Below are 41,986 nucleotides of genomic sequence, written 5' to 3' on the forward strand. Positions count from 1 at the left end.
GACGCGGAGGGGCTTGGCTGGCTCCTCCGCGTCTCCGCGCCTCCGCGTGAGAAATCTTTTCGTTGGGCGTGGGGTGCGCTCCTTGCGGCGATGGGACAATCCTTCGACACACCCACCCTCAACGAGGAGATCCCCATGGCGATGATGGACGAGCTGGTGGGCCAGATCGCGCAGCGCACCGGCATCCCCGCCGACAAGGCGCGGGAGGCGGCGCGCACGGCGGTGGAGTTCCTGGACTCGCGCCTTCCCGCGCCGGTCGGCGGCAACCTTGCCAAGCTCGTGCAGGGCGGCGGCGCCGGTGGCGGCGGGATGCCCGACCTTGGCGACCTGCCCGGCGGCCTCGGAGGGATGTTCGGCGGGAAGTGAGGAGCGGGCGAAAGACCGCAACGGAAAGGTCTCACGCAGAGTCAGCAGGGTTAGCAGCCAACAGCAGCTGTTCACTGCTGACTCTGCTAACTCTGCGTGAGAAAAAAAGATCGGCCGAGGCCGCGCGTCAGATCGCGTAGAGCGCGCGGTCGAGCAGGCGGACGAAGGTGTTCGTCTCGCGCAGCCAGTGGATGGGGTGCAGCCAGGCGCCCGAGGAGTGCGCGAACAGCCCGGTGATCGTCGCCGACGCCTCGACCTGCGGCGGGAGCATCGACATCAGCCGCAGCGTCTCGCTAAAGGGGATCAGCCGGTCCTGCCTGCCGTGGCTCAGCACGATGCGCGCGTGCAGGTGCGGGAGGTGCGGCCGCGGGTCCAGCCCCGGATCGTGCTCCAGCGCCGCGGCGGTGAAGCGCGCCGCGATCTCCCGCGCGGCGTCGAGGTCCACCGACACGTCCGTCTTCGGCGCGATCGCCGCCCACACGCGCCGCTCGTCGGCCGAGAAGTCGCGCGACAGCTCGTCCTTCATCGCGTCGTAGTGCGGGCCCCACGCCCACTCGCCGCGGCGGCCGGCCTCGATCGCCAGCTCAAGTGCGGCCTGCGCGACGCGCTCCATCCCGCGGTACTCGTCCAGCAGCGTCAGGTAGTTGCCGACCACGATCCAGCGCCCGTACGGGTCGGGGTCGACCGTGTAGCGCTCGCCCTGCCACTCGTGCTCGCCGGTGAACAGGCACCGCAGCATCCGCCCCAGGTCGCAGTATCCCCCGAAGCCCACGACGGCGTTCAGGTGGCCGCGCATGGCCGGATCTCCCGACGCCATCAGCACCTGCGTGGCGCCGAAGGAGAAGCCGACGGCCCCCACGCCGCCGGGCTGCACGCCGTGCCGGCCCTCCAAGTCGAGCACGCCGGCCTCCACCGTCTCGCGCGCGGCCTCCACGTCCAGCCGCAGCTCGCGCCACGGGGGGACGTCGGGGACGAGCACGACCGCGCCCGAAGCGGCCAGCGAGCGCACGAAGCGCATCATCGCCAGGTGGCGGCGGCCGGGGACGGTGAGGCCGTGCAGCACCACCCATCCCGGCGCGGGATCACGCCGTCCTGGCGGGAGATACAGCGTGGCCTCGCGCGCCTCGCCGCGGACGCGCACCGTCGTCTCCACCTCGCGGATGCCGCGCGCGCCGGTGACCCATGCGCGCAGGAACCTCGCGGTGCGCGCCTTCATCGGTGCGCGCTCCCGACCGCCTCGTCCAGCGTCCGCATCCCCGCGCGCCGCAGCCGGTCGCGCAGCCCCAGGCAGATCTCCCGCGCCACCAAGGGGCCGCGGTAGATGAAGCCGGTGTAGAGCTGCACCAGCGACGCCCCGGCGCGCACCATCTCCCACGCGTCGTCCGCGGTGAAGATCCCGCCCACGCCGATGATCGGCATCGCCCCGTCCGTGGATCTCCAGACGAGGGAGACGACCTCGCGCGCGCGGAGCGTGAGCGGCCCGCCGCTGATCCCCCCCGCGCCCAGCGCCTCCACGCGCGCCCGCGGCGTCCGCAGCCCCTCGCGCGACACCGTGGTGTTGGTGGCGATGATCCCCGCCATCCCCTCCTCGCGCGCGATCCCCACCGCCTCCTCGATCTGCGGATCGGTCAGGTCGGGGGCGATTTTGAGCAGGATCGGCCGCGCCGCAGCCCCGCGCGCGGCCGCCAGCTCGCCCGCGCGGACGCGGAGCGCGCGCAGGAGATCGCGCAGCGGCGCGGCGTCCTGCAGCTGCCGCAGCCCCGGCGTGTTCGGCGAGCTGACGTTGACGACGAGATATCGGGCGAACGGCTCCAGCAGCTCCAGCGAGCGCAGGTAGTCGCCCGCGGCCTCGTCCAGCGGCGTGATCTTGCTCTTGCCCAGGTTGATGCCGAGCACGGGCTCGATCCGCGCGCGCGCCAGCCGCCGCGCGACCGCCTCGGCGCCGGGGTTGTTGAAGCCCATCCGGTTCAGCAGCGCGCGGTCTTCGGGAAGGCGAAAGAGGCGGGGATGGGGATTCCCCGGCTGCGCGTGCGCGGTGACGGTGCCGATCTCCACGAACCCGAAGCCGAGCGCGCCCAGCGCGTTGAACAGCTCGCCCGTCTTGTCGAACCCGGCGGCGAGCCCGACGGGATTGGGGAAGCGGATGCCGAAGCGCTCGATGGCGAGCGCCGGATCGTCGACGGCGATTGCCGAGCGGACGAGCGCGCGGAAGGGCGGGGGAGCGAGGGAGAGGTCGAGGAGGCCGCTCCCCAGGTGGTGCGCCGTCTCCGCCGGGAGGGTGAAGAGGAACGGGCGGACGAGGTCGTAGAGGATCACGGCGCGGGTGCTCGCGGGCGTACGCAGGCCCGGACCGCGCGGGTGCGGTCCGGGCCGTACTCGCCGCCGAAGCTAGGCGGCGCCTGTCGCGGCGGCAAGCCGCCGGGCGCTCACCCGCCCGTGCCCGCCGGCGCGGCGACGCCGGCGACAGGCACCGTGGCCACGCCCGCGATCACCTTCGCCCAGTCGAACGCGGGGCCGATGTCCCACTTCCCGTAGCTCTCGGGCTGATAGTTCACGTGCGTGGTGATCCCCCTGAACTTCGCCACATCCGCATAGACGTCGTAGCGCTTCTCCTCGGGGAGGAAGGCCAGCGGGATCTTGTAGGTGGCGCCCAGGTAGCGCAGCAGCTTGATCAGGCTCTGGTACTGCGCCTCGGGATAGGTGGCGAAGCGCGTGTATTTGCGGTACGGCTTGGCCAGCTGCGTGTACGCGTCCTTGTCGGCGGGCGTGCAGTACGGCGCGCCGTACGGGTCCACAAGATTCTCGCCCTTGGCCGTCAGGTAGGCCACGTTCGACAGCTCGATGCCGATGGAGCTCTTGCTCATCTCGCTGTTGCCGCCCTGCGCGCCCTTGCCCAGGTGGTACGACCAGTACTTCGACGAGAAGAGCTGGTAGATGGTCCCGTCGCGCGCGATCACGAAGGGGACGGAGACGTGGTTGTCCTTCCGGGTCAGCGCCGCGATGTCGCCCTTCAGGTAGCCGGCGGTGAAGTGCACCACGATGCGCTCCTTCGCCGGCGCGTCCTTGTAGAAGAAGCTCTCGTCGCCGTTGGCCGGCTTGCAGGTCACCACGTCGAGCGTCTCGGAGGTGCCGGGGATGACGACCTTGGCCGGCGCCAGCGTGAACTTCTTCCCGTCGCTGTCCACGCCCTTGGCGCGGAAGTCGGCTTCGTAGGCGGGGATGTTCTTGTAGTTCATCGGTCGATCCAGCAGAGGGGGGCGAGGGGGTGCGGCCGCGGGCGCGGCACGCGAGAGGCAGTGTCTACATATTAAGCATCACCAACGCGTTTGGTAAGATTGACGGCGACGAACGTTTGCGGCTCCCCCATCGCGGCGCGGCGGAGGATTCGCGAATCAACACGGCCCGAGAATCGGTCGAGATAAATTTATCTAAATCTTTGTAGATTATGGTGATGAAGATGATGTTCTGAAGCACAGTCGACCTGATTCCGTTCAGCCGTACACGTCCGCGGGATCGATGGCGCAGAGCTCGACGAGGAACCCGGCGATGCGCTCTGTGACCGCGCGGAAGAATGCCTCGCCCTTCTCCGCGGTGGCCGCGCGCGGGTCGCCGACGCCGGTGTCGGCGCTGATCTTCGTCCACGGGCGCGGCGCCCACGCCCACCCCTCGCGCAGCCCGGCCACGCGCGCCTTCCTCTCCGCGCCGTCGCCCGCCTGGTCCAGCGGAAGGACGAGGTCGGGCGCCAGGTGCAGCATCACGCTCGTCTCCAGCTCGCCCGCGTGGTCGCCGGGCGCGTCGAAGAACGGGCGCGCGGCCAGGCAGCTCCACCAGTTGATGGTGCAGAGGAAGACGTCCACCCGCGGCTGCAGCTCGCGGATCATCGCGCGGAAGTCGTTGCCGCCGTGGCTGTTCAGCACCAGCAGCCGGCGGATGCCGTTCCCCGCCAGCGTCCGCGCCACGTCGCCCAGGACGGCGGCCTGCGTGGAGGGGTTCAGGTTGATGCAGAGCGGGATGTCGAGCTGCCCCGTCTGCACGCCGAAGGGGATCGTCGGGAGCACGACCGCCTTCGTCCCCGCCTCCCACGCCCGCCGCGCCGCCTCGGCCGCCACCGCGGACGCCTCGATGACGTCGGTGGCGTAGGGGAGATGGTAATTGTGCGCCTCGGTGGCGCCCCACGGCAGGATCGCGGCGGCGAACTCCGTGTCGCGCACCGCCTTCCAGCTCGTCTCCGCCAAGATCCAGGGTCGTCCGCTCACGGTCGTCTTCGCGGAAAACGCATCTGCGTGGATGAAGAATCAACGCCGGCCCGGAGCCGCGCGTGCGGTCCGGGCCGGCGTGCCCGCGAAGGTACGGGCGCGGGTGCGTGCATCGCAACCGCGCGTCAGAACGATGGGTCCGTTGGCGGCAGCGGGTTCACCTGGAACGACAGGTCGCGCACCGGCGAGTCGGGGAAGGCCGTGGCGGTGAGCACGCCGAACCACTCCTTCCCGTCCTCGCCGCGCATCCGGAATGCCTGCGCCACCACCGTCGGCGACGCCGCCGCGGGCGCCGGCGTCCACCCGGCGGCCCGCAGCTGCGCCGCGTAGTGCTGCACTAGGGCGGCCGCGGATTGGTCGGTCCGCAGCCGCGTCGAGGCCGAGGCGCCGCTCCGGCCGAACGAGGCGGGGAGCACGCCCGATCCCGTGGCCAGCGCCGTCGCCCCCTCCGGCGCGGTGAGGGCGGGGATGGGCACCGAGTCCCACGGCGCCATCCCGCCGGGGCGTGCGGCCCGCATCATCGCGCACGGGCTCATCCGGCGCGCGCGCGAGTAGTCCAGGCGCACGTACGCGCCGCCGCCCGGCGCGGGCGCGGCGGCGGTGCTGAGCATCTCCGCGCCGCGGCACAGGAAGCCCATGTTGCGCATCGGGTTGGGGTCGATGAATCCCCGCTGCGGACGCGGGTCGCCCGGCGAGCTCCATCCCCCCTCCGCCAGCGCCTGGCGGAGCGCGGCCGTGGCCTCGGCGGGCGCCTGCGGCACCGCGAACGCCGCCACCGCAGACGAGGTGTCGCGCGCGATCCCGCCCAGCACGCGCCCGCCGGCTGGCGCCACGCCTGCGGGGAAGCCGTTCGGGATGCGCCCGACCACGATCTGCTCCGGCGTGCTCCCCGTAGGCATCGCCACCAGCGCGGTCGCCAGCTCGGCGGGGATGCTGTTCTGCGCGGCGGCCGGCGGCGACGCGGTCAGGATCGCGGGAACGGCCAGGGCGACGAGGAGGGGAGGGGTGCGCATGATCGTTCACCTCCGATGAAGGTGATGCGGCACGCATCGCGGCAGCGCGATACCATCGGCCGGCGCCGAAGAGGCCGCGGCGGGTAGAGGCGATTCCCTTCGCGCGAGTCTACGCCTGCGTACCTGGATGGACAAGCGGGACGGATTCGCCCCGGCTCACCGCGCCACGGCGACGCACTCGATCTCCACGCGCGCGCCGAGCGCCAGGCCGGTGGTGCCGAACGCGCTGCGGGCCGGCTTGGGGCCGGGGAAGAAGGCGGCGTAGACGGCGTTCATCCGCGGCCACTCGGCCATGTCGGCCATCATCACCGTGCACTTGGCGATGCGGTCCATCGACGAGCCGCTCTGCTCGGCGATGGCGCGGATGTTCTCCAGCGCCTGCCGCGTCTCCGCCTCCACGCCGCCGGGAATAAGCACCGGCCGGCCGTCCACCGTCCGCGTGCCGAGCTGGCCGGAGAGGAAGACCAGGTTGCCCACCCGCACCGCCGGCGAGAACGGGTACGGCCACCCCTCCGGCGGGGTGATGAAGCGCATCTGCTCGGCGTCTCTCGAAGTCTGCACCGCGACCGAGCAGGCGCACAGGAGCAGGGCGGGGAGGAGGGCGATGCGTCGCATGGCTGGAGAGCATTGGGGGGGGCGAGAGCCGGGGACCGGAACGGTTTCGCCCGGCCACGGCGCAAGGTACACTGTGATCTGCGGCCCAATGGCCGTTGAGATGCACGACCCACGGGGAGGCACGTCGATGGTGGCATGGTCGCGGCCCGAGCTCCTGTCGGCCCTGGAGGCGGCCGAACGCGAGGTGTGCGCGTTCTTCGGCTCCCTCCCCGCCGCGGATTTCATCAGCCGCCCCGGTGAGGCGTGGAGTCCGGCGGAGCACCTGCGGCACCTCAACCGCGCCGTTTTCGCGGTGGGACGCGCGTTCTCCATTCCGCGGATGCTGCTGCGGGTGCGCTTCGGCCGGGCGCGGGCGCCGTCACGCGAGTACGACGAGCTCCGCGACCGGTACCGGGCACTGCTGGCCGCGGGCGGCCGCGCGTCGGGCGAGTTCGTTCCTCCGCGCGAGGAGGTGGCGGCCGACGCGGTGGAGCCCTACCGTGCGCGCATCCTGGCGCACTGGGCCGAGGCCAACCGGAAGCTCCGCGCCGGGCTCGGCCGGTGGAGCGAGGCGGAACTGGAGCGGATCCGGCTTCCGCATCCGATCCTGGGGTGGCTGACCGCGCGGGAGATGGTGTTCTTCACCGTCTATCACGCGCATCATCACGTCGAAGCCGCGCGCCGCCGCCTGCGGGACTCCGCGCCGCTTCCCACCTGAACCCGATCACTCGTCGTAGAAGCGCATCCGCACGGGCGTGGTGACGCGGAGCACGGCCTCCTGGCGGAAGCGGCGCTTGTACTCGTCGGCGATCTGCTGCAGCGCCGCGTCCACCTGCTCCGACGCGGGGTGGACGACCTCGACCACCACCGTCGGCTCGCGCTCCAGCGTGCCGGACGCCTCCAGCCACTGCCCGTCCGCGTGCCACACCGACAGCCCGTCGGGGAAGCGCGGCGTCACCACGTCGCGCAGGAACGCGGCCCACTCGTCGTCCGACACCATCCCTCCGCCCGGGATGCTCCGCCCGAAGAACAGCCGGTCCGCCACGGTGTCGGCCGAGACGAGCGCGGCCATGCGCACGCCCGCCGGCCCCGGCGCCACGGCCACGGGCACGCACGCGGCGAGCGTCAGCGCGGTCGTGGCGAGGAGGGTGAGAGATCTCATGTCGGATGAAGTCCGCGGAGGCGGACTGTGTGTGGTTGTAGCCGCGACTTCCAGTCGCATACCTCGCGAAACGGCCGCGGGAAGATGACGTCGCCGCAAGCTGACGCATGCGCGCGTCCGCAGCAAGGAAAAAGGCCCGGACGGCGGCTGCCATCCGGGCCTTCGTGTGCGCTGCTGACGCCTGCGGGCGCTCAGTTCCAGCAGAAGCACGATTCCTGGTATGCTTCCGTCCACGGGAGGCACCCGCAGGTGCCGGCCAGGCCGCAGGCCGTCGCGTGATGGCTGGGGCAGATGCACGAATACGGGCAGCTATACCCGACCGTGCAGCCACAGCTGTCGGCGCAAGTATCCGCCTGCGTGTCCTCGCAGCAGTTGCTGTCGTACGCGCCTTCTGACCAGACGGGAATGTGGCCGCGCACGGTGCCCGCGGTACGCTCCGCCGGGGCGGTCTGGAACGATTCGATCCGGAGGTCGGCAAGGTCGAGGGAGAGCTTTTTCATCGCGAGGTCGGAGTAAGGGTGAGGTTTGGGGATCGGGCCACGAAGATGCAATTTCGCGCCGATGCACACAACCGGTTCGCGACGGTACTCATCGCGCCAGCCGCCGCTTTCAACAGGTTCCAGGGGAGCAGCCCGTCAGGTCGGGTGGAGGACCAGGTTGGGTCTCGCACCGGGTGTCATCGACTTCGCGGTCGCGCGGCATGCCGAGCATTCCGGGGCGATACGTCCGCTCCAGCCAGGTGATGAAGTCGCGCACGACGTCGGGATCATGCTTTTTCCGGCAGCCCTGCCTGTCGCGGATCAGACTGCCGAATTCCGCTGGAACGTCGGGCGCGTTTTCCCCGAAGTAGTAGAAGTGATCGGAGATGAACACTCGGGGATGCCGCGTGTCGGCCTCCAGGCGCCATGGCTCTGCGTGGAAGTGCGCGAACGCCTGCTCGTACCCCCCGCTCTCTCCGATGAAGTAGATGTTGTCGCCACAGCGGTTCCGCCAATCTCCACCCGGCTTCGGCTTCTTCGCCTTGAACCGTGGATCGCGAAAGTAGTCGTCGAAGTCGAGCACTTCCCGCACGCGCATCGCGTAGACGAGCCGCTGGCCGTGCGCCTTGTCGCTGTTGCCCATGATCCAGTCGCCCGCTTCCGCCCTGATTCCCTGATGGTTGGGCGTGCACGCCGCGAGCGTGCAGTAGCCGGCGAACGGATTCGGGGCGAAGCCTTTGTCTACCTTCACGACGTAGCTGTAGAGCGTCGGGACGGGATTCTGGCTCATCGGTACCTCGAAAGGGGAGATGGAACGATAGAAGGCCCGGACGGCGATCGCCATCCGGGCCTTCGTGTCTCGATGTTCGCGCCTCGCGTCAGGCGGCGACCGGCTCCGCGCCCACACCGGCGGGGAGGAGCGCGGCGGGGCGGGTGAGGCCCGCCTCCTCCATGATCTCCACCGCCTCGGCGCCGTCGATGGTCTCGCGCTCCAGCAGCGCCACGGCGAGCGCGGCCAGCGCCTCGCGGTTGGCGGAGAGCAGCTCCACCGTCTGCCGGTACAGCCGGTCGAGGAGCGCGCGGACCTCGCGGTCCATCTCGGCGTGCGCCTCGCCGCTCAGCGAGCCCGGCTCGCCCTCGTGGATCAGCAGCCCCGTCTGCGGGCCCATCCCCAGCTGGTACACCATCTTGCGGGCCACGCCGTTCACCTGCTGCAGGTCGCTCTGCGCGCCGCTGGTCACCGCGTGCGCGCCGAACACCAGCTCCTCGGCGGCGCGGCCGGCGAGGCCCTTCATGATCATCCCCTCCAGGTAGTTGCGGCGGTACAGGAAGCGGTCGTCTTCGGGCGAGAAGAACGCCACCCCCAGCGCCTGCCCGCGCGCCTGGATGGTCACCTTGTGCAGCCCGTCCTCGGGAACGCAGACCACGCCGGCCAGCGCGTGCCCGGCCTCGTGGTAGGCCACCGTGCAGCGCTCGCGGTCGAGCGCGCGGAAGCCCGTGCGCTCCTTCCCCAGCAGCATGCGGTCGCGCGCCTGCTCCACGTGCGTCCAGCGCACCACCGTCTCGCCCTCGCGTGCGGCGGCGATGGCGGCCTCGTTCAGCAGGTTGGCCAGCTCGGCGCCGCTGGACCCCGGCGTCAGCCGGGCGATCCGCGCCAGGTCCACGTCGTCGGCCAGCGGCACGCCGCGGCGGGTGGCGTGGAGGCGCAGGATCTCCTCGCGCCCCGACGAGGTCGGCGGGCTGACGGAGATGGTGCGGTCGAAGCGGCCCGGGCGCTTGAGCGCCTCGTCCAGGTCGTCGGGCCGGTTCGTCGCGGCGATCACCACCACGCCCGCGAGTGGGTCGAAGCCGTCCATCTCCACCAGCAGCTGGTTGAGCGTGCGGTCGTCCTCGTTGTGGCTGCGGTTGCGGCCGCGCTTGCCGCCCAGCGCGTCGATCTCGTCGATGAAGATCACGCCGCCCTTCTTGCGCGCCTTCTTGAACAGCGTCTTGATGCGGTGCGCGCCCATCCCCACCAGGAACCCGGTCACCTCCGAGCCCGAGATGGAGAAGAAGGGCACCCCCGCCTCGCCGGCCACGGCGCGCGCCAGCAGCGTCTTTCCCGTCCCCGGCGGGCCCACCAGCAGCGCGCCCTTGGGGATGCGGGCGCCGAGCGCGCGGAACGCCTCGGGGCGGCGGAGGAAGTCCACCATCTCGCGCAGGTCCTCGGCGGCGCCCTGCGTGCCGGCCACGTCGTCGAAGGTGACGTCGCTCTTGCCGCTGCCGCCCAGCTCGCCCGTCTGCCCGCCGCGCATCTGGCGGAAGAGGAAGAAGAACACGCCGACGAGCACCAGCACCTCCAGCGCCAGCCCGATCAGCTTCTGCACGCGCGAGCCGTCGGGCGCGGGCGCCAGGGTGATGGCCACTCCGTGCGCCTGCGCCCGCTGCGCCAGCGCGTCCACCGTCTCCACCGGATAGGCGACGGTGAACTCCGGCTCGGTGACCTTCACGCCGGGCGCGCGCTTCCACGTCCCCCGCACGTCGGCGCCGGGGCGCACGACGATCGACTCCACGCGACCGGCGTCGATCGACGTCAGCAGCGCGGAGTAGGTGACGGTGGGCAGGTCGGGCTTGCGGAAGCCCAGGTAGACGCGCCACGCGCCGTACGCCAGCACGCCGAGCAGCGCGATGGCGGCCAGCCAGCGCGCCATCAGCGGCGTGACGTTCAGCTCCAGGCGGCGGCGGGGCTGCTCGCCGGTGGCGGCGGTGGGGTCCTTCGCGGCCGGGGGATCCTGCCGGGGTTGCTGGGGGTCGGGAAGATTGGACGACATCAGGACAACGGCACTGCCTGGGAGATGAAGAAACCGGCGGCGGCCGCCCGGCGGCCCCGCCAGAATCCGTGTGAACGGTCGTCGCGGTCCGGCTGCGCCGCGGGGTGGAAGAGTCCGCGAAGTGGCGCTGCGACCGTGACTTGGAAAGATAACCAAGTCGGCGGACGAACGGGAGGGAGGAGCCCGCCCGAGCGCGCGCCGCCATGTGCGGCTCCCCGTTCCAATGGCAACGTACGGACCACGCCGGAACCGACGGCGCCACACGCAGGAAAGTCGTGTTCACACAGGGAGATCTGCAGACATGCGGGCGATTTGCGATGGCGGCGGCAGTGGGGCGCACCGGCCCCATCGGGACATGCCTGCCACGAGCGGGACTGGCTGGAGGGGCGGGACCGTACTGGTCTTCGTGATCTGAACGCGTCCCGTAGCCCCCGCAGGCGCGGAAGAGACCGATCGCCCCCATCCCCATCCCCATCCCCATCTCCGATCCCTGTCCCCTGTCCACTCGCTTGCGACGCCGGAAGGGCCCGACGATATTGTCGCGCCTTCGTTTCCGGCCCGATCAACGCTGAACCCGACTCACTGCAAATGGCTACGCAGGGCAAGGATACAGACGTCGTCTTCCTCTCCGCCAAGCGCACGGGGATGGGCACCTTCGGCGGCGCGCTGAAGGACTTCTCGGCCACCGACCTGGGCGTGTTCGCCGCGAAGGGCGCGCTGTGCGCCGCCGGCATCCCCGAGGCCGAGGTGGGGCACGTGGTGATGGGCAACGCGCTGCAGACCAGCGCCGACGCCATCTACCTCGCCCGCCACGTGGGGCTGCGCGCGGGGCTGCCGATCGACACCCCCGCCATGACGCTCAACCGCCTGTGCGGCAGCGGCTTCCAGGCCATCGTCAGCGGGGCGATGGAGATCATGCTGGGCGAGTGCGAGGTGGCGCTGTGCGGCGGCAGCGAGAGCATGTCGCAGGCGCCGCACGTGGTCCGCGGCGCGCGCTGGGGCGAGCAGCGGCTGGGCCCCGCCGGCCCCTTCTACCAGGACCTGCTCTGGGAGGCGCTCACCGACCCCTTCGCCGGGTGCAGCATGGCGATGACGGCCGAGAACCTGGCCGACAAGCACGGCATCCGGCGCGAGGACGTCGACGCCTTCGCCATCCTCTCGCAGCAGCGCGCGAAGGCGGCGTGGGACGCGGGGCACTTCACCGAGGAGCTCACGCCCGTCACCATCAAGACGCGCAAGGGCGAGACGCAGTTCATGGCCGACGAGCACATGCGCCCCGACACCACGCCCGAGGCGCTGGGGAAGCTCAAGCCGTACTTCAAGGAGGGCGGCACCGTCACCGCCGGCAACGCGTCGGGGATCGGCGACGGCGCGGCCGCGGTGGTGATCGCGAACGGCGAGTACGCGCGGCGCAACGGCCTTTCGCCCATCGGCCGCCTGGTCTCCTGGGGGATCGCCGGGGTGGAGCCCAAGCACATGGGGATCGGCCCCGTCCCCGCCAGCCGCCTGGCGCTGAAGAAGGCGGGGATGGAGCTGGACGCGATGGATCTCGTCGAGGTGAACGAGGCGTTCGGGAGCCAGTACTGCGCGGTGGAGAAGGAGCTGGGGCTGGACCGCGAGCGCACCAACGTGTCCGGCGGCGCCATCGCCGTGAGCCACCCGCTGGGCGCCAGCGGCGCGCGCATCACCGTGCACCTGCTGCACGAGCTGCGGCGCCAGGGGAAGCGCTTCGGCCTGGGCACCGCCTGCATCGGCGGCGGCCAGGGGATCGCGGTGGTGGTCGAGGCCTTCCCCGCGCAGAATTCGTGATGCGCCCGCGCCGCCGCCGTCCCCGTTGGGCGCGCGGCGGCGCGCGCATCGTCACCCGGCCATGAGCGACCAGCCTCCCGTCCCCGGCGGATCGAATCTCCCCGCCCGCAAGCTGTCCTCCAGCGAGCTGGAGGCGGTGATCAAGCGCGCGGTGGAGCTGCAGACCGCGCGCGAGTCGGAGATGACCGACGGCCTGTCCGACGCCGAGGTCGTGCGCATCGGGCAGGAGCTGGGGATCGAGCAGCACCTGGTGCGGCGCGCCATCGCCGAGGTGCGCGGCCGCCCGCCCGAGGAGCACGGGCTGGTGGCGGGGGTGATGGGCCCGGGGATCGTCCGCGCCGCGCGCACCATCCGCCGCCCCGCGGTGGACCTCGGCATCTTCCTGGAGGCGTATCTCCTCGAAGCCGAGTTCATGGTGGTCGAGCGCCGCCTGTCCGACCGCACGCGCTACGTGCGCGCGCAGGGGATCGGCGCCGCGCTCGGCCGCACGCTGGGAAAGGTGGGAAGCCGCGTGGCCCCGCTGGAGCTGGAGAAGGTGGACGTGGGCGTGGCGCTGGCCGATGAGGATTCATCCGTCGTGACGCTGCAGGTGGACCTCACCGGCATCCGCACCGGCACCACGCTGGGCGGGTGGCTGGGCGGGCTGGGCGGCGGGGGGACGGTGGCCGCGGTGGTGCTGGCCAGCACCGCGCCGCACCTGCTGGCGCTGGCCGGCATCGGCGTGGCGGCCGCGGGGATCCTGGGCTCGCGCGGGGCGTACCGGCTGATGGTGGAGAAGACGAAGAACAAGCTCGAGGCCTTCCTGGACCGGCTGGAGCACGGCGAGCTGAAGCTTCCGCCGAAGAAGCAGGAATGGCAGAAGCGCTTCGGGCTGTGACGCGCCCCGCCGCCCTCGCCGCGGCGATCGTGCTGCTGGCCGCTTGCGCCCGCGACCCGCGGCAGGCGCTGCGCGGCGAGTGGCGCAGCGACACGGGGCGGATGGTGTTCTACCGCGACGGGCAGATGCTGATCGAGGAGGCGGGCGACAGCGCGGCGTCGGCGTCGATGGCGCGCTACGACTTCCCCGACAAGCGGCGGCTGCGCATCCGCACGCTGGCCGCGACGCCGGTCGAGTACACGCTGAAGGTGACGGGCGACAGCCTGGTGATGTGCCGCGTCGACCAGTCCGCGACCTGCTACCGCCTCCGCCGCGCGCAGGGGGAGTGAGGATGCCCGGCGATCGTCCGACGGGCGGCTGAAGCCGCGGCTACAACTACGGGAAGCCTCGCAAACTGCGCGAGGCTGGTGGGGCTCGGTGGTCCGCTCTGGTGCGTAAAACGGCGCTTGGCAAACACGGCGTACAACCCTGCGCCGACGTCATCCTGAGGCCGGCCCGACCGTCGTTGCGTCACCCACGGATGGCGGCAGGCCGAAGGATCTATAACCGACGCCACACGCCCGTTGGAGCGTCGCGCAGATGCTGACGCTGGGTGCCCCGATGAAAGAGAACGGGCCAAGCGCCGGCGCGATGCGGCGGGCGTGCAGGGGAGAGAGGGGGCCGGGCCGTCGGAGTCGTTTTCGGTGAGTGGCGAAAACTGGTGGAGCGAAACCTCTGAACTACGAACCTTTCAGGAGATAGAGATGGCGGAGATCAAGCGCGTGGGCGTGCTGGGGTGCGGGCTGATGGGGAGCGGGATCGCGCAGGTGGCGGCCGCCGCCGGCTACGACACCATCGTCCGCGAGGTCAGCGACGACCTGGTGCAGAAGGGGATCGGCGGGATCGGGCGGCAGCTGGGCAAGCAGGTGGAGAAGGGGAAGCTGGCCGCCGAGGACCGCGACGCGCTGCTCGGCCGCCTCCGCGGGACCTCGAACCTCGAGGACCTGAAGGACTGCGACATCGTCATCGAGGCCATCGTCGAGAACCTGGACCTCAAGAACGAGATCTGGCGCACGCTCGACGGGCTCTGCCCCGCGCACACCATCTTCGCCTCGAACACCTCGTCGCTGACCATCGCCGACATGGCGGCGGCCACGAAGCGGCCGGAGCGCATGGTGGGGCTGCACTTCTTCAACCCCGTGCCGGTGATGAAGCTGGTGGAGGTGGTCAAGACCATCGCCACCGACCCGCAGGTGTTCCAGACAGCGTTCGACTTCGCCAGGTCGCTGGGGAAGGAGCCCATCGTCTGCAAGGACAACTCGGGCTTCGTGGTGAACCTGCTGCTGGTGCCGTACATGATGGACGCCATCCGCGCGCTCTCCGAGGGCGTGGCGACGATCGAGGACATCGACAAGGGGATGCGCCTGGGCACCGGCTACCCGATGGGCCCGTTCACGCTCAGCGACTTCGTGGGCCTCGACACGCTCGACAAGATCGGCGACATCATGTTCAACGAGTACAAGGAGAAGCGCTACGCGTCGCCGCCGCTGCTCAAGCGCATGGTCAGCCTGGGCTACTTCGGCCGGAAGACGGGGAAGGGCTTCTACGACTACTCCGGCGAGGAGCCGAAGCCGATGCCGCTGGTGTGACGTCGGCCACGACGGTTGGGATGACGACGAGGGGCGCTGCGCGATGCGGCGCCCCTTTTTGCGTCCGATCTCAAGCTTACTGCGTGCCGGATAAAGGCTCAAGAAAGAATTAATTGCTCCTGAGATGACTCCACTTTAAGGTATAGTACAGGAACCTTCCGCATAGGCCGACCAGCCTTCCGATGCTCTCCCAGGTCGCTGGCCAGTCGCAAGATTGCTGGTTGTCTGATTACCTCGTTCCGTTCACTTTCCGCAGGGAGGAAAACTCGGCTGGCTCCGAATCAGCTATTCTTACTGGGCCTCCTACTGCAGGTGAAAAATGGCTGACACAACCCCGGTACCTCTTTCGCCAGACGCCGAAGACCTCATCGCATTCCGTTTGGCCAAAAAAGCCTTGCGTTACATGGCGCTGATGTTCGCGCCGCTCCTGGGAATCGCCGTCTGGCTTGGGTACGATAGTTACAAGGGAGTGAAGGAAAGGTATGATCAAAGCATTGTGGATTTCACGAAAGCTACGCAGGAAACCAGATTGCGAGCCGATACGTTGAATCGCCTTGCTGACTCCCTGCAGCGGATTTTGGCTGTGCAAACCGCGCAACTGGAGAACAACGGTCGCGAGGCCGAGGTGGCGCGCAGCCAACTACGGGATTATTACAGCCAACTGACCCAACAGGCAGCTGACTTGCGTTCCGATGTGCGCTCGGAGGTGAGTTCGGCTGTTACGCGGGCAGACACTACGTCTGCGCGACTCGTGCGAGCCAATACAGTTTTTCAATCAAATGTACAGTCTCAATTCCAACGTTTGATGGATACGGCCACGAATGCAACCCAGAATGCACAGCGCGCTGTTAAGATTGCTGAAGAGTCCAGAGTGCAGACGGTAGGTGCGCGGCAGCGACGGCCACTTTATGGCACTCCATTTGACGTTTACTTCTCGGGAGTCTCGCGCGATGCTCTCCGCGATTTCGTCATCTTCCAGCATGATGGTGCAGCTATCGAGATGCACTCGCGACTCACGGGCATGGATGTCATCGAAATACCCAGAGGAAGACCGCAATTTCTCATCCAGATTGTCAACGTACTCGATATTCCTGGAGGGCTTTTGCGCCTCAATGGGAGTAGCCGTGCTGATGCTGCTACATTCCGCGTCACGCGAGTGCCTAATTCCCTCAATAAGGCTCTCACAACGACACAATGACACAGCAGGAGATTCGCCGCCGCTGCTCAAGCGCATGGTCTCGCTCGGCTACTTCGGCCGGAAGACGGGGAAGGGCTTCTACGACTACTCCGGCGAGGAGCCGAAGCCGATGCCGCTGGTGTAGATCGGCGGCGCGGAGATAAAGCGGCAGAATCCGGACGGGGCGCCTCGCAGAGGCGCCCCGTCGTCGTTCCCCCGTGTCGTACGCGATGAACGGGGGAGGGCGGATTTCGCCGACGGAGAAAATTCTGTTGTTTGTGAACATGTGTTGTGCAAGATTGACCTGTTTGCCGTCTGGTGGAGCGGATCCCGGCGCCTGCCGGTGCATGCGGGCGGAGCCGGGATGATTTTCGCGGCCGGTTTCGATCTCCCAAACCACAAGGAGGCCGGGTATGCCGCTCGAGGTCATCGGAAGTCCGCTGGGATGGGGCTCGTCGCCGGTTTCGTGGGGCGACGGCCGGCTGGACGTGTTCGGCGCCGGGCCCAACGGCGCGCTCCAGCAGTGGTGGTGGGACGGGTCCGCATGGCAGTTCTTCCAGTTCGATGGCGGCCGGGCGGTCATGCCGGCCGGGTCGACGCCCTCGGCGGTGTCGCGCAGGCGCGACAGCCTGGACGTGTTCGCGATCGGCGCGGACGGCACGCTGCTGCACTGGTGGTGGGACGGCGCTTGGCCGTGGCATGGACCGGAGTCACTGGGCGGCCGCCTTCCCGCCGGGGCGCCCTGCGCGGTTTCGTGGGGGCCCAACCGGCTCGACGTCTTCGCGATCGGTGCTGATGCGACGCTGCAGCACTGGTGGTGGGAGGAGGGAGGCACCTGGTCGAGACCCGAATCCCTGGGAGGCCGCCTGCCGGCGGGCGCGGGCCCGGCGGCGGTCTCGTGGGGGCCGAACCGGCTGGACGTCTTCGCCGGCGGCAGCGACGCCACGCTGCAGCACTGGTGGTGGGATGGCGTGTTTCCCTGGAAAGGCCCCGAGAACCTCGGCGGCCGGATCCCGGCGATCTCCCCGGTCGCCGTGTCGCACAACGCGGGCTCGACCGGCCGGGCGCCCGACCGGCTGACGGTGTTCTGCATCGGGCAGGACGCCCGGTTGTACCGCTGGCGCTGGGACGGGAGGAGTTGGGACAGGGCACGCCCGCTGGGAGGGAGATACCCGGCGGGGCCGCTGTCCGTCGTTCCCAGCTTGGACGGCAGCCTGCTGCTGGTCGTCGCGTCCGATGGGCGCGGACAGCTCGACCTCTGGTCCGTTCCCGATGCCGACGGCCCGTTCATGCCCGGTCCGGCGCCCCTGCCGCTGGACGCCGGCGGCGGCGCCGCCTTTCCCAGCGCGGTGCTCTCCACCTCCGGCGGAGCGCCGCGGGTGGACCTGTTCGCCAATGCTGGCTCGAAGCTGGTGCACGCCGCGGCCACCGCGTCTGGGTGGCGCCCCGACCCCTTCCTGGTCGCCGCGGCCGGCAGCGGCGCGGTCAACGTCCGCCCGCTTTCGCCTTCGGAGTTCTACCTGGCGCAGCTCGTGTTCGGAGACTCGGTCCCGCTCGACCGCGTGTGGATCTGCGACCGGAGCGGGCTCGACGGCCGGGCGTTCACCATCCCCACCAACGTGAACGACGCGGCGAGCGTGGCGCGGGCGGCGATTCACGCCCTGTCCGGGGCGGTGACCGGGATCCCGCTCCTGCTGCTGGAGTTTCTTGCCAGCGAGCCGTTCCGGGTCGGGAGGTCGTACACCCTCTTCATGGGCGCCGCCGGCTACGCGCGAGGGCTCAGCTTCACGGGAACGCCCGCCGAGCTCGCAAGGGACCTCCATTTCCATTCGGTGATGCACGAGCTTGCGCACGTCTGGCAGGGGGAGCATTACGCCACGGGGTCGTGGGAGTACGTGGGGAACTCGCTGGTCGCGCAGGGGCTCCACGGCCCGGGTGCGTACGACTACAACGCATCCGCGCTTCCCCCCTGGTCGTCGTTCGCGGCCGAGCAGCAGGCGCAGATCGTGGAAGATTGGGTGATGGGCGTCGCGAGGGGTTTCGCTGGTGTGCCACCTCTGCCACTGAGCACCAGCAACCCGCTCTACCGGCCGTACATCGTCAACGGGATCCTCACGAAATCGAGCTACGTTCCTACCCCGTTGTGACTTCGGTACCTGCAGGCGAGGAGCCTCGCGGCAGGATCAGCGATGGGGAGATGATGCCCCGGCCGGGATACCGGTCGGGGCTTTTTCGCCGCGATATGTGGGGCCGGGATGTCCCAGTATCCCATCCGGGCCGCCGCTCCAGGCGACGGCATCCGCCGCCAATCATCGGTGCTGAAGCAAGGTGGGAACAGGCCGGAACTGCTCGTCGCGCCCGTGACTCCCCGGCCGGACCACCCCTTGCACGAGGGTCACCTCCGTGCCCGCCGTCCCACCCGCGGGTCTTCCGCCATTTGCCCGGGCGGGATCGGTCGACGGGAAAGGACCGGCCGCGTGGCCCTCCAAACCTGATGCCGGTCCGCTCCATCGCCCCGAGGTCTCCATGCCCACTTCCGACCGCTGCCCATACTGCCGCGAAAGCGTTCCCGCCGACGCCCTCGTCTGCGGCCACTGCACCCGCGAGATCGCCACGCTACGGGTCGCCCACGCCGAGATCGACGATCTGAGGGCGCGGCTCGCCGCCGCGGAGGCTGCCGCCGGGGCGGCGGCGATCCCGGCCCGCGTGGCCGTCTCGGCCGACGGAAGCCTCGCGCTGCAGCCGGCGGGGGCGGTGCAGCTTCCGGCGGGGCGGGGCATCGCCTTCGCGACGCTGTGGATGCTGTACCTGGTGCCGGCGGTGCTCAACTACGGGGTGGGGTGGCCGCATACGGCGTATCTCACCTTCTCGCTGGCCGCTCTGGCCGGCTCCGCGCTGGCGCTGCTGGCGAACACGAACGTGTGGCTGGTCTTCCTGACCGCTGCCGCGCAGCCCTACGTCCCACTGGGAATCCTGCTGGCGTGGCGGAAGCTGAGCCTGGAGACGATCGCGGATCCGCGGCTTTCGGCGCTGCAGGTGGGGCTGGTGGCGTGGCTGGCGGCGCTGGTCTCGCTCGCCGCCTTCGACCGGGATCGCCTGGCCGCGATGTTCCGCTGGAGCGCCGTCGCGGAGTGGATGGAGACGCACGGCGCCCGCGTGGAGCTGGTGCAGAAGTTCATCCTTGCGGCGCTGGGACTGGGTGGCGTGCTCGTCTCGCTGCTGAAGGGCGTGCTCGGATAGAGGGAGTTCCCGGCCAAGGAGTGATGGATGTGCAAGCCACTGGTCAAGCGATTGCTGCTCGCCGCCTCCGCGCTGCCGCTGGCGGCGGCCGGAGCCGCGGCGCAGTGCCCCAAGACCGCGCCGTTCCGCACGGTCTACCTGGAGATCTCGGGCGCGCCGCTGCAGGCGCCTCAGCTCGACGTGGCGGTGATCGGAAGCAGCCGCGCGGTGCGGGTGGCCGAGCCGAAGGGCGTGCGCTGGACCCTGCGCCTCCCCGAGCCCGGCACCGTCGCCCGCGTGAAGGTGGAGCCGCTGCGCGCCGGCTTCCGTGCCGTGCCGCAGGGAGAGCCGTGGCTCGACGAGGAGAACGGCGCGTGCGTGGCGGTGTTTCCCTTCCGCTGGGAGGAGGTGTGGAACGTGAGCGTGGCGTCGGAGCCGGCGCAGCTGCTGGCCACCGCCGAGGTCGCCCGCGGCGCGAAGGGAGTGGAGCGCGCCAACCAGCGCACCAACTTCACGGTCAAGAGCATCCCCCTCGAGGCGCCGGTCACCATCCGGCTGCACGCGCCCGGCGGATCGGAAGTGTGGCCGATCGTGCTCCGCAGGAGCGACTTCTCCACGCCCGTCATCACCACCCCCCAGGTGCGGCAGAGGATCTGCGCCAACACGCCGGCCGACGCCTGCAACGGCCGGATGATGCGGCTCGGTGTCCGCAAGTTCACGCTGACCCTGGTCAGTGGCGGGTGATGCCATCGGCGTGAGCACGAAGTCGAGCAACACGAAAAGGGGGAGGAGCGGAAGCGCTCCTCCCTTCGTGCTTGTCCACCTCGGCAGAATCGAGAACCTTGCCTGCTCGCCGAATCCCGCCGCACCATTCGGGCGCACGCCACCCCGTCCCACCGCCGGAGGACCACATGAGCAAGCCTGCACGCACCATGTTCGTGTTCGGGATCTACCTCGCCCTCCTGGGGTTGACCCTCGTCGCCGTGCCGAACCTGCTGCTGGGCGCGTTCGGCTTCCCGCCCACGCAGGAGGTGTGGATCCGTGTGGTCGGCATGCTCGTGTTCATCCTCGCCTTCTACTACCTGGAGGCGGCGCGCCACGAGTGGGAGGGGTTCACCCGCCTCAGCGTTCCCGCGCGGATGAGCGTGATCGTGTTCTTCGGTGTGTTCGTGCTCGCCGGCCTCGTCTCGCCCATGCTGCTGCTGTTCGCCGTCGTCGACTTCGCGGCCGCGGCGTGGACGCACTTCGCCCTGCGCGCGGCCCGCGCGCCGGCCGTCGCGTAGCCTGTGATCCTGGAGGCACATTCGTGAGGGGCGCCGCGGGGGAGGGGGGCGCCCCTCGTCTCATTCCCGGCGCAACATGCTACATTCCGTTCGTTTTGTGTCTGTAGGTATAATTCTTGTAATGAGTTACGGGTACAAGTGGGCGGTAGATGGGAGGGGGAAACTTCAACCGGAAGGGCGACGATGAAGAAGGTGACGCTGAACCTCGAGACGCTGAACGTACAGACCTTCGCACCGATCGATCCGCAGCGGGAGAACCGCGGAACGGTGCTGGGAGCCGAGGGCGCGATGACGCTCCCCGAGTACTGCATCACCTTCACCTGCGGCGACTCGCGCATCCGGCCCTGCTTCGACGGCGGCTGAGGTTCCATCACCGGACGATCATAGACGGAGGGGCGCCGCGGTCGCGGCGCCCCTTCGCTCGTCCGCCGCGCGGCGGGTCCGGAGCCCGATCCGCGGCTTTCGTACGGATCCCACGCGGCACCCGCCGGCGGAAGTGGCTGGGATGTCACTACCTCGCGGATACCCGTTCGATCGTCGCGATCTGAAAACATGTGCATTCACGGCCAACTTCATCATTGTGCCGCGTGCCGTTCGCGGTAGATTCGCATCATGCGGGGCGCGACGAACCCGCCCCCGCGTGAGCCTCCCATCCCACCATCCCGCGAGAGACCATGAGCAACTTCAAGCTGGGGACCCGTTCGCGAAGCGAGCTGAAGGGCGTGCATCCGGACCTGGTGGCCGTGGTGGAGCGCGCCATCGCGCTCACCGTGCAGGACTTCGGCGTGCACGACGGCATCCGCACCATGGCCGAGCAGAAGAAGTTCGTCGCCGCCGGCGTCAGCAAGACGCTGGACTCGCGGCACCTGACCGGCCACGCGGTGGACCTGGTGCCGTTCATCAACGGCCAGCTCAGGTGGGAGGACCAGCCGATTTACAAGATCGCGGACGCGGTGCGGATGGCCGCGAAGGAGCTGGAGATCCCCATCCGCTGGGGCGGCGCGTGGGACGTGCTGCTGACCGAGTCCACCGATTCGCCCGAGGAGATGGTCGAGGACTACATCGCCCGTCGGAAGGCGGCGGGGAAGAAGGCGTTCATCGACGGCCCGCACTACGAGCTGCCGCGCGACAAATACCCGGCGTAGCTGCGGGATCTCCTCCGTCCGGGGAGGGAGACGATGGACCGGCTGGACGTGGCGACGAGCAGGGTGCAGCCCGTGGCGGCGGTGCTGGCGGGGGTGATGATGGTGCCGCTGGCCCTCGGCAGCATCGCCAGCGGCGTGGCACGGGGATTCGCGGCGATGCCCATCGTGCTCGGCCTGGCGCTGCTCGCGATGTTCGTCCTGGTGATGGGGCTGGTGCGCCGGGGCCGGCGGAACTCGGTGCGGTATTTCTCCGGTCAGGGGCTGGAGCGCGGCGACGGGCGCTTCCTGCCCTGGAGCGAGCTGGAGCGCGTGGTCTACCAGGTCCGGACGCGCCCCCAGGGATCGATGCTCTGGCGCACGGAGATCCGCTTCCGGAGCGGTGAATCGGCATGGCTCCTGCCGCTCCGGGTCGCCAACTTCCGCGAGGTCAGCGAGTTCGTCCACCGCCTCCCCTGCGAGCACACCGAAGTGAGCGTCTGAGCTCGACGCACCATGATCCGTCCATCTCCATCCCCCGTGCGCACCGTGGCCGCAACGCTGCGTCTTCTTGCCGCCGCCGTCACCACCGTCGCGTGCGCACCGCCGTGGACCACTATCCCCGCGTACGCGCCGCAGCCGGAGTGCGACTCGGTGGTGGTCGCGCACCGGGCGAACCCCGCGGCGGCGGTGGACCAGGAGCCGGAAGTGGCCGAGATCCGGCTCCCGCCGAACGCGCCGCGCGTGGTGCGGGGGAAGTCGTATACGCTGAAGTTCGTGGTGAGCGAGGACGGGACGATCGATCCGGCCAGCATCGAGATCCCGCTGGCCCTGCCGCCGGAGTACGCGGCCCACCTGCGGCAGTCGCTGGCGCGGTGGCGCTTCGAGCCCGCGCGCGCCGGCGAGTGCCGTGTCCCCGCGACATACGCCAATCTCCTGCGCCCCTGACGTGATGATGATCCGCATCCTGGTGGCATCCGCCCTCCTCACGATCCCCGCCACCGCCGCGAACGGCGGGAACGCGGCGACGGTGCGCGCGTGGCAGGCGGACTCGGCGCACACGCCGGTGCGCGGCAGCGCCGAGCGGAAGGCGATCCTCGACGCCATGCGCGCGCACCGGCGGCGCTTCGACGCGGCGCCGGTGATCTTCGTCGTCCAGCACCTGCGGGTGCAGCGCGGCTGGGCGTGGCTCGTGGCGGCGCCGCAATCTCCCGACGGCCGCTCGCGGTTCGAGGAGGAAGGCGCGCTGCTGCGACGCCGCGGCGCGCGCTGGGAGGTGGTGGAGACGATGCCCGCGGTCGGCGAGCGCGAGGGAACGGCGCTGGAGCGCGACTGCGCCTGGTTCGCCGACCTGCGCCGCCGCTTTCCCGCGCTCCCCGCAGCGATCCTCCCCGCGGAGGGGCGGCGGCCGTGTCCCCGCGGCGGGTGACGACGAGCGCTTCCGCCTGATCAGCCCATCCATGAAGATCGTCCGCCTCCTGGCCGCGAGCGCCCTGGTCCTTACCGCGTCCGCCGCGCGTGCGCAGGGGAGCACGGTGCGGGCGGACAGCGCGGCGTTCGCGGGCGCGGTGGTCTTCAGGCTGCGCAACGGGCCGAACCCGCTCGACATCGTGGGCAACGGCGGCGGGGGGATGGTGTTCGTGGCCTGGCGCGAGAACTACAACGCGCACGGCTACGCCCAGGTCGCGTTCTACGCGCGCGGCCGCTCGATCCCGGAGGACTCGGTGCTCTGGCAGCTCGTCCCCTTCTTCGGCGGCGAGCGCGGCTTCGACGTGGCGCAGACGCACATGGGCGCCGACTGCGTGCTGGTCGACCTGCGCGTGGTGCGGCCGCGGCGCGGCGGGCCGGTGGCCGTCGTCGTCGGCGAGCGTGAGCACGGCGACTCGTACATCGCCGAGGAGACGGTGCGCTTCCACGTCTACCGCCTGGAGACGAACCGCGACGGCGTGCCCGGGTGGCCGCTCCATCGCTTCGAGCACCAGCGCACCATCACCCCCACCCGCCGGTACTGCGACATCAACGAGGCCTTCCGGCGCGAGCTGGGGCTCGGCGCGCACGGCGCCGTGGCCGCGGAGTTCGGCAGCGCGGAAGCGGAAGAACGATGATGAAGACGATGACGATGCGGATGCTGGCCGCCGCGTCCGTGGCGGCCGCCGGGTGCGCGACGATGGCGCGCGCGCCGGACGTGCAGGCGCGGCTCGGCGAGGACTTCCGCCTCCCGCGCGGCCAGACGGCGGCGATCGCCGGCCAGCCGCTCACGGTGCGCTTCACGGGGGTGACGTCGGATTCGCGCTGCCCCATGGGCGTGCAGTGCATCCGCGCGGGCGAGGCGCGAGTGCACGTGGAGCTGCGCCTGCCGCGGCGGGAGATGGAGGACGTGGTTCTGGCGACCGCGCCCGCGCGGCCGCAGTACGCCTCGTTCGGCGCCTTCGACGTCCGGCTCGTGGCGCTGGAGCCGCCGCGGCGCACCGACATCCCGCATCCGCGCTACGTCGCCACGCTGCGCGTCACTCGCCGCTGAATTTTTTTCACGCAGAGGGCGCAGAGGTCGCAGAGAACTCACCGCGCGGTGGGTTTCCTCTGCGGCCTCTGCGCCCTCTGCGTGAGACTTTCTTTTGGGGATCTCAGTGTCCACATCTACAAACCTTGCGTTCATATAATTTAGTCTGCAAATGTTAATGGCCGATGTCATCTCCACTCGTCCCCCTCCCGGAGGTGGTCCCATGGCAGGCAAGCTCAACCCCGACGCGCTGAAGGTGGAGTCGTTCGCGACCATGTCCCCGGTCGGCTACAACGCCGCCGCCGCCGGCGACGCCATCACCGCGCCGCAGACGTGGGAGAAGTGGCTGGACTCGTGCTGCTACATCTGCTATCGGACGGGTCCCACGATGTGCGACTGGTGCTCGACGAACCCGCCCGTGTATCCGCCGAGCGACCCGGCCATCTGCCCCATCACGGTCGCCGCCGCCTGACGGGCACGCACGGGACGAGAAGAGCCGCCCGAGGGGGCGGCTCTTCTGCGTCCTGTCCGCGCGGCGGCGTCAGGGGGTCGGCATCGCCGCGTAGCGCGCCTCGAAGGCGCGGAAGGCGAGCTCCAGGTCGCGCTGCAGCTTCGCGCGCGGGCTGGCCGCCGCGAACGACGCGCAGCGCGCGCCCGCGAAGCCGCCCGCCGTCGGCGCGCACTCCGCCACCGGCGCGAACGTCCGCCCGTCGCGCCACACGCTGGCCCCGCCGACGAACGCGTGCTCCAGCGACGTCCTGGCCATCGCCTTGAGCGCCGCGTAGTCCAGCCCCTGCTCCTGCACCGCCTTCTGGTACTCGCGTGGCATCTCCGAGCGCGCCACGCCCTGGTCGTCCGTGGCCAGCGCCACGGGCACGCCCCAGCGGCGGTAGACGGCCAGCGGGTGGTCGCGCCCGCGGATGCCGAGGATGGCGTCGTTGCTGGTGAGCGCGATCTCCACCATCACCCCGCGGTCGCGCATCTCGCGCAGCAGCTCGTACGGGCGGTCCTCCCACATCACGTCCACGCCGTGGCCGATGCGGCTCGCGTGGCCGAGCTCCACCGACTGGCGGATGTGGAAGCGCATCCCCTCGGGCGGCACCAGCCCGGGGGACAGCTCGCCCGCGTGCAGACTGATCTTCACCTGGGGATAGAGGCGGTGGAGATAATCGATCATGCGCATGTGCAGCGTGAAGTCGCGCATGGAGATCAGCCCGTCCTCCGGCATCACCAGGTTGAAGCCGACCACCCGCGGGTCCGCGCGCGCCAGCTCGAAGCCGGTGAGGATCTGCGCGAACACCTGCGCCGGTGGCCGCCCGCGCCCGACCTGGTAGAGCCACCGCACGGCGACCTCGCATCCCGCCCCGCCGCCGCGGGAGGGCGTGCAGCGCAGCACCGTGTCGCGCCGCGCCTCCACGCGGGTGAGCGCGTCGCGCGCGGTCTGCACCACGCCCGGCATCCCCGGCCGCAGCGCGGCCAGCGCCGCCGCGAAGTCCGGCTCGCGGCCGGGCTCGAACGCAGTCGCCGGGACGTTCGAGGCGAGCTGCGTGGCCGCCGGGCCGTCGGCCGTCAGCATCAGCTCCAGGTAGCTCACGTTCCCGTCGGCCGCGCGCGCCTGCGCCTCGGCCAGCTCGTCGCCCACGCGGCGCGGCAGGGCGCCGAGCCTGGTGAACGCGTCGAAGAACTGGTCGTGCCCGCTGCGCTGCGCCGGGTTCCAGTTGCGCATCGACGCGGCGTCGATCAGCTGGCCGTAGAGCGTGGCGTCGTTCAGCGCGTCGGCCACGGGGATGGTGTCGCCGTGCGACCCGGCGCAGCTCGCGCGGACCATCGCCAGCGCGCGGCGGCTGACGCAGAGCGAGTCCTCGGCCGCCCAGCGCAGGAAGCTCTCCGCGTACACGGCGCCGGAGAGGTGGCTGTGCAGGTCGGCGCCCTTGGGCATCTCGCGCACGAAGGCGTACAGCAGCGGCGGCCGGTCGCGCACGGCGGCCAGGTACGCGGCCGTGCGCGCCTCGTTCGTCGCCTGCGCGCGGGCGGGAGGCGCGGCCGCCAGCGCGGCGGACGCGAGCGCGGCGGCGGTCGCCGCGCGGCGAAAGGTGGCGGCGGCGCTCAATCGATCCGCCGGAGCAGGGCGTTGAACACGTCGCGGCCGATCTCGTCCGCCAGCCCGTCGACCAGCTCGCGCACCGTCTCGCGGCCGTATCCCCGGTCCCCCTCGTCGAAGAGCACGCGGTCGGACATCGGCAGCTCGAGCGTCCGCCAATCTCCCTTGTACTCGGCCTTGCGGAACTGCGCGCCGGAGCGGGCGGTGGCGCTCCCCTGGTCGATCACGCTCCCCCAGCCACTGGCGTCCACCACGCGCCACGTCACGCGCGCCCACGTGTCGAGCCGCCCCTCGCGGACCGTGTAGGCGGTGTCCGCGCCGGAGCGGGTGCGCGCGGTGCGGCGCTGCGTCACCACCTCGCCCTCGGTCTGGCGGAGGCTGTCGAGCGCCATCACCACCACCAGCCGCGCGCCGATGCGCTGGCCGAGCCGCGCTCCCTCGGACGGTTCGATGGCGCCGCGCCCGTAGCCGCCGCGGTCGCTCTCGTCCAGCACGTCGATCCACTGCGGCGGGCGGCGCCAGAAGTCGACGGAGAGCGAGCGGTTGAGCGCGGGAAGGACCTGGTCGGGGAGCCGGTTGCGCGTGGACGGGGTGGTGCCCACGGGGAAGACGGCGACGCGCACCGTCCCCCGGCGCAGCGCCTCGCGCTGGAGCGACTCGGCGGCGCCGGCGGTGCCCAGCCCCAGGGTGGCGGCGGCCCCGGCGCGCTCGTACGCCGAGCGGTAGCGCCCGGCCGACATCTCGCTCTCCGCCCAGCCGTACAGCGCGTCGTAGCGCACCTGGTCCAGCCGCCCGCGCACCGCCGGCCCCGGCTCCCACTGGCGCGAGGCGCGGTCCAGCCAGCGCACCGCCTCGGGGTAGTTGCGCGCGCTCATCGCGCTGCTCGCCATCGCCACCGCCTGGTCCGACGCGCGGTCGAAGGTGGCCCGGCGGCGGGTGGGATAGTCGGCGGGGACGGCCAGCTGCACGCCGACCGACGCGGCGTCGGCGCGGAGCGCGTCCAGCCGGCCGAGCGCGTCCGCCGCGTCTGCGTAGCGCCCGGCCTGCGCGTCGGCATCGGCCTCGCGCAGGAAGTCGCCCATCGCCTGGTCGCCCGTCTGCTGCAGCCGCGCGCCGGCCTCGGTGAGCGTGCGGTCCTTCTTCAGCGCCTGGATGTAGCGCGCGGCGGCGTCGGCGGGGCGGCCCTGCTGCTCCAGCTGGACTCCCTGCTCCAGGCGCTTGCCTGCGCTGGCGCAGGCGGCGCCCACGGCGAGGGCCGCGAGCAGTGCGACGCCCAGGCGGAGACGGGTTCGGGAGAGGTGCGTCGGTGTGCGGCGCATGGTAGGTCCGTGCGGGGTCGGGGTGGCGGCGTGCGGCGGGACCTGCACGCCCTGTTCGGCGCGACTCGGGCTGCTGCGCGGGCGCGGGCCGCGCACCCTGCCGGGGGCGCGACTTCGCAGAAATATTTGCCCGCCTGTACGGCTTACGTTTCGCGCATTATTTTGTAACAGGCGGCAGTTCACCATCCAACCGATTGGACGAAGACATGAAGAAGCTCAATCTGAGCCTGGAGGAGCTTTCCGTCGAGAGCTTTGCGACCACCCTGAACCTGCAGGGCGTGGGCACGGTCCACGGGCGTGACGCCTCGGAGGGCACCGACTGCTGGAGCGTGTGCGGCGGAGCCTTCTGCAGCTGGGACTGCCACGCGGGAACCGGCCCCTACTGCAACACCGCCGCCGTCACCTGCGAGTACGGTCCGACCATGAACCCGATGGACACGAACTGCCTCGACGCGACCATGGCGGGCGAGACCTGCAACGGCGCCGACACCTGCTACGACACCTGCCCGATCTGACGTTCGCACGGCCGGGGTCCCAGCGCGTTCCCGCCGCCCCGCGCTGGGGCTTCGTCCGTTTTGCGACGTAATGATTGTCATTCGCGGATGCGCACGGCCCGGTCGTACACGGCGCGGGAGATGAGGGCGATGGCGCGCTCCGCGGCCTCCTGCCCGCGCGTCGCCCGTTTGGTGAAGACGGCGATGGCAACGCGGCGGCCGTCCGGCAGGGTGACGATTCCCACGTCGTTGACCACCGCGGTGATGCCGTCGGCGTCGCCCGCGGTCCCCGTCTTGTGCGCCACGCGCGCGCCGGCGGGGAGCATGCCGCGCAGGCGGTTGGGCCCGGTCCGCGTCTCCGTCATCATCTCCAGCAGCAGTGCCGTCGAGCGGGGGGAGAGGAGGCGCCCGCGCGCGAGGGAGACGAGCAGCCGCGCCATTCCCTCCGGCGTGGCGGTGTCGCGCGGGTCGCGGAGATACGCCTCCATCGCGGCGCGGCGATTCGCATCGCTCACCCGCGCGGCCAGCGAGTCGGAGATGCGCTTCGGCTCGCGTCCGGGCACGTACAGGACGCCGCGGAAGTCCAGCGCCAGCCGCCCCTCGCCGCGATCCACGCGCACGCCGGTGACGCCGAGGGCGCGCATCGTCCGCGTCACCCCCGCGGGCCCGCCGGCGAGCGGGAGGAGGAGGTCGGCCGCGGTGTTGTCGCTCTCGCTGGTGGAGAGCCGCAGCAGCTCGCGCACGGTGTAGCGCGCGTCGTCGTCGGGATGTCGTTCCGCGATGGGACTGTGCCCCGCGCGCAGGTCCGCCGCGGCGACGGGCATCTCCGCGTCGAGCCGCACCTGCCCCGCATCCACGCGGCGCAGGAGGGCGATGGCGAGCGGGAGCTTGAACACGCTCTGCATCGGGAACCGCTCGCCGCCATTGACCACCACCATCTCCCCCGTCCGCAGATCGATCGCCGCGGCGCCCACGGTCGCGCCCGACGCGGCGGCGATGCGCTCCATCTCCCGGCGCAGCGCGGCGGCGGAGGTGTCCTGCGGCGCGGCGTGGAGGAGCAGCGATGCGGCGAGGGTGGCGAGCACGGGTGGAAGATGCGGCGGCGGGATCGGCGGTGATGGTGAGGAGAACGTACGGGTGCGGGGCTGGATCGAGCAAGCGGGGCGCGTGCCTTGCCGGGCGCGTTATCTTCCGGAAACCACCGGCGACTCACGATTGGGGATGGAGGGACGATGGCGGAGGAGGGGACGCGCGTGGAGGTGACGCGCAACGAGGCCCAGGAGCAGTGGGAGGCGCACGCCGGCGGGGAGATGGGCGTGCTGACGTACTCGGAGCAGGATGGGAAGCTGTTCCTGCTCCACACCGAGGTTCCCGAGGCGCTGGAGGGGCAGGGGATCGCCGGCCGGCTGGTGCGCACCGCGCTGGACTTCGCGCGGGAGAAGGGGAAGAAGGTGGTGCCGTTCTGCCCCTACGCCCGCACCTGGATCCACCGCCATCCCGAGTACGCGGACGTGGTGGCGGAGGAGGATTGAGGGTGTTTTCGCCGCGTGAAGATGGGCGGGTACACCACGGGCGGGATTCGACGGGCGGGTAAACCCGCGTCTGGAAGATTGGGAAGCCTGCTGCGCAGGCTGCGCGCGAGAGGTCCGGGCGTCCCGATCGCCTCCCGTGAAGTCGCACGTTGTGGAAAAGCCTCGCGATTGCGAGGCTTTTCGCGTCCGGGATCAGCCGATGCTTATTCGGCACAGCCGACCTCGCACGTAACGGTGCACTCGAAGGCGCAGGTGACGTGGCCGCAGGTGGCGTACTCGCCGCAGGCCGTGTTCGGCGTGCAGCACCAGGTGTCGCAGGCGGTGCCATAGCAGGTGGGCTGCTGCGTGTACTGGCAGCCTCCCGCCGTTCCACCGCATCCTCCCCATCCGTCGCTCCCGCATTCCGGCGGGCAGGTGCCGCCGCAGGTGGCATCGGGCGCACAGGTCTCGTAGCTGTAAGGTTCGGTGTCCCCGGCGCCGCGCACCGTGCCACGGTTGGATGATGCGGGCGTGGTGTCGAACGACTGCACCGCCAGCGACTCGAGCTGCAGCGTGAGCTTGCGCATGGTAAGAGCTCCCGTCGTGGTGAGTGTGGATGACGTCCCTTGTACGATCCGCATTCGGTGACACCCCTCACCACGCGCTTCCCGACGTTCAGCAGGCGTTCACCGACAGGGTAGCGGGAGGTTCCGGATTGCCGCTCAGTCGGGCCTCTGCGCTCTCGCCCACTCCTCGCGGGTGATGCGCCAGACGCCGATGCCGGGCATCTCCTTGAACATGGTCGTCTTCCACAGCGTCATCCCGTTGCGCCGGGCGACGGCGATGGAGCGGTGGTTGTCGGGGTGGATGAGGGAGATGACGTGCGGGACGGCGAGATTGCGGAACGCCCAGTCGCGGCAGCCGACGGCCGCCTCGGCGGCGTAGCCGCGGCCCCAGAACTCGCCGCCGAGCGCGTAGCCGACCTCCACCTCGTCCACGCCGTCGATGTGCTGCATGATCAGCCCGCAGCGCCCGACGAACGCGCCGTCGTCCTTCCGTACCACGGCCCACTGCCCCCACCCGTGCTCGCGGTAGTGGTCGTCCCACCGCTGCCGCTGCGTGGCGACGAACTCGTCGAGCGGGGGCGGGGGATACGCGGCGATGAAGCGCACGACCTCGGGGTCCTGGTAGAACTCGTGCATCCGCGCGAAATGGTCGTCGTTCAGGCGGCGCAGGCGCAGCCGCGTGGTCTCGAGCACCGTCTCGCCGCCGTCCGCCATCGCGTGTCTCCTTCGTTTCGGGTGAAGCCTTGCCACGGATGTTAGCTTGCCGATGGCGTCGCGTCACGCGGGGACCCGAAGCTGTCCCCCGTCCCCCATTCCCCGTCCCCTGAAGGTCATGGCCACCGACCTCGAGATCGCGTTCCCGCGCCTCACGCACGAGCAGAAGATGGCGCTCTGCCCGCTGGGCCACCGGCGTGACATGCAGGCGGGCGAATTCCTGTGGCGCGCGGGGGAGCGGGGGTTCGGCTTCTTCGTGGTCATCTCCGGCCGCGTGGAGATCCTCGACACCTCGGGCGACGAGCCGCGCCGGGTGACCATCCACGAGCCCGGCGAGTTCACCGGCGACGTGGACGTGCTGACCGGGCGCGGCAGCCTGGTGGACGCCCGGGTGATCGAGCCCGGCGAGGTGCTGGAGCTGGACGCCGCCGCCGTGCGCCGCGCCGTGGGCGAGCTGCCGGAGATCAGCGAGATCCTGCTGCGCGCCTTCCTCACGCGCCGCACGCTGCTGCTGAGCCAGGGCTACCAGGGGATCCGCATCATCGGCTCGCGCTTCTCGCCCGAGGCGCACCACCTGCGCGAGTTCTGCAGCCGCAACGCCATCCCCTACACCTGGCTGGACCTGGAGGCCGACCCGCGCGCCGACGAGCTGCTGCGCGCCTTCGGCGTGGGGCCCGAGCAGACGCCCATCGTCATCGGCCGCGACGGCAAGTGGGTCAGCAATCCGTCGCCCGCCAGGCTCGCGCACTACATGGGGCTGGACGTCCACGTCTCTCCCGGCGACGTGTACGACCTGGTCGTGGTGGGCGCGGGTCCGGCCGGGCTCGCCGCCTCCGTCTACGCCGCGTCGGAAGGGCTGCGGACGCTGACGCTGGACGGGGTGGCGCCGGGCGGGCAGGCGGGCACCAGCTCGCGCATCGAGAACTACCTGGGCTTTCCCACCGGGATCAGCGGCGCCGACCTGGCGCGCAAGGCGCTCCTGCAGGCGCAGAAGTTCGGCGCGCAGATCTCCGTGCCCGTGTCCGTGGCCGGGCTGCGGCTGGAGGGCGGGCTGCGCATCGTGAGCCTGGAGGACGGGACGGAGGTGGCCGCGCGCTGCCTGCTGGTGGCCAGCGGCGCCGAGTACCGCACGCTCGACGTCCCCGGCATCCGCCCGATGGAGGGCGCCGGCGTCTACTACGCGGCCACGGAGATGGAGGCGCGCCTCTGCGGCGGCGACGACGCGGTGATCGTGGGGGGCGGCAACTCGGCCGGGCAGGCGGCGATGTACCTCACGCGCTTCGCCCGCACCGTGCACGTGGTGATCCGCGGCGACGACCTGGGGAAGAGCATGTCGCGCTACCTGGTGGACCGCGTGGAGAACGCGCAGAACGTGCGGGTGCACCGCGGCTGCGAGGTGGTGGCGGTGGAGGGGAACGGCGCGCTGCACGGCGTCACCGTGCGCTGCGCGGACACGGGCAAGGAGGAGCGCATCGCCACCCGCGCGCTCTTCCTGTTCATCGGCGCGCGGCCGCGGACGGAGTGGCTGCGGCGCTGCGTGGAGCTCGACCGCTCGGGCTTCGTGCTCACCGGCCAGTCGCTGCCGCCCACCGCGCGCGAGCACCCGGTGTGGCGCGCGGCCGGGCGCTCGCCCTACTTCCTGGAGACGAGCCTCCCCGGCGTGTTCGCCGCGGGCGACGTGCGCAGCGGCTCGGTCAAGCGCGTGGCCTCCGCCGTCGGCGAGGGGTCGATGGCGGTCAGCTTCGTGCACGCCCACGTCGGCGCGCCGGGCTGATCATCCAGAAGTCTCTCACAGAGGTCACGGAGAACACAGAGGAGGCAGGGAGATGCAAGGCTGTTCTCCGTGTCCTCTGTGCCCTCTGTGAGAGATCAAAAAGCGGATCGGGAGGGCGTGTGGCGGAGACGAGGACGGCGCTGGTGACGGGCGGCAACCGCGGGATCGGGCTGGAGACCTGCCGCCATCTCGCGCGCCGCGGCTGCCGCGTGATTCTCGGCGCGCGCGACCAGGCGCGCGGCGAGGAGGCGGCGCGCTCGCTGGCCGCCGACGGCGAGGTGGTCTGGCGGCGGGTGGACGTGGCGGACTTCGCCGGCCTTCCCGCGCTGGCGGAAGAGATGGAGCGCGAATTCGGCGGCGTGGACGTGCTGGTGAACAACGCCGCCGTGCTGCTCGACGAGTGGACGCCCGTTCTCGATCTCCCGCTCGACACCGCGCGCGAGACCTTCGAGACGAACTTCTTCGGGGTGCTGGCGATGTGCCAGGCGTTTCTGCCGGGGATGATTCGGCGGCGGTTCGGACGCGTGGTCAACGTCTCGTCCGGCGCCGGGCTGCTGTCGCAGATGGAGGGATACGCGCCCGCGTACTCGATGTCGAAGGCGGCGCTGAACGCGCTGACGCGGCAGATGGCATACGCCGCGCGCGGCCGCAACGTGCTGGTGAACGCCGTCGACCCCGGCTGGGTGCGCACCGACATGGGCGGGAGCGGCGCGCCCCGCTCGGTGGAGCAGGGCGCCGACACTGTCGTCTGGCTCGCCACGCTGCCGGACGGCGGCCCTACCGGCGGTTTCTTCCACGACCGCCGCCAGATCCCGCTGTGATGAACACAGCCTTCACCTCGCCCCGACGGGGTGATCGCCTGTGCTGTAGAATGCGAGAACGTGCAGGGGGCGCCCCATCCGGAGCGCCCCCTTGCTTCATCCGACCGCGATCGCGCCGTGCCTCAGCAGTAGGACGACCACGGCTGGACGTCGCACCACGGCGGGGCAGGGCACGAGTAGCAGGAGTACTGGATCCCCGTGGGCTCGCACTCGATGCCACTTTCGTAGGTGTAGGTGTGGGCGTGCACGGTCCCCCCGCCGCCCTTTTTTCCCGCCGTGTCCAGGGAGTGCACCTTGATCTGGTCGAGGTTGAGCTTGAGTTTCTTCATGGGCCGCCTCCCTGGAGCAGGAGAAATGAGCCGCGACGTTGCGGTACGTCTATCGTACCATCGTTCGGCTGCAATCGACAATGAGCATCGAAAGGCCATTATCTGCAATCCGCCGCCTCACCCGGGAAAATCCCCGCGTCGTCCCGACTAAGTACGAGGTCCACCCATCCGCCTCGTACCGGAACGACGATGAACAGACGAGAGCTGATCCGCACCCTGTCCGAACGCGCCGGGCTGACGCAGGCGCGCGCGGCCGACGCCGTGAACGCGCTCTTCGACGCCGCGGAGGGGATCATCCCCGAGAAGCTCAGGGCGGGCGAGCGGGTGCAGATCCCCGGCTTCGGCACCTTCACGCGCAAGGACCGCCCGGAGCGCGCCGGCCTCAATCCGCGCACCGGCGCGGAGATCACCATCGCCGCCTCGAGCGCGCCGGCGTTCAAGCCCGGCCGCGGCCTGCGCGACGCGATTCTGGGCGAGACGCCGACGCGCGGGACGGTGATGCGCGGCCGCCGCGGCCCGCGCGGGACGTCGAGCGCCGGACCGCGGAATGCGGGTCCGATGCGATGAGCACGCTGGCCCAGGCGCGCCAGGACTACTACGAGCTCTCGGGGAAGGCGAGCGACGCCGCGCGGCAGCTGGCCTTCGCCGGGATCGCGGTGATCTGGGTGTTCAAGTCCGAGACGAACGGCGTCGTCTCCGTCCCCGACGCGCTCGTCCTTCCCGGGCTGCTGATCGTCGCGGCGCTCTTCGTGGACCTGCTGCAGTACGTCGCGGCCGCCGCGCTGTGGGGCGTCTTCACCCGCGCGAAGGAGCGCCGCGGGACAAAGCCGGACGACGCCGTCACCGCGCCCGCCATCATCAACTGGCCCGCGCTGGCCTGCTACGGGCTGAAGATCGCGCTGGTGCTGTGGGCGTACCTCTGCCTGGGCCTGTACCTCCGAAGCCTGGTCGCACGCTGGTACGATCTCCCGTGAGACCGAATCGCCGGATTAACTGTGCATTGGAGGAAGGAACAGGCCTGGCATGTCATTCCGAAGGCGCTGCACCGCCCTGTCCTCCATGCCAATGTCGTGGCGCCTGAGGAATCTGTGGCCGGCTCCCGAGCCACAGGCCGCCTGTCGCTCGGCGCATGCCATGGATTCCACGGGCGCCGCCCAGAATGACATCCGATCGGAATGCACCATTAATTCCGGCAGCCGGTATGAGACCAGATCCGGGTGAAGCTTGGTGCGTCCGACCGGATTCGTGCTGACGCGATGATAGATCCTTCGGCCTGCAAGCGCTTGCACAGACGCTGGTTACGGTCTGGCCGGCCTGACGTCAGCGTGGGATCGGCCCGGATGCATCGACCCGACTCCCGGATCCGCTGAGCGCCGTCACCGCCGGTGGAGGATGGCCTCCAGCCGGGTTGCCCGAATCAGCGCTTCCAATTCGGCTGTTTGTCGGTTGAAGGATGGCTCGTCAGATTTACTTGGCCCGTTCCGTCGGCATTCATGATGTAAATCTCGCTGTTCCCGTCCCGCCAAGTTGCGAACACGATCTTCGAACCATCGGGGGACCATTTCGCATCTGTATCGTACCCAGGTTCGGAAGTTAGCTGAACCTGATCGCCTCCATTTGCGTTCATGATTCAATAGCGATAGCCATTCGAGTCATTGCGGCGGAACAAGATTCTCGTACCGTCAGGTGACCAACTTGGCTCGATTTCATAAGCCGGGCTATTGGTTACGTTCACCAAGCCTGTACCATCAGGATTGATAACGTAGATATCCAGCCACCAGTCCACAAAGGTGATCTTACTGCCGTCTGGCGACCAAGCTGGACTACCACCAATTACACCGATCCGGGTTGGATTAGAGCCATCCGACTCCATTACATGAAGTTGCCAGTTTCCCCCTCGGGTGCTCAGGAATGCCATCTTGGTCCCGTCGGGGACCATGTCGGTTCTTCGTCCTCGGCAGGATCATTCGTTAGATCCCTCAGACCGCCGCTACCATCAGAGTTTACAACGTAAATATCCGGGTTTCCGCTACGATTACTGACAAAGGCAATCTTGTTCCCATCCGGGGACCAGGTTGGATCAGAATCAACGTGGGAATCAAATGTTAATCTTATTTCCCCCGTCCCGTCAGAGTTTATAACGTATATTTCAGGGTTCCCGCCTGCGCTGCTCATATGCTCTCGGATAAATGCTATTCTTTTGCCATCGGGAGACCAAACCGGTAGCAAATTTTCATTCCAACTGTTCACGTTACTGTACACGGTGCTATAGGTTAAGCGTCTCAAACCATTCCCATCCGCCTCCATTATATAGATTTCACTAGCAGATGGGTCAAAAGCCGGGCTATCTCGATTGCTCGCAAACGCAATAACACCACCTAGGACCGTAAATGTTACCGAGTCAGCTCGGCCTTGTACGGTGGCGAAGATGGTCACGATCCCTGGCGCCAAACCTGTCACAAGGCCATCCTGATCAACACTGGCAATAGTTCGGTCAGAACTCGACCAGACGATTGGCTCCCCACTAAGTAATTCATCATGAAGGTCGTACACTGACGCGAAAAACTGTTTGGTACTGCCAACTGTGGTCTGTGTGACTGCCGGTGAAACTTTGACGCTATTAACGATACCAGCCTCGATCCGGAACCTAATTCGAAGGGTTCGCCCGTATACAACGGCTACGTAGCTGTTGTTAACGTTCTTAACTTCCTTTGCGGTTCGTACGAGATCTACGTCGGCGTGTCCAAGTTCAGTTCCGCCAGCCAGAACCTTAATGCGATAGTTTCGCGCTGGATCAAGAGAATACTGATCAGTGCGCCAGTCAACAAAATACTGCTCGTTGACGATATCAACGTGGACAGTTTCCGCACCAGGTCCGCTCGTCATGGTATACTGACCAATGACATTTTCGCAGGACGTTGTCCAAACGCAAATTTGGACTATAGGCGAAACAGCTGAATCGAACGTCCCTGTTGTGTTTGGAGGTGTTGCTATGGGTTGTAAAAAGTAAAAGTGCGGCCTACCTCCGTACCGAGCGTCCAAGATCTCAGCGCGGAAACTAGGAGCGGATGAATCTGGAGGTGTTGCCAAGTCGCTGCAGCCAAGAGCGATCAGTAGCGCGAAAGCGACCCATCTCTTTTCTCTAGCCATCGGTTCACCTGACCTTCTCAATAAGATAGTTGGAAGAAGTTCGCTTACAGTCGGCACTGTGTCGCACGTGGGCGACGGAAACACCCGGCGCATATTATCATCACAGATAAGATGCTCACGTCCACACTATCAATGCAAGCGTCACCACATCCGCTATCTCTCAGGTTCGATTCTTAGCGGCGGAGGATGGCTTCCAGCGCCGGATCGCGCCCGGCGAAGTAGTCGCGCGACGTCATGCGTACGCGGATCTCCGGCGTCACGCGGTCGGCGAAGAGCTCGGTGTCGAGGTACGGGCTGCGGGGCTGCGTCTTCCGCGCCCCGTAGCTGTGCACCTTGTCGGCGAAGTGCAGCGTCAGCCCGGAGCTGGGCATCACCAGGTTGCCGCCCTCGGACCAGAACTCCATCCCCTCGCCCGGCCCGTCGCCCACGATCGTCGCCCGCGCCCACTGGCGGATCTGCGCCACGTGCGTCAGCCCGGCCGAGAAGGTCGCGCGGCCGGTGATCACGTAGAGCGGGAGACGGCGCTCGCCCACCGCCGCCGCCAGCCGCTCCACGAACGGCCGCGCGATCTGCAGGTTCCCGCCCGTGTTGAAGCGCTCGTCCAGCACGATTCTGGAGATGGAATCGCCCGCGAGCGCGGCCAGCACCCGCTGCGTGAACGCGTCCATGGTCTCGTCGCGCATCTGCACCGCGCGGTTGTGCTGGATGTAGAGTGTGCGCTCCGTGGGGAGCCATGCGATCCAGTACGCCCGCAGCGGGTCGCGGAGATAGAGCGGCAGCCGCGCGGAGTCGGCCGGCAGCGCGCTGGCCCACGGCCCCTGCGCGCCGGGATGCAGGGGCGACAGGTCCCACCACGCCTCCGTCGGCTCCGTCGAGTGGCGGAGCGGGAGCGGCTCCAGCACCCGCTCGCCGCGCCGCCCGTCGCGGCCCACGAAGGTGACGGACGGCGGCGCACCCGGCGCGCAGACGTGCAGCCCGGCCAGGATCTCCGGGCTGGTCATCGTGTAGCCGGCCATGTACTCGCCCCACGCGTCGTTCCCCGCGTACAGCGGCCGCACCAGGCGCCGCACCTCGTCCACTCCCCGCCCGCAGATGCGCAGCAGCCGCGCGCCGAGCAGCGCCTCGTAGCCCGGCTGCGCGCGGACCACGAACAGCCCGTCGTCGAACCACCACACGCGCACCGGCAGCCGCCGCACCTCGCTGCGGTTGCGCACCAGGTACAGCCGCGTGTGCGCGTTCTCCGCCATCGCCACGGCGCGCGCCAGCCCCACGATCACCTCCTCGTTCGTCAGGCGATCCGCGGAATCGGAGAGCGCCGCGACGGCCGAGCGGAACCGCGCCCGCGCCTCGTCGCCGAAGCTGCGGTCGCGCGCCAGGAACGAGTCCGCCGCGAAGCGCAGGTCCGCGCGCCACCCGTCCGGCGTCATCGACGTGCGCTGCGGGTGGACGGGCACGGCGGCAAGGACCGCGGCCGCGAACGTGAGAAGGAAGACGGTTCGCCGGTCCGGCATCGGGGCTCGCGGGTTTGCAGGGGGGGAGGGGCGGGAGCGTTTGTTTCTTCGATGGCGAGGCGCATCCAGGGGTTTGAACCGATCCGGATGCAGGTTCACCCGGCACGCGGGCGCCGCCGCATATCCAATCGTTGCTCCCTTCGCCGTGCGACCCTATCGTTCGCGGAAAGCCCCTGCTCCTTTCCGCCCAAAATAGTGCGATTCTCCCTCTCCCCCGGTATCTCCATGAAGACCTACTTTCACGTCACGAAAAAGAGCAAGCTCCCCGAAATCCTGGCCGGCGGGCTGAAGCCTTCCTCGGGGATCGCGGAGGGCGGAATGAGCGCCGACTCGGGCGAGGCGAGCAAGTACGCGGAGCAGGACCGTGGGCTGATCTACATGTGGACCAAGGTCGGTTACACGGACAAGTTCAAGAAGCATAACGAGACCTATGCGCTCATCGTGGTGCGGCTGGACGACCAGTTCGACGGGGCTCACGTCGGCGTGACGAAGTTCGCGGTCCAGGAGGGCAAGACGAAGGATACGGTGGGTCTCACGACCGTGGTCTGCGACGCCACGATTCCGGTGACCTCCCTTTTCTACTGGAGGGAAGAGGCACACAGGAAAAACTGGAACGAGCTCCGCCCGCTGACGAAGTGGGGCGCGTTCAGCATGGCCATGGAGAAAAAAGACACGGAGATCTGGGGTGGCGACGAATAGACGCTCGTCGCCACGGCGTACGGCAGCGGCCCCGCTCCCGGTCCGGAGCGGGGCCGCGTCTTCATCGGCATACGTGGGGGACGGCTATGGCTGCAGCGGCGCGCGGAAGCCGTTGCGGGCGACGTAGTCGAGCGCCACGCGGCCCTCGGGCGAGTGCACGGCGCCACGGCGGTGCAGGTCGCGCAGCACGGCACTCCCCGCGTCGCCCATGTCCGCCAGCGTCCACACGGCCACGGCGGGCGCGTCGTAGCCGTCCGCGGGGTTCGCGTCGCCCGTGGCGATCGTGGTCAGATAGGCGAGGGCGCGGCGGCGGTCGGGCGCGAGGGAGAGGAGCCGGAGCGCGGCGCGGCGGACGTTGGCGTCGTCGCTGCGGCGGTGGATGCGCTCCAGCCGGGCGCCGGTGCCGGGCGCGGCCGTGCGGGCGAGCGTGATGACGGCGGCCTGGCGGACGGCGGGATCGTCCGAGCGCAGCGCCAGCCGCTCCAGCGCCAGCTGCACCGCCGGGTCGGCCGCAGCGGGGTCGGCGGCCGAGAGCGTGACGGGCGCCTCCGCGGCCATCGACGCGCGGCCGGGGAGCGGCTCCTCGGGGCGGCGGACGGACGAGGCGGGCAGGGTGATGCTGTACTCGACGCCGTTCTGCTCGCGCACGCGCAGCTCGTACCCGGACGCCGTGCGCACCAGGCGGCCGGCGTCCTCCTGCGCCCGCGCGGAGGCGGCGAGCAGGTGCATGGGGACGACGAGAAGCGGGATGGCGCGGCGGATCGGCATCATCGTCCACCTCGGAAAAGGGTCGTGCGTGATGATACAACGCGCCACGCCGCGGGTTTCCGACGCGATCACAGGCGTTGACGCGGACACCGACGCACCGCGTATTGAAGCGGGAAGAGTCATCCTCGCGATCCCACTGACACGGAGGCGGCGATGCGGCGAATCCCGGTCTCGGTCTGGCTGGTGCTCGGGCTGGCCGTGGCCATCCACGCGGACTGGCACCTGGCGCGGCCGGCGCACGGCCATCACCGGCTGAGCTTCGACTGGCCGTACCACTGGGTGACGGCGATCCCGGTGTTCGTGCTGGCGGCGTGGATCGTGTGGCGGCGCTGGCCGGACCGGCTCGCCGCGGCATCCGCGCTGAACCTGGGGCTGGCGCTCGTCGCCGCGCAGGTGCTGGAGCCGCTGGCGGAGCAGGTGGGCTACTTCCACCGCTTCGCGCTGGGGATCGAGCCGGAGCGGTGGCCGGCCTTCCTCACCTTCACCGGCACCGGTCTGCTCGCGTACGCCTGCACGCTCGCCCTGCTGCGGATGCGCATGTCCCCGCGCGCGGAAACGGCGGCATCTCCCGCGAGCTGACTGCGACGTCCGTGAATTCGATCGATGCACCCGGACTGGATGCCAGGCGGCGCCCGAGGAATCCATGGCATGCGTCCGAGCGACAGGCGGCCTGTGGCTCGGGAGCCGGCCACAGATTCCTCAGGCGCCTACGATTTGGCATGGAGGACAGGACGGCGCAGCGCCTTCGGAATGACATCCTTTCCTCCAATGCACAGATGATCCTGAGATTGGGTGCGAGAGTGCATCCCCTGCGCAGCGAGGCTGGGGAGGCAGCATCCCCCCGATGACGTAGTTTGCAGAGCTTGAGATGTGATTAAAAGAAGGCGCCGCGGACGGGAATCGTCCGCGGCGCCTTTTCACGCGATCAGAGGACGCTCGCGCCGGCTATGGCTTCGATGCGGCGGCGTCGCGCTGGAGGAGCGCCTGCACCTGCGCCCGGAGCTCGGCCACCTCGCCGTGCAGCCCGGCCACCTCGCCGCGCAGCTGGGAGACCTCGGCGGTGCGCTGGTCGAGCTGCTGCTGCAGCGACGCCGTCCGGGCCTCGAGCGCCTTCACCCCGGCGAAGTTCACCCCGTCGATGTCGCCCAGGCCGATGGTGGTGGCCCCCAGCCCCAGCCCGAACGCCGCGTAGAAGTCCTCGGCGAACGGACCCATGTGCCGGATCCCCGGATCGGCCCCGATCATGTTCCAGGTGGTCACCGGCACCTGGCGGATGCGGAGCAGCACGTCTTCGCCGTCCACCGCCGCGAAATGCTCCTTCACCGTGCGGCTCGACGCGCAGGTCCAGCTGGGCACGGCCACGGTCAGGTCGCACCCCACGTTGCCGCCGGCGCCCGGGGTGTTGCCATTGGAGGCGGTGCTCACGCGCAGCCGGAACCCGCCGTTGTAGCGGGCGCGGAACTCGTTGTCGGCCTGGTTGCGCACCGAGTCGGTGGTCGACTCGTCACCCATGGCCATGGTGCCGGTGTGCGTGTTGTTCGACGCGCGATAGCCGAGGGCCACCGAGTAGTCGTTGTTGGCCGTGGTGCGGTAGCCCAGCGCCACCGAGCCCTGCCCGCCCGCGCGCACCGTGTAGCCGATGGCGGTGCAGGCGAACCCCGAGCAGACGTTGCTGGCCCCCGCGCTGAACCCGGCCGTGCCGCTGACCGTGACGCCCGAGCCGAAGCCCACGCCCACGGTCGAGCTCACCGTCACCTGGTCGCCGTAGGCGAAGGCGCCGTAGCCGCTGGCGATCACCTGGTTGCCGCCGGCGAAGGTGAAGTCGTCCATGTTGGCGTCGTCCCAGTTGGTCTGGGCGGTGGGGACGCGCCCGAAGCGGACCGAGCCGCGGCAGGGGTGCCAGAAGAAGAAGGTGCCGGCGCCGCCGCCGGTGGG

At 69.8% G+C, this 41,986-nt stretch carries 48 protein-coding genes; 27 read left to right on the plus strand and 21 right to left on the minus strand.

Features of this window, described 5'->3' with window-relative positions; genetic code table 11:
• Positions 1-135: 135 nt before the first annotated feature.
• Positions 136-366: a hypothetical protein gene (locus VF092_10010; protein ID HEX6747611.1), complete on the plus strand. Its 231-nt coding sequence runs from the start codon at positions 136-138 to the stop codon at positions 364-366.
• A 127-nt stretch (positions 367-493) separates the two neighbouring features.
• Here the strand turns inward: VF092_10010 and VF092_10015 are convergent, their stop codons facing one another.
• The 6 genes from VF092_10015 to VF092_10040 all read right to left on the minus strand — a co-directional run bounded on the left by VF092_10015 (position 494) and on the right by VF092_10040 (position 6,250).
• Positions 494-1,582, minus strand: a complete 1,089-nt coding sequence (locus VF092_10015) for a hypothetical protein (protein HEX6747612.1) — start codon at positions 1,580-1,582, stop codon at positions 494-496.
• Entirely contained in the window at positions 1,579-2,682 is a 1,104-nt protein-coding gene (locus VF092_10020) for a quinone-dependent dihydroorotate dehydrogenase (GenBank protein HEX6747613.1), read from the minus strand. The genes VF092_10015 and VF092_10020 overlap by 4 nt, the downstream gene beginning before the upstream one ends.
• 110 nt (positions 2,683-2,792) lie before the next feature.
• On the minus strand, positions 2,793-3,602 hold the full coding sequence (locus tag VF092_10025) for an N-acetylmuramoyl-L-alanine amidase (GenBank protein HEX6747614.1): 810 nt from the start codon (positions 3,600-3,602) through the stop codon (positions 2,793-2,795).
• A 255-nt stretch (positions 3,603-3,857) separates the two neighbouring features.
• Positions 3,858-4,622, minus strand: a complete 765-nt coding sequence (locus VF092_10030) for a creatininase family protein (GenBank protein HEX6747615.1) — start codon at positions 4,620-4,622, stop codon at positions 3,858-3,860.
• Positions 4,623-4,747: 125 nt separating this feature from the next.
• The gene (locus tag VF092_10035) at positions 4,748-5,635 is read right to left on the minus strand and encodes a hypothetical protein (GenBank protein ID HEX6747616.1); all 888 of its coding nucleotides are present in this window, start codon (positions 5,633-5,635) and stop codon (positions 4,748-4,750) included.
• Positions 5,636-5,791: 156 nt separating this feature from the next.
• On the minus strand, positions 5,792-6,250 hold the full coding sequence (locus tag VF092_10040; protein ID HEX6747617.1) for a RidA family protein: 459 nt from the start codon (positions 6,248-6,250) through the stop codon (positions 5,792-5,794).
• Positions 6,251-6,377: 127 nt separating this feature from the next.
• On the opposite strand from VF092_10040, the gene VF092_10045 reads away from it, so the two are divergent.
• A complete protein-coding gene (locus VF092_10045) occupies positions 6,378-6,947 on the plus strand; it encodes a DinB family protein (protein HEX6747618.1) in 570 nt (189 codons plus the stop codon).
• Between the two features lie 6 nt (positions 6,948-6,953).
• Here the strand turns inward: VF092_10045 and VF092_10050 are convergent, their stop codons facing one another.
• The 4 genes from VF092_10050 to VF092_10065 all read right to left on the minus strand — a co-directional run bounded on the left by VF092_10050 (position 6,954) and on the right by VF092_10065 (position 10,680).
• A complete protein-coding gene (locus tag VF092_10050) occupies positions 6,954-7,391 on the minus strand; it encodes a DUF3574 domain-containing protein (GenBank protein HEX6747619.1) in 438 nt (145 codons plus the stop codon).
• Between the two features lie 191 nt (positions 7,392-7,582).
• On the minus strand, positions 7,583-7,891 hold the full coding sequence (locus VF092_10055) for a hypothetical protein (GenBank protein ID HEX6747620.1): 309 nt from the start codon (positions 7,889-7,891) through the stop codon (positions 7,583-7,585).
• 109 nt (positions 7,892-8,000) lie between these two features.
• On the minus strand, positions 8,001-8,714 hold the full coding sequence (locus VF092_10060; protein ID HEX6747621.1) for a hypothetical protein: 714 nt from the start codon (positions 8,712-8,714) through the stop codon (positions 8,001-8,003).
• Positions 8,715-8,748: 34 nt separating this feature from the next.
• Positions 8,749-10,680: an AAA family ATPase gene (locus VF092_10065; GenBank protein HEX6747622.1), complete on the minus strand. Its 1,932-nt coding sequence runs from the start codon at positions 10,678-10,680 to the stop codon at positions 8,749-8,751.
• Positions 10,681-11,268: 588 nt separating this feature from the next.
• Here VF092_10065 and VF092_10070 point away from each other — a divergent pair.
• From VF092_10070 to VF092_10150, 17 genes are all read left to right on the plus strand, one after another.
• Complete coding sequence (locus VF092_10070; protein HEX6747623.1) at positions 11,269-12,489, plus strand: acetyl-CoA C-acetyltransferase; 1,221 nt, start codon at positions 11,269-11,271, stop codon at positions 12,487-12,489.
• Between the two features lie 61 nt (positions 12,490-12,550).
• Positions 12,551-13,366: a hypothetical protein gene (locus tag VF092_10075; protein HEX6747624.1), complete on the plus strand. Its 816-nt coding sequence runs from the start codon at positions 12,551-12,553 to the stop codon at positions 13,364-13,366.
• Positions 13,342-13,695 carry a hypothetical protein gene (locus tag VF092_10080; GenBank protein ID HEX6747625.1) on the plus strand — a complete coding sequence of 118 codons (354 nt, stop codon included), beginning with the start codon at positions 13,342-13,344 and terminating at the stop codon, positions 13,693-13,695. The genes VF092_10075 and VF092_10080 overlap by 25 nt, the downstream gene beginning before the upstream one ends.
• A gap of 414 nt (positions 13,696-14,109) precedes the next feature.
• A complete protein-coding gene (locus VF092_10085; GenBank protein HEX6747626.1) occupies positions 14,110-14,994 on the plus strand; it encodes a 3-hydroxyacyl-CoA dehydrogenase family protein in 885 nt (294 codons plus the stop codon).
• Positions 14,995-15,313: 319 nt separating this feature from the next.
• Positions 15,314-16,192: a hypothetical protein gene (locus tag VF092_10090; protein ID HEX6747627.1), complete on the plus strand. Its 879-nt coding sequence runs from the start codon at positions 15,314-15,316 to the stop codon at positions 16,190-16,192.
• 392 nt (positions 16,193-16,584) lie between these two features.
• Positions 16,585-18,318 (plus strand): hypothetical protein, encoded by a 1,734-nt coding sequence (locus VF092_10095; GenBank protein HEX6747628.1) that lies wholly within the window; start codon positions 16,585-16,587, stop codon positions 18,316-18,318.
• A 379-nt stretch (positions 18,319-18,697) separates the two neighbouring features.
• A complete protein-coding gene (locus tag VF092_10100; protein ID HEX6747629.1) occupies positions 18,698-19,411 on the plus strand; it encodes a zinc ribbon domain-containing protein in 714 nt (237 codons plus the stop codon).
• A 27-nt stretch (positions 19,412-19,438) separates the two neighbouring features.
• Positions 19,439-20,134 carry a hypothetical protein gene (locus VF092_10105; protein ID HEX6747630.1) on the plus strand — a complete coding sequence of 232 codons (696 nt, stop codon included), beginning with the start codon at positions 19,439-19,441 and terminating at the stop codon, positions 20,132-20,134.
• 167 nt (positions 20,135-20,301) lie between these two features.
• A complete protein-coding gene (locus tag VF092_10110; GenBank protein HEX6747631.1) occupies positions 20,302-20,673 on the plus strand; it encodes a hypothetical protein in 372 nt (123 codons plus the stop codon).
• A gap of 183 nt (positions 20,674-20,856) precedes the next feature.
• The gene (locus VF092_10115) at positions 20,857-21,036 is read left to right on the plus strand and encodes a hypothetical protein (protein ID HEX6747632.1); all 180 of its coding nucleotides are present in this window, start codon (positions 20,857-20,859) and stop codon (positions 21,034-21,036) included.
• Between the two features lie 311 nt (positions 21,037-21,347).
• Positions 21,348-21,818: a M15 family metallopeptidase gene (locus tag VF092_10120; GenBank protein HEX6747633.1), complete on the plus strand. Its 471-nt coding sequence runs from the start codon at positions 21,348-21,350 to the stop codon at positions 21,816-21,818.
• 33 nt (positions 21,819-21,851) lie between these two features.
• Positions 21,852-22,298, plus strand: a complete 447-nt coding sequence (locus tag VF092_10125) for a hypothetical protein (GenBank protein ID HEX6747634.1) — start codon at positions 21,852-21,854, stop codon at positions 22,296-22,298.
• A gap of 12 nt (positions 22,299-22,310) precedes the next feature.
• Positions 22,311-22,742, plus strand: a complete 432-nt coding sequence (locus tag VF092_10130; GenBank protein HEX6747635.1) for a hypothetical protein — start codon at positions 22,311-22,313, stop codon at positions 22,740-22,742.
• Between the two features lie 7 nt (positions 22,743-22,749).
• Positions 22,750-23,223 carry a hypothetical protein gene (locus tag VF092_10135; GenBank protein HEX6747636.1) on the plus strand — a complete coding sequence of 158 codons (474 nt, stop codon included), beginning with the start codon at positions 22,750-22,752 and terminating at the stop codon, positions 23,221-23,223.
• A 31-nt stretch (positions 23,224-23,254) separates the two neighbouring features.
• Complete coding sequence (locus tag VF092_10140) at positions 23,255-23,899, plus strand: hypothetical protein (GenBank protein ID HEX6747637.1); 645 nt, start codon at positions 23,255-23,257, stop codon at positions 23,897-23,899.
• Positions 23,899-24,315, plus strand: a complete 417-nt coding sequence (locus VF092_10145; GenBank protein HEX6747638.1) for a hypothetical protein — start codon at positions 23,899-23,901, stop codon at positions 24,313-24,315. Before VF092_10140 ends, VF092_10145 begins: the two co-directional genes overlap by 1 nt.
• A gap of 202 nt (positions 24,316-24,517) precedes the next feature.
• Entirely contained in the window at positions 24,518-24,766 is a 249-nt protein-coding gene (locus tag VF092_10150; GenBank protein HEX6747639.1) for a hypothetical protein, read from the plus strand.
• Between the two features lie 69 nt (positions 24,767-24,835).
• On the opposite strand, the gene VF092_10155 is transcribed toward VF092_10150, so the two are convergent.
• Both VF092_10155 and VF092_10160 read right to left on the minus strand, forming a co-directional pair.
• The gene (locus VF092_10155) at positions 24,836-26,404 is read right to left on the minus strand and encodes a hypothetical protein (GenBank protein HEX6747640.1); all 1,569 of its coding nucleotides are present in this window, start codon (positions 26,402-26,404) and stop codon (positions 24,836-24,838) included.
• The gene (locus tag VF092_10160; protein ID HEX6747641.1) at positions 26,401-27,714 is read right to left on the minus strand and encodes a hypothetical protein; all 1,314 of its coding nucleotides are present in this window, start codon (positions 27,712-27,714) and stop codon (positions 26,401-26,403) included. The genes VF092_10155 and VF092_10160 overlap by 4 nt, the downstream gene beginning before the upstream one ends.
• A gap of 206 nt (positions 27,715-27,920) precedes the next feature.
• Between VF092_10160 and VF092_10165 the strand changes: the two genes are divergently transcribed.
• Positions 27,921-28,229 carry a pinensin family lanthipeptide gene (locus tag VF092_10165; GenBank protein ID HEX6747642.1) on the plus strand — a complete coding sequence of 103 codons (309 nt, stop codon included), beginning with the start codon at positions 27,921-27,923 and terminating at the stop codon, positions 28,227-28,229.
• Between the two features lie 77 nt (positions 28,230-28,306).
• Here VF092_10165 and bla read toward each other — a convergent pair whose 3' ends face one another.
• Positions 28,307-29,293 carry a class A beta-lactamase gene (bla, locus tag VF092_10170; GenBank protein ID HEX6747643.1) on the minus strand — a complete coding sequence of 329 codons (987 nt, stop codon included), beginning with the start codon at positions 29,291-29,293 and terminating at the stop codon, positions 28,307-28,309.
• 147 nt (positions 29,294-29,440) lie between these two features.
• Here bla and VF092_10175 point away from each other — a divergent pair, with 147 nt between their 5' ends.
• The gene (locus tag VF092_10175; GenBank protein ID HEX6747644.1) at positions 29,441-29,740 is read left to right on the plus strand and encodes a GNAT family N-acetyltransferase; all 300 of its coding nucleotides are present in this window, start codon (positions 29,441-29,443) and stop codon (positions 29,738-29,740) included.
• Positions 29,741-29,943: 203 nt separating this feature from the next.
• Here the strand turns inward: VF092_10175 and VF092_10180 are convergent, their stop codons facing one another.
• Together VF092_10180 and VF092_10185 are read right to left on the minus strand one after the other, a co-directional pair.
• Positions 29,944-30,306, minus strand: coding sequence for a hypothetical protein (locus VF092_10180; GenBank protein ID HEX6747645.1), 363 nt, complete (start codon positions 30,304-30,306; stop codon positions 29,944-29,946).
• A 135-nt stretch (positions 30,307-30,441) separates the two neighbouring features.
• Positions 30,442-30,999, minus strand: coding sequence for a GNAT family N-acetyltransferase (locus VF092_10185; protein HEX6747646.1), 558 nt, complete (start codon positions 30,997-30,999; stop codon positions 30,442-30,444).
• A gap of 118 nt (positions 31,000-31,117) precedes the next feature.
• On the opposite strand from VF092_10185, the gene VF092_10190 reads away from it, so the two are divergent.
• Together VF092_10190 and VF092_10195 are read left to right on the plus strand one after the other, a co-directional pair.
• Positions 31,118-32,773 (plus strand): FAD-dependent oxidoreductase, encoded by a 1,656-nt coding sequence (locus VF092_10190; GenBank protein HEX6747647.1) that lies wholly within the window; start codon positions 31,118-31,120, stop codon positions 32,771-32,773.
• Between the two features lie 119 nt (positions 32,774-32,892).
• The gene (locus VF092_10195) at positions 32,893-33,594 is read left to right on the plus strand and encodes an SDR family oxidoreductase (GenBank protein HEX6747648.1); all 702 of its coding nucleotides are present in this window, start codon (positions 32,893-32,895) and stop codon (positions 33,592-33,594) included.
• 122 nt (positions 33,595-33,716) lie between these two features.
• On the opposite strand, the gene VF092_10200 is transcribed toward VF092_10195, so the two are convergent.
• Entirely contained in the window at positions 33,717-33,923 is a 207-nt protein-coding gene (locus VF092_10200; GenBank protein HEX6747649.1) for a hypothetical protein, read from the minus strand.
• Positions 33,924-34,112: 189 nt separating this feature from the next.
• On the opposite strand from VF092_10200, the gene VF092_10205 reads away from it, so the two are divergent.
• Together VF092_10205 and VF092_10210 are read left to right on the plus strand one after the other, a co-directional pair.
• Positions 34,113-34,490 carry an HU family DNA-binding protein gene (locus tag VF092_10205; GenBank protein ID HEX6747650.1) on the plus strand — a complete coding sequence of 126 codons (378 nt, stop codon included), beginning with the start codon at positions 34,113-34,115 and terminating at the stop codon, positions 34,488-34,490.
• Positions 34,487-34,897 carry a hypothetical protein gene (locus VF092_10210; GenBank protein HEX6747651.1) on the plus strand — a complete coding sequence of 137 codons (411 nt, stop codon included), beginning with the start codon at positions 34,487-34,489 and terminating at the stop codon, positions 34,895-34,897. Before VF092_10205 ends, VF092_10210 begins: the two co-directional genes overlap by 4 nt.
• Before the next feature lie 656 nt (positions 34,898-35,553).
• Here the strand turns inward: VF092_10210 and VF092_10215 are convergent.
• The 3 genes from VF092_10215 to VF092_10225 all read right to left on the minus strand — a co-directional run bounded on the left by VF092_10215 (position 35,554) and on the right by VF092_10225 (position 38,584).
• Positions 35,554-35,841, minus strand: a complete 288-nt coding sequence (locus VF092_10215) for a hypothetical protein (GenBank protein ID HEX6747652.1) — start codon at positions 35,839-35,841, stop codon at positions 35,554-35,556.
• A complete protein-coding gene (locus VF092_10220; protein ID HEX6747653.1) occupies positions 35,829-37,073 on the minus strand; it encodes an Ig-like domain-containing protein in 1,245 nt (414 codons plus the stop codon). Before VF092_10220 ends, VF092_10215 begins: the two co-directional genes overlap by 13 nt.
• Positions 37,074-37,246: 173 nt before the next feature.
• Positions 37,247-38,584 carry a hypothetical protein gene (locus tag VF092_10225; GenBank protein HEX6747654.1) on the minus strand — a complete coding sequence of 446 codons (1,338 nt, stop codon included), beginning with the start codon at positions 38,582-38,584 and terminating at the stop codon, positions 37,247-37,249.
• A gap of 225 nt (positions 38,585-38,809) precedes the next feature.
• Here VF092_10225 and VF092_10230 point away from each other — a divergent pair, with 225 nt between their 5' ends.
• Positions 38,810-39,283: a hypothetical protein gene (locus tag VF092_10230; GenBank protein ID HEX6747655.1), complete on the plus strand. Its 474-nt coding sequence runs from the start codon at positions 38,810-38,812 to the stop codon at positions 39,281-39,283.
• Positions 39,284-39,367: 84 nt separating this feature from the next.
• Here VF092_10230 and VF092_10235 read toward each other — a convergent pair whose 3' ends face one another.
• Positions 39,368-40,054, minus strand: a complete 687-nt coding sequence (locus tag VF092_10235; GenBank protein ID HEX6747656.1) for a HEAT repeat domain-containing protein — start codon at positions 40,052-40,054, stop codon at positions 39,368-39,370.
• Between the two features lie 150 nt (positions 40,055-40,204).
• On the opposite strand from VF092_10235, the gene VF092_10240 reads away from it, so the two are divergent.
• Positions 40,205-40,630 (plus strand): hypothetical protein, encoded by a 426-nt coding sequence (locus VF092_10240; protein HEX6747657.1) that lies wholly within the window; start codon positions 40,205-40,207, stop codon positions 40,628-40,630.
• Between the two features lie 366 nt (positions 40,631-40,996).
• Here the strand turns inward: VF092_10240 and VF092_10245 are convergent.
• A partial coding sequence (locus VF092_10245; GenBank protein ID HEX6747658.1) for a tail fiber domain-containing protein occupies positions 40,997-41,986 on the minus strand: 990 nt, incomplete at its 5' end.

Source organism: Longimicrobium sp. (assembly GCA_036377595.1).
Taxonomy (GTDB): Bacteria; Gemmatimonadota; Gemmatimonadetes; order Longimicrobiales; family Longimicrobiaceae; genus Longimicrobium.

Bases quoted from the DNA above. Each gene is read 5' to 3' on its own strand.
- VF092_10010 (HEX6747611.1), top strand. From the start codon at position 136: ATGGCGATGATGGACGAGCTGGTGGGCCAGATCGCGCAGCGCACCGGC.
- VF092_10015 (HEX6747612.1), bottom strand. From the start codon at position 1,582: ATGAAGGCGCGCACCGCGAGGTTCCTGCGCGCATGGGTCACCGGCGCG.
- VF092_10025 (HEX6747614.1), bottom strand. From the start codon at position 3,602: ATGAACTACAAGAACATCCCCGCCTACGAAGCCGACTTCCGCGCCAAG.
- VF092_10035 (HEX6747616.1), bottom strand. From the start codon at position 5,635: ATGCGCACCCCTCCCCTCCTCGTCGCCCTGGCCGTTCCCGCGATCCTG.
- VF092_10040 (HEX6747617.1), bottom strand. From the start codon at position 6,250: ATGCGACGCATCGCCCTCCTCCCCGCCCTGCTCCTGTGCGCCTGCTCG.
- VF092_10045 (HEX6747618.1), top strand. From the start codon at position 6,378: ATGGTGGCATGGTCGCGGCCCGAGCTCCTGTCGGCCCTGGAGGCGGCC.
- VF092_10050 (HEX6747619.1), bottom strand. From the start codon at position 7,391: ATGAGATCTCTCACCCTCCTCGCCACGACCGCGCTGACGCTCGCCGCG.
- VF092_10055 (HEX6747620.1), bottom strand. From the start codon at position 7,891: ATGAAAAAGCTCTCCCTCGACCTTGCCGACCTCCGGATCGAATCGTTC.
- VF092_10060 (HEX6747621.1), bottom strand. From the start codon at position 8,714: ATGGCGATCGCCGTCCGGGCCTTCTATCGTTCCATCTCCCCTTTCGAG.
- VF092_10065 (HEX6747622.1), bottom strand. From the start codon at position 10,680: ATGTCGTCCAATCTTCCCGACCCCCAGCAACCCCGGCAGGATCCCCCG.
- VF092_10070 (HEX6747623.1), top strand. From the start codon at position 11,269: ATGGCTACGCAGGGCAAGGATACAGACGTCGTCTTCCTCTCCGCCAAG.
- VF092_10075 (HEX6747624.1), top strand. From the start codon at position 12,551: ATGAGCGACCAGCCTCCCGTCCCCGGCGGATCGAATCTCCCCGCCCGC.
- VF092_10080 (HEX6747625.1), top strand. From the start codon at position 13,342: ATGGCAGAAGCGCTTCGGGCTGTGACGCGCCCCGCCGCCCTCGCCGCG.
- VF092_10085 (HEX6747626.1), top strand. From the start codon at position 14,110: ATGGCGGAGATCAAGCGCGTGGGCGTGCTGGGGTGCGGGCTGATGGGG.
- VF092_10090 (HEX6747627.1), top strand. From the start codon at position 15,314: ATGGCTGACACAACCCCGGTACCTCTTTCGCCAGACGCCGAAGACCTC.
- VF092_10095 (HEX6747628.1), top strand. From the start codon at position 16,585: ATGCCGCTCGAGGTCATCGGAAGTCCGCTGGGATGGGGCTCGTCGCCG.
- VF092_10100 (HEX6747629.1), top strand. From the start codon at position 18,698: ATGCCCACTTCCGACCGCTGCCCATACTGCCGCGAAAGCGTTCCCGCC.
- VF092_10105 (HEX6747630.1), top strand. From the start codon at position 19,439: ATGTGCAAGCCACTGGTCAAGCGATTGCTGCTCGCCGCCTCCGCGCTG.
- VF092_10110 (HEX6747631.1), top strand. From the start codon at position 20,302: ATGAGCAAGCCTGCACGCACCATGTTCGTGTTCGGGATCTACCTCGCC.
- VF092_10115 (HEX6747632.1), top strand. From the start codon at position 20,857: ATGAAGAAGGTGACGCTGAACCTCGAGACGCTGAACGTACAGACCTTC.
- VF092_10120 (HEX6747633.1), top strand. From the start codon at position 21,348: ATGAGCAACTTCAAGCTGGGGACCCGTTCGCGAAGCGAGCTGAAGGGC.
- VF092_10125 (HEX6747634.1), top strand. From the start codon at position 21,852: ATGGACCGGCTGGACGTGGCGACGAGCAGGGTGCAGCCCGTGGCGGCG.
- VF092_10130 (HEX6747635.1), top strand. From the start codon at position 22,311: ATGATCCGTCCATCTCCATCCCCCGTGCGCACCGTGGCCGCAACGCTG.
- VF092_10135 (HEX6747636.1), top strand. From the start codon at position 22,750: ATGATCCGCATCCTGGTGGCATCCGCCCTCCTCACGATCCCCGCCACC.
- VF092_10140 (HEX6747637.1), top strand. From the start codon at position 23,255: ATGAAGATCGTCCGCCTCCTGGCCGCGAGCGCCCTGGTCCTTACCGCG.
- VF092_10145 (HEX6747638.1), top strand. From the start codon at position 23,899: ATGAAGACGATGACGATGCGGATGCTGGCCGCCGCGTCCGTGGCGGCC.
- VF092_10150 (HEX6747639.1), top strand. From the start codon at position 24,518: ATGGCAGGCAAGCTCAACCCCGACGCGCTGAAGGTGGAGTCGTTCGCG.
- VF092_10160 (HEX6747641.1), bottom strand. From the start codon at position 27,714: ATGCGCCGCACACCGACGCACCTCTCCCGAACCCGTCTCCGCCTGGGC.
- VF092_10165 (HEX6747642.1), top strand. From the start codon at position 27,921: ATGAAGAAGCTCAATCTGAGCCTGGAGGAGCTTTCCGTCGAGAGCTTT.
- VF092_10175 (HEX6747644.1), top strand. From the start codon at position 29,441: ATGGCGGAGGAGGGGACGCGCGTGGAGGTGACGCGCAACGAGGCCCAG.
- VF092_10180 (HEX6747645.1), bottom strand. From the start codon at position 30,306: ATGCGCAAGCTCACGCTGCAGCTCGAGTCGCTGGCGGTGCAGTCGTTC.
- VF092_10185 (HEX6747646.1), bottom strand. From the start codon at position 30,999: ATGGCGGACGGCGGCGAGACGGTGCTCGAGACCACGCGGCTGCGCCTG.
- VF092_10190 (HEX6747647.1), top strand. From the start codon at position 31,118: ATGGCCACCGACCTCGAGATCGCGTTCCCGCGCCTCACGCACGAGCAG.
- VF092_10200 (HEX6747649.1), bottom strand. From the start codon at position 33,923: ATGAAGAAACTCAAGCTCAACCTCGACCAGATCAAGGTGCACTCCCTG.
- VF092_10205 (HEX6747650.1), top strand. From the start codon at position 34,113: ATGAACAGACGAGAGCTGATCCGCACCCTGTCCGAACGCGCCGGGCTG.
- VF092_10210 (HEX6747651.1), top strand. From the start codon at position 34,487: ATGAGCACGCTGGCCCAGGCGCGCCAGGACTACTACGAGCTCTCGGGG.
- VF092_10215 (HEX6747652.1), bottom strand. From the start codon at position 35,841: ATGGCATTCCTGAGCACCCGAGGGGGAAACTGGCAACTTCATGTAATG.
- VF092_10220 (HEX6747653.1), bottom strand. From the start codon at position 37,073: ATGGCTAGAGAAAAGAGATGGGTCGCTTTCGCGCTACTGATCGCTCTT.
- VF092_10225 (HEX6747654.1), bottom strand. From the start codon at position 38,584: ATGCCGGACCGGCGAACCGTCTTCCTTCTCACGTTCGCGGCCGCGGTC.
- VF092_10230 (HEX6747655.1), top strand. From the start codon at position 38,810: ATGAAGACCTACTTTCACGTCACGAAAAAGAGCAAGCTCCCCGAAATC.
- VF092_10235 (HEX6747656.1), bottom strand. From the start codon at position 40,054: ATGATGCCGATCCGCCGCGCCATCCCGCTTCTCGTCGTCCCCATGCAC.
- VF092_10240 (HEX6747657.1), top strand. From the start codon at position 40,205: ATGCGGCGAATCCCGGTCTCGGTCTGGCTGGTGCTCGGGCTGGCCGTG.